The sequence below is a fragment of the Collinsella sp. LCP21S3_A9 genome, assembly GCF_052118785.1.
Classification (GTDB): Bacteria; Actinomycetota; Coriobacteriia; order Coriobacteriales; family Coriobacteriaceae; genus Collinsella.
Window position 1 is genome coordinate 173014 of the sequence record NZ_JBQKGN010000001.1, and the last position, 51966, is coordinate 224979.

Annotated in this window: 36 protein-coding genes (1 of these 36 only partly in view); 8 read left to right on the forward strand and 28 right to left on the reverse strand. The window is 60.5% G+C overall.

Going from position 1 to position 51966, the window contains the following annotated elements:
* Positions 1-1323 carry the 5' portion of a LuxR C-terminal-related transcriptional regulator gene (locus ACTQ05_RS00735; protein ID WP_441537713.1) on the reverse strand. It extends 222 nt beyond the left edge of the window, so 1323 of the gene's 1545 nt are visible here — the first part of the coding sequence; the start codon lies at positions 1321-1323; its stop codon lies off the left edge, out of view.
* Between the two features lie 494 nt (positions 1324-1817).
* Here ACTQ05_RS00735 and ACTQ05_RS00740 point away from each other — a divergent pair, with 494 nt between their 5' ends.
* The 4 genes from ACTQ05_RS00740 to ACTQ05_RS00755 all read left to right on the forward strand — a co-directional run bounded on the left by ACTQ05_RS00740 (position 1818) and on the right by ACTQ05_RS00755 (position 6115).
* Positions 1818-2555, forward strand: a complete 738-nt coding sequence (locus ACTQ05_RS00740) for a DUF4428 domain-containing protein (protein ID WP_441537714.1) — start codon at positions 1818-1820, stop codon at positions 2553-2555.
* Between the two features lie 24 nt (positions 2556-2579).
* On the forward strand, positions 2580-3902 hold the full coding sequence (locus ACTQ05_RS00745) for a hypothetical protein (RefSeq protein ID WP_441015342.1): 1323 nt from the start codon (positions 2580-2582) through the stop codon (positions 3900-3902).
* A 48-nt stretch (positions 3903-3950) separates the two neighbouring features.
* The gene (locus tag ACTQ05_RS00750; RefSeq protein ID WP_441537715.1) at positions 3951-5192 is read left to right on the forward strand and encodes an SPFH domain-containing protein; all 1242 of its coding nucleotides are present in this window, start codon (positions 3951-3953) and stop codon (positions 5190-5192) included.
* Between the two features lie 80 nt (positions 5193-5272).
* The gene (locus ACTQ05_RS00755) at positions 5273-6115 is read left to right on the forward strand and encodes a hypothetical protein (RefSeq protein ID WP_441537716.1); all 843 of its coding nucleotides are present in this window, start codon (positions 5273-5275) and stop codon (positions 6113-6115) included.
* 192 nt (positions 6116-6307) lie between these two features.
* Here ACTQ05_RS00755 and ACTQ05_RS00760 read toward each other — a convergent pair whose 3' ends face one another.
* The 4 genes from ACTQ05_RS00760 to ACTQ05_RS00775 all read right to left on the reverse strand — a co-directional run bounded on the left by ACTQ05_RS00760 (position 6308) and on the right by ACTQ05_RS00775 (position 11880).
* Entirely contained in the window at positions 6308-6931 is a 624-nt protein-coding gene (locus ACTQ05_RS00760) for a response regulator transcription factor (RefSeq protein ID WP_441537717.1), read from the reverse strand.
* Positions 6928-8427, reverse strand: a complete 1500-nt coding sequence (locus ACTQ05_RS00765) for a sensor histidine kinase (protein ID WP_441537718.1) — start codon at positions 8425-8427, stop codon at positions 6928-6930. The genes ACTQ05_RS00760 and ACTQ05_RS00765 overlap by 4 nt, the downstream gene beginning before the upstream one ends.
* Positions 8424-10223, reverse strand: coding sequence for a histidine kinase N-terminal 7TM domain-containing protein (locus ACTQ05_RS00770; RefSeq protein WP_441537719.1), 1800 nt, complete (start codon positions 10221-10223; stop codon positions 8424-8426). Before ACTQ05_RS00770 ends, ACTQ05_RS00765 begins: the two co-directional genes overlap by 4 nt.
* Positions 10224-10449: 226 nt before the next feature.
* A complete protein-coding gene (locus tag ACTQ05_RS00775) occupies positions 10450-11880 on the reverse strand; it encodes a 6-phospho-beta-glucosidase (RefSeq protein WP_441537720.1) in 1431 nt (476 codons plus the stop codon).
* Between the two features lie 464 nt (positions 11881-12344).
* Here ACTQ05_RS00775 and ACTQ05_RS00780 point away from each other — a divergent pair, with 464 nt between their 5' ends.
* Positions 12345-13451, forward strand: coding sequence for an ATP-binding protein (locus ACTQ05_RS00780; RefSeq protein ID WP_441015332.1), 1107 nt, complete (start codon positions 12345-12347; stop codon positions 13449-13451).
* Between the two features lie 117 nt (positions 13452-13568).
* Here the strand turns inward: ACTQ05_RS00780 and ACTQ05_RS00785 are convergent, their stop codons facing one another.
* The 5 genes from ACTQ05_RS00785 to ACTQ05_RS00805 form a co-directional block, all read right to left on the reverse strand.
* Positions 13569-14213: a DUF4867 family protein gene (locus ACTQ05_RS00785; protein ID WP_441537721.1), complete on the reverse strand. Its 645-nt coding sequence runs from the start codon at positions 14211-14213 to the stop codon at positions 13569-13571.
* A 143-nt stretch (positions 14214-14356) separates the two neighbouring features.
* On the reverse strand, positions 14357-14845 hold the full coding sequence (locus ACTQ05_RS00790; RefSeq protein ID WP_441067439.1) for an S-ribosylhomocysteine lyase: 489 nt from the start codon (positions 14843-14845) through the stop codon (positions 14357-14359).
* A 215-nt stretch (positions 14846-15060) separates the two neighbouring features.
* On the reverse strand, positions 15061-16071 hold the full coding sequence (locus tag ACTQ05_RS00795) for a LacI family DNA-binding transcriptional regulator (protein WP_427793677.1): 1011 nt from the start codon (positions 16069-16071) through the stop codon (positions 15061-15063).
* A 219-nt stretch (positions 16072-16290) separates the two neighbouring features.
* Complete coding sequence (locus tag ACTQ05_RS00800; RefSeq protein ID WP_441048962.1) at positions 16291-17265, reverse strand: nucleoside hydrolase; 975 nt, start codon at positions 17263-17265, stop codon at positions 16291-16293.
* A 4-nt stretch (positions 17266-17269) separates the two neighbouring features.
* Entirely contained in the window at positions 17270-18265 is a 996-nt protein-coding gene (locus tag ACTQ05_RS00805; protein ID WP_441537722.1) for a ribokinase, read from the reverse strand.
* 186 nt (positions 18266-18451) lie between these two features.
* Here ACTQ05_RS00805 and ACTQ05_RS00810 point away from each other — a divergent pair, with 186 nt between their 5' ends.
* Complete coding sequence (locus tag ACTQ05_RS00810) at positions 18452-20644, forward strand: acyltransferase family protein (RefSeq protein ID WP_441537723.1); 2193 nt, start codon at positions 18452-18454, stop codon at positions 20642-20644.
* A 189-nt stretch (positions 20645-20833) separates the two neighbouring features.
* Here the strand turns inward: ACTQ05_RS00810 and ACTQ05_RS00815 are convergent, their stop codons facing one another.
* The 9 genes from ACTQ05_RS00815 to ACTQ05_RS00855 form a co-directional block, all read right to left on the reverse strand.
* On the reverse strand, positions 20834-22030 hold the full coding sequence (locus ACTQ05_RS00815) for an Nramp family divalent metal transporter (protein WP_441537734.1): 1197 nt from the start codon (positions 22028-22030) through the stop codon (positions 20834-20836).
* A gap of 74 nt (positions 22031-22104) precedes the next feature.
* Positions 22105-23949, reverse strand: coding sequence for a magnesium transporter (locus ACTQ05_RS00820; protein ID WP_370450605.1), 1845 nt, complete (start codon positions 23947-23949; stop codon positions 22105-22107).
* A 320-nt stretch (positions 23950-24269) separates the two neighbouring features.
* On the reverse strand, positions 24270-25676 hold the full coding sequence (locus ACTQ05_RS00825; protein ID WP_441537724.1) for a polysaccharide deacetylase family protein: 1407 nt from the start codon (positions 25674-25676) through the stop codon (positions 24270-24272).
* Positions 25677-25748: 72 nt separating this feature from the next.
* A complete protein-coding gene (locus tag ACTQ05_RS00830; RefSeq protein ID WP_427718078.1) occupies positions 25749-26504 on the reverse strand; it encodes a PRC-barrel domain containing protein in 756 nt (251 codons plus the stop codon).
* Positions 26504-26893 carry a YtxH domain-containing protein gene (locus tag ACTQ05_RS00835; protein ID WP_154516595.1) on the reverse strand — a complete coding sequence of 130 codons (390 nt, stop codon included), beginning with the start codon at positions 26891-26893 and terminating at the stop codon, positions 26504-26506. The genes ACTQ05_RS00830 and ACTQ05_RS00835 overlap by 1 nt, the downstream gene beginning before the upstream one ends.
* Positions 26894-27029: 136 nt before the next feature.
* On the reverse strand, positions 27030-27857 hold the full coding sequence (locus ACTQ05_RS00840; RefSeq protein WP_441537725.1) for a cyanophycin synthetase family protein: 828 nt from the start codon (positions 27855-27857) through the stop codon (positions 27030-27032).
* Between the two features lie 24 nt (positions 27858-27881).
* On the reverse strand, positions 27882-29255 hold the full coding sequence (locus tag ACTQ05_RS00845) for a hemolysin family protein (protein WP_154516597.1): 1374 nt from the start codon (positions 29253-29255) through the stop codon (positions 27882-27884).
* A gap of 114 nt (positions 29256-29369) precedes the next feature.
* Positions 29370-30053: a PAQR family membrane homeostasis protein TrhA gene (trhA, locus tag ACTQ05_RS00850; protein ID WP_427747617.1), complete on the reverse strand. Its 684-nt coding sequence runs from the start codon at positions 30051-30053 to the stop codon at positions 29370-29372.
* Between the two features lie 382 nt (positions 30054-30435).
* Positions 30436-31641, reverse strand: coding sequence for a DUF362 domain-containing protein (locus tag ACTQ05_RS00855; RefSeq protein WP_441537726.1), 1206 nt, complete (start codon positions 31639-31641; stop codon positions 30436-30438).
* Between the two features lie 359 nt (positions 31642-32000).
* On the opposite strand from ACTQ05_RS00855, the gene ACTQ05_RS00860 reads away from it, so the two are divergent.
* Together ACTQ05_RS00860 and ACTQ05_RS00865 are read left to right on the forward strand one after the other, a co-directional pair.
* Complete coding sequence (locus tag ACTQ05_RS00860; RefSeq protein WP_441537727.1) at positions 32001-33119, forward strand: sensor histidine kinase; 1119 nt, start codon at positions 32001-32003, stop codon at positions 33117-33119.
* Positions 33116-33745: a response regulator gene (locus tag ACTQ05_RS00865; RefSeq protein WP_441537728.1), complete on the forward strand. Its 630-nt coding sequence runs from the start codon at positions 33116-33118 to the stop codon at positions 33743-33745. The genes ACTQ05_RS00860 and ACTQ05_RS00865 overlap by 4 nt, the downstream gene beginning before the upstream one ends.
* 605 nt (positions 33746-34350) lie before the next feature.
* Here ACTQ05_RS00865 and ACTQ05_RS00870 read toward each other — a convergent pair.
* The 9 genes from ACTQ05_RS00870 to ACTQ05_RS00910 all read right to left on the reverse strand — a co-directional run bounded on the left by ACTQ05_RS00870 (position 34351) and on the right by ACTQ05_RS00910 (position 50928).
* Positions 34351-40695 carry a Spy0128 family protein gene (locus ACTQ05_RS00870; protein WP_441537729.1) on the reverse strand — a complete coding sequence of 2115 codons (6345 nt, stop codon included), beginning with the start codon at positions 40693-40695 and terminating at the stop codon, positions 34351-34353.
* A 481-nt stretch (positions 40696-41176) separates the two neighbouring features.
* A complete protein-coding gene (locus ACTQ05_RS00875; protein ID WP_427795103.1) occupies positions 41177-41518 on the reverse strand; it encodes a 4Fe-4S dicluster domain-containing protein in 342 nt (113 codons plus the stop codon).
* A 7-nt stretch (positions 41519-41525) separates the two neighbouring features.
* A complete protein-coding gene (locus ACTQ05_RS00880) occupies positions 41526-42614 on the reverse strand; it encodes a hydrogenase large subunit (RefSeq protein WP_154516627.1) in 1089 nt (362 codons plus the stop codon).
* Between the two features lie 5 nt (positions 42615-42619).
* A complete protein-coding gene (locus tag ACTQ05_RS00885) occupies positions 42620-43330 on the reverse strand; it encodes an NADH-quinone oxidoreductase subunit C (RefSeq protein WP_441537730.1) in 711 nt (236 codons plus the stop codon).
* A complete protein-coding gene (locus ACTQ05_RS00890) occupies positions 43330-43923 on the reverse strand; it encodes an NADH-quinone oxidoreductase subunit B family protein (protein WP_427795592.1) in 594 nt (197 codons plus the stop codon). Before ACTQ05_RS00890 ends, ACTQ05_RS00885 begins: the two co-directional genes overlap by 1 nt.
* Positions 43924-43935: 12 nt before the next feature.
* Complete coding sequence (locus ACTQ05_RS00895; protein WP_441537731.1) at positions 43936-46818, reverse strand: proton-conducting transporter transmembrane domain-containing protein; 2883 nt, start codon at positions 46816-46818, stop codon at positions 43936-43938.
* Between the two features lie 286 nt (positions 46819-47104).
* Positions 47105-47500 (reverse strand): helix-turn-helix domain-containing protein, encoded by a 396-nt coding sequence (locus ACTQ05_RS00900; protein ID WP_229770663.1) that lies wholly within the window; start codon positions 47498-47500, stop codon positions 47105-47107.
* A gap of 454 nt (positions 47501-47954) precedes the next feature.
* Positions 47955-49985 (reverse strand): bilirubin reductase, long form, encoded by a 2031-nt coding sequence (gene bilR, locus ACTQ05_RS00905; RefSeq protein ID WP_441537732.1) that lies wholly within the window; start codon positions 49983-49985, stop codon positions 47955-47957.
* A 643-nt stretch (positions 49986-50628) separates the two neighbouring features.
* Positions 50629-50928: an FAD-binding protein gene (locus tag ACTQ05_RS00910; protein ID WP_441537733.1), complete on the reverse strand. Its 300-nt coding sequence runs from the start codon at positions 50926-50928 to the stop codon at positions 50629-50631.
* Positions 50929-51966: the final 1038 nt, after the last annotated feature.

Genomic DNA, 51966 nt, shown 5'->3' on the forward strand with positions numbered 1-51966 from the left:
TTCATCGGGCGTGGGCTCCGCTGCCTCCACGAGCGCGGGGTCGGAACATGCGGGCGCAAGATCTCCACCAAGATTGTCGGCAGCAAGCGCCAGCCCGTCCTGCATCACGGCATCATCGGCCCGTTGCCCCAACTGCCCCAACAGCGTAATCGCAATACCCACAAACATCACGAGTGCCGCGCCGACTGCAGCCAGCACGTTTTGACTCGAGATAATCGCTACCGCCGGCGCCGTCACGAGCATCGAGCACACGTTATTGACGACGCGGCCCATGCACGGCCAAAAATATGACCAGTGCGCATAGAGCGAGATAGCGGCGAATTTTGTGGTAAAGAACACCACAAAGAAGCCCGAGCCCAGATAAAAGATGATCGTGGCAGCAAGCTCGTTGCCGCCATTGCCATCGATGATGAGCACAAAGAACGAAAGCGTGGACAGCATGGCGACACATGTCATGCCGATATTCATATACGAACGGCCGCTCAGGTCAAATAGGGCGCCGGCGGCCAACGAACTCGCAACAAGCAGCAGGCGCGGCCAATCACCCAAATCAACGGCTCCGGTAGCATGCAGGGTTGTGAGGCCCGCGTTGAGAGCGGCGAATACGCCGGAAAGATACGCCGTCGCCACGGTCAGGCGAACTACGGCGCGGTGGAATGCCGCCTTTGTCTCGGGCTCGTCATGCCACTTGGCGCCATATTCCAAAGCATCTACCGAAAGCCCGGCAGCACTGGGTTCAAAGTTGGGATCGGACTCATCGCGCAGTTTGGCGCGTCGGGCACCGTGAAGCAACGCCACCTGCGCGATCGCACCGACGACCAGAACAGCCTGCTGAGGAATGCCGGCAGGTATCACCATATGGTTGAAGACCTGCACCAGAACGCCCATGGCGTAAGAAAGTGCGGCGGCGCGCGCCAAGCAGGGCGTCCGCGCAAAGCGCCGCGCAAAGTTTGCATGGGCAGTCGATCCGCAGTAGCCCAGCGCGCAGCACGCCACCAAACCGCCGGCGATTACCACCTCAGTCCGAACCGCCATAATCAACAGCAGGAACGCCGCCACCAGCAAAACACCCGTAACGTCACTCGTTGCATCGATGGCATGGGGACGGCGATAGTACAGAACGGGACGCACAAGAAAGCCAATCACACTCGCGCCGAGGACAAGGCTCTCATAAATAACGACCTCGTTCGGAGACACGAACTCGGCCATGCGCACATCAAAGAGATACTCGCACGCCAAAAACGTGAAGAAGAACAGAGCCAGGCATATAATCTCCTGAATGCCCCGACACAGACATGCGGTTGTGTCTCCCGTGCCTCTCATGGTTAACCCCCAGCCGCTCAATTGTCTGGAAATCTATTTTAAAACAGAACCAGTCTCAATATCGAAGCCAGGCTCGAAATGCCGCTCATTTCGAGCCCACCGTCCACATCACGCCGCGATTTTGAGCCGCATGGACCAGAAGGGACACGCGAGACCTCTAGCTCGGCTAGGAGTGTCTCCAACTGTACTCATTTAAGTACGTCCCCAATGAGGAGTACCTTCTGTGCAGACGCGCGCCGAGCGCCCCTGCAGCCGCTACGCCCAAGTTGCCGTGACCGCGGCATAGCAGGGACGGCGCCTACATTCGGCAGCCGCCACATTCGGCATGGAGCATCCCCAACTGCCACTCATTTAAGTACGTCCCCAATGAGTGGCCGAAAATGGGCCATGTGTCCCAGTTGTGGAGACTCCTTGAGCCGTCTGGGTATCGTGAAAGATCGCGCGCTCACCCATCATCAAAAGTGACACACGCTACCTGTTGATGGGAGGCAGCCATGGGCTTCTTTGACAAGATGTTCGAGAAGAAAGAGTGCGCGATTTGCGGTACCGAACTGGGGATTTTGGGAAAGACCAAGATCAACGAAGGCTACCTGTGCAAAGAGTGCGCAGGCAAGCTGTCCCCCTTCTTTAGTGGTTGGCGCTCCAGCACCGCGGACGATATCCGCGAGCAACTCGCCTACCGCGAGGCCAACGCCGAGCGCCTGGCCTCGTTCAACCCAACGCGCACGCTCTCTGCCGGGCGCACCAACATCATGCTCGACGAAGACGCGGGTCTGCTGATCATCACTTCGCAGAGCCGCTGGCGCGACGCCAATCCCGACATCATCGAGTTCTCACAGGTACTCGGCTGCGATATGGATATCGACGAGCATCGCACCGAGATCTATCGCGAGACCAAGGACGGCGAGCGCGAGAGCTACAACCCGCCGCGCTACGACCTGGATTACGACTTTAACCTGACCATCCACGTCAACACGCCGTACTTTACCGAGATCAACCTGCGCGTGAACGACTCCACCATCGATCAGCGTGTCTCCATCGAATATCGCGAGGCCAAGCGCCAGGCAACCGAAGTCCGCGATGCGCTGGTACAGCTGCGTCAGGAGACACGCGACAGCGTCGTGGCCGCCAAGGCCCCCAAGACCGCGGTCACCTGCCCCTTCTGCGGTGCAACCACCATTCCCGATGCCAGCGGACGCTGCGAATACTGCGGCGGCGCCATCGGCGCATAGCCTCCGGCACGGAAAGGACCGATCATGGCCTTCGAGAGTGTCAACTATCAGTGCCCCGCGTGTGGCGGCCCCCTTCACTTTGCCAGTGCCGAACAAAAGCTTGTCTGCGACTACTGCGATTCGCGTTTTGAAGTCGAAGAAGTCGAGGCCCTCTATCGCGAGCGCCAGGACAAGGCAGATGCCAAAGCCGATGCCGCAGCCGCGGCCCCCAAACCTGCTGTCGACGATGCCGTGCAGGATCTGGCCCAAAACGCCGGCTACATCTGCTCGTCGTGCGGCGCCGAGCTGGTCTCGGACGGCACCGTCGCCGTTACCACCTGCCCATACTGCGGCAACTCCGCCGTGGCGCCCGGCCAGCTCTCGGGCGACTTCTCACCCGACCTGGTGATTCCGTTTAAGCTCGGGCGCGATGATGTCATGGCAGCACTCAAAGAGCATTACAAGGGCAAAATCCTGCTGCCCAAGAGCTTTGTCACCGGCAACCACATCGACGAGGTCCAAGGCGTTTACGTGCCGTTTTGGCTCTACGGCGCCCGCGTGGATGGCGAAGTGTACTTCGATGCGACCAACGAGACCGTGACCGAGGAATCCGACCGCACCGTCACGACCACCGACCACTACGACGCCTACCGTAAGGGCAAAATCTCGTTTGAGCGCGTGCCCGTCGACGGATCGTCCAAGATGCCCGACGGCCATATGGATGCTATCGAGCCGTTTGACTACGACGCGCTGCGCCCGTTCTCGGTCGCGTATATGCCCGGCTACATCGCCAACCGCTACGATGAGGATTGCGAGACCTGCAAGGCGCGCGCCGAGCGTCGTATGGAAGAAAGCACGATTTCGGCCCTGCGCGAGACCGTCGTCGACGAATATGACGATGCCAAGGTCGAAAGCAAGCAGCTCGACTACACCTGGGAAGACAGCAACTACGCTCTGTTCCCCGTGTGGATGCTTTCCACCTCGTGGAACGGCAAGAGCTACCTGTTTGCCATGAACGGCCAAACCGGCCGCATGGTCGGCGAGCTGCCCTGCTCCAAGCCCAAGCTCGCCATCGCCTCGGTGCTGTTCTTTGTAATCGGGTTTGTCCTCTCCCAGATTCTCTTTATGGGCGAGAACGCCTTCGATCCGGACTACCTCACCTTTGATATCGAGGGCATCCTCATCAACATCGTCGCACCGCTGATTATCGTAATCATCGGAGACGTGCTGCTGGTAGGCCAGCTCAAGACGGCCAACGAGGCCACCCACGCCGATTGCTACTGCGGCGAGCTCGACTTGACCGAGAAGCACGACACCTTCAGCCACACCGAGACCACCGTTGTCATGAAGGACAACAAGGACGATTAGCCATTCTGACCAATACCACCCGGCCTTTGACGAGAAAGGAAGATCACCATGGGACTCTTGAAAGCTGGATTGGGAGCTGCCGGCGGCGTCATGGCCGACCAGTGGAAGGAATATATCTATTGCGAATCGATGCCCGCTGACGTCTTGGCCTGCAAGGGCAGCAAGCGCACCGGCGGCCGCAGCTCCAACACGCGCGGCGAGGACAACGTCATCTCCAACGGCTCCGTCATCGCCGTCAACGACGGCCAGGGCATGCTCGTGGTGCAAAACGGCAAGATCATCGAGGTCGCGCTGGAGCCCGGCGAGTTTGTCTTTGACACCGGCAGCGAGCCGAGCGTCTTTAGCGGCAACCTGGGCGACTCCATCAAGGAGACGTTCGCCAATATCGGCAGCCGTTTTACCTTTGGCGGCGACGCGGGCAAAGACCAGCGCGTCTACTTCATCAACACCAAGGAGATCATCGGCAACAAGTACGGCACCGCCTCGCCTGTGCCCTTCCGCGTGGTCGATAACAACATTGGCCTGGATGTCGACATCTCCGTTCGCTGCAACGGCGAGTATTCGTACCGCATCACCAACCCGCTGCTGTTCTACACCAACGTGTGCGGCAACGTGACCGATAGCTACACGCGCGATAAGATCGACAGCCAGCTTAAGTCCGAGCTGCTCACCGCTCTGCAACCCGCCTTTGCCAAGATCTCGGAGATGGGCATCCGCTACAGCGCTATCCCCGGCCACACCACCGAGCTCGCCCGCGCGCTCAACGAGGTTCTCTCCGCCGACTGGCGCGACCTGCGCGGCGTCGAGATCGTGAGCTTTGGCGTCAACTCCATCGCCGCCTCGCAAGAAGACGAGCAAATGATCAAGGACCTGCAGAAGGCCGCAGTCATGCGCGATCCCACCATGGCAGCCGCCAACATCGCCAGCGCCCAGAGCGATGCGATGCGCGCGGCAGCCGCCAACCCCAACGGCGCGATGGCCGGCTTTATGGGCATGGGTATGGCGGGCGGCATGGGCGGCATGAACGCCAGCCAGCTGTTCGCCGCCGGCCAGGCACAGCAGCAGGCCGCCCCACAGCCGGCTCCGGCACCCGCCCCCGCACCAGCTCCTGCCGCTGCCCCCGCGGCCGGCACGTGGACCTGCAGTTGCGGTGCCACCAACACCGGCAAGTTCTGCCCCGAATGCGGCAGTCCCGCACCCGCCCCGGCACCGGCCAAGTGGTTCTGCCCCAACTGCGGCAGCGAAAACGGCGGCAAGTTCTGCAGCAACTGCGGAACGCCTAGGCCCTAACCCCTCTATCTGGTAATTGGCGGGGGGTCCGCCACCCCCGCATTTGCTTCTATGGGTTTCGTTCGATAAAGGAGGACACCATGAAGACAACGTTCAAAAAGTCCGTACTCGCATTTCTGACATGCGTCCTGGCGCTCGCCTTTGCCCTGACGGGCTGCAGCGGCGGCGGCAAGGACCCCAAGGCCAACTTCGTCGGCAGCTGGGAACTCTCGGGTGGAACCCTGGAGGGCGAAGAGCTCACCGATGAGTACATGGATATGCTCAAGGAGTGGGGCCTCAACTGTATCCTGATCCTCGACGAAGACGGCACGGGCGTCCTCGACATGTTCCTTGAGGTCGCCGACCTGAAATGGGAGGCCAAGGACGCCACCACTGCAACCATCACCGCCGACGGCGATTCGCAGGACATGAAACTCAAGGACGGCAAGCTCGTCCTCGAGGTGGAAGGCGACAAGCTTATCTTTACGAAGTCCGACAAGGATCTGTCCGGTACGGTAAAAAAGGATCGCGAGGCGGCCGAGAAGGAAGAGGAGATCGATGAGGCCGTCGAAGACGACGACGTCCAGAGCGTCGAAATCTCCCCCGCCGTCACCGTCGCCGATGACGATCTGTGCACCATCACCATCACCGAGAAGTTCAAGGACGAATGGGGCGACATCGGCTTTGTCGTCAACATCACCAACAAGAGCGACAAGGACCTGACCTTCTACGCTCCCTCCGGCAAGACCAACGTCAACGGCACCATGAAGGAACCCTGGTTCTCGGCTAACCTGATGCCCGGCACCAACGCCACCGAGGAATTCACATTCTCGAGCGGCGAGCTTGACAACCTTGACGACCTGGTCAACACGACCATCGGCATCGACGCCTATCTGACCGATTCCTACGAGGACGTCGCCTCCTACACCGCAACCATCGCGTAGCGGCACGTAACATCAGCCACGGATTGGCGGACACATCCGCGCACTTGCCAGGCGGGGCCGCAGGAGTTGATCCTGCGGCCCCGTCGTTTTTATGCCGACAGCACAGCCGCACAAGCAGGCCGCCCGTCCTTTTCTGATGCAAAACGACGGGCGGTCTATCTTTACGGCGCCGGAACACGGCGAGCGCGTCGATTACGGGCGCTCCATGTTGGGGACGATGCTGCCCTCCGTTACCGCGCGCACGGCAAGACGCATGATGTTGTCGTAGCCGGTCTTGCTCAGAATCTCCGAGATGCGACGCTTGATGGTACCCTCACTCATAAACAGCTCGGCCGCGATCTCGCGGCGGCTTTTGCCCTCGCAGGCAAGGCGCAAAATCGACAGCTCGACATCGTCGAGTGCCGCCGTGCCCGAAAAAATGCTCTCGGGCGGCTTGGGAAACGTGCAATAGCCCGCCAGCGTGGAGCGCATCACGGCGAACAGCTCGTCGATACCAACGTTCTTGTACACAAAGCTATCGACGCCCGCCTCGCGAGCCTGATCGACAAAGGTGATCTCGGGCATGCCGGTCATGATGATGACGCGGCACTCGGGCAGCTGCTCCTTGATGCGCGCCGCCGCCACGATGCCGTTTGAATCGTGTTCGGTGCACACGTCCATCAATATCATGTCCGGGCGCTCCTTGAGCGCGACACCCAAGGCCTCGGAGGCATCGGCGATCGCGGCGGCGACGGTCATATCGGGCTGGTCGCCAACGGAGCGCGCCAGGCTTTCGCGCAGAATGGCCTGATCTTCGACAATTAACACGCGGATCATGAACTTCTCCTTTGGACCGTGGCGTTGGGGCTCAGCGGGATGGACACCGCAAGCGTAAAGGGCTGGGCGGCGTGGACTTCCAGGCCGCCGCCCAAATCTTGCGCGACATGCCTCATACCTGGGATACCCGTTCCCTCGCGATACGATACGGGGGCCGGGGACCCGTCGTTAGAAATCGTCATGCGCGCGACGGCGCCAGCATTCGTCCCCTCCTGCCACAGGCGCACGTGGACCTGATGCGCCTGCGCATGCCTGGTAGCATTGGTCGAGGCCTCGCGGATAATCTGCAAAAATGCGGCGGCGACACGCGCGTCCTCAGGCAGCGCACCCTCAACATCGATCTGCACACTCACCAAGCCAAAGGCGTGGACGATATCGCTCAGCTGCTCTGCAGGCTCGCTGGCACCGCCACTGCGCAAATCGGCGGCGATTGAGCGCAGCAACGGGTCAATCTGCTCGAGCGACTCATCATCCAGACGTCCCTCCTCCAAATAGCGATGAAGAATGGACAGGCGCTGGCCGATCACATCGTGAACGCGGGCACGCATACGTAGGTAGGCCGCATTGTCGGCAACCTTTTTGGCTTCTTCGATCTGGGCCTGGAGCTCTTGGCCAGCACGCTCAAGCAGGTGGTTGGCTTGCGCCAGACGGTCGTAGGCGTGTGCGTATTCCGTCACGTCCAGGCCGACGACGCGCTCGAACGGACGGCTCGAGACCGTAACGGAGTCACGCACGAACAGACGAATCTCGGAAGGAGAGATCTCGACCACGGCGCGATCCCTACCAAAGCGATCAAGGTCGATATGGGCGCGATTAGCGCTGCTTTCGGGCATTTGCATGCTCAGTTTGCGCAGGTCGTTCCATGTGCTGCTCATGTCGCCCAGGTCGGTGGGCATATGGAGCTCTACGAGGTTTTTGCGCATGCAGCGGTTCATGAGCAGCGGACGGCCCCTCGGGTCTAGATACAGGATGCCCACGGGAATCACGTTGATGGTCTCGATCGTCGAGAACATGGTGATATCCTCTTGGCGGTTACGGACGTCCATCAAGAGCGCCGCGATGGAACGGAACAGGAAGAACGCTCCCTCTGCGATAAGGACAACGGTCCACGCCGAGCCCATGGCAAAAACCACCGGTGGTGTAACGGCGACAACAAGCAACAGCTCGACCAGCATGACGGGACGACGATAGTGCACCATAAGTACCACGCCATAGGCAAAGATTGCGGCATTGAGCCACAACGCTCCGCCCATTGCCCTGGCGCAAACGTCAAGCGGCGCCACCAGATACGAGCCAGACGACGTGAACAAGATGAGCGCCGAAATCATCAGGTGAAGCACAAGACTCGCCTCGTAGGCGCAAATCACCTTACGGTTATAGGACGAGCGGCGCGATGCGATGAGCGGGACGTGGATCGTCTGCAGACACGCAGCCAGGGCAAAGACAACATCGAGCGCAACGATTTGGGGAAGTATGAGCGAAATCTGCATCGTCACTCACCCGCCCTCGGCATCAAGACGATCATGCGCAGCTGACCGGACTCGCCCTCAAGGCGGTATGCCACGTTGCGCCCTTGCAAAGCGCTTTCGAGCTCTTGCGCAGCGGGCGTCTGCGAAAGATCTTCATCATCGTTGGAAAAAAGTGTGGCGCGCAGCTCGACGCTGCATCGGTCATGGTCGCCCAAGTGATACATAAGTGCCGGATGATCGGTGGCGTAGGCAAAAAACGCAAAGTCATACACGCAGTCGTACAGCGCGCTTACCGTACTGGCGTGCATCGGGCGCCGTATGGCAATAATCGAGGCGCAATCGACATCGATCGTGCGCAGGTCGCTTGCGAGCTCGTTGGCAATGAGCTGAATGCGGTCGCGGTCAAAACCGCTCTCCCCGTGCCGCGCCAACGTGAGCGACCCCTTCCGTTTGCAATAGGCAACGAGCATCTTGGCGCGCTGCAGCATGCGGTAACGCTCGCGCGAAGATTCCTCGTCAGTCAACGGCGGCAGCGAGCTCAACAAGTCGTACATCTCTTCGAGCGCGCGGGCAAGCGCCTGGTCCACGTCTTGGACTAGCAAGGTCTCGGCCTCTTGATCTGCCAAATGTGTCTTAAGGTCGTAGTCGGCGGCAAGCAGCTCGTTTTGGCGTTGCAGCTCCATGCGACGATGTGCCAGTTCGCGATTGAGCTCGTTGAGCTCCGATACGTCTTGGGCAAGCAGGGCCGATCCCCCCAGCAGCGGAAAAGCACGATACATCACATCGGGATCGGACGCCACGGTAAAGGCATGGGCGCGGGCGTGCTCCTGGTTCCGCAACTCCTCGCGCACGCCTACCGGCATTGGCTTTGACACCGGCGTGGCATAGACCTCCTGCAGGTCGCGCGTTAGAACTTTGAGGTCAAGCGGCAAGGTGTCGAAGATGCCGGCGATATCGTGGTACGACGGAATGACACCGCAATCGAGACAGATTTCCATCGCCACCACGCACAGGATGCAATAGACGAGCGAAAAGTTGAGCCTCCATGCCCAGGGCACGCGCAGAGCATATGAGATGGCAAAGAATGCGCCGCCCAGCAGCACGAGCGCCGCCATGCCCGAGAAACGTTGGATGCGAAAGGACGAGGACCGACCAACCAGGATAAAAAAGGCCACGAAGTTAAAGGCCGTCCACACGAGGAAGGCGAAATAACCCGGGCCGTACGTGTAATCGTTGCTCCAGGTGTCGCTTGTACGGTCAAAGCGGAAGACCTGCTGGTGAAAATCGTTGGTGAGCACAAATCCGATAAGCAGGATGGCCGCAATCCACAGCGCAGCACGGTAGCGGCGACCCAGGCGGCGTTGCTCCAGGCCCGCAAGGCGCAGGCCGCAGAGCTGGTAGAGCAGCGGAATGAGCGTCATGGGCACGTAGTACAGGTACCACAGCAAGGTGGCATAGAACGGCGTGTACGACTTGTACTTGAGAATGACCTCGATCATCCACAGGGCACAGATGGTGGCGATGGCAACAAGGCGGCGGCGCAACACATAGTCCAAACAACGCAGATAGACCAACACGCCCCAAATCGAAAATACAATTGCGGCGACAAGCAGCGGGAGAGGGCTCGAATGGGTGAGCCCATCCACGACCTCTTCGGACACCTCGCTATAGGCGGGCACGGCGTTAGAAAGTTTGGGGTCGAAGGCGAACAGCACCGGCAAGATTGCCAAAAGCATGAGGAACAGCGCGGTGATGGCGCCGGCGATAGCAAAGACGCGGTGACGGTACACCTGATGCGTTATGCCAACAAGGAATCGCGGCATGGCGAAGAGCCTGCCGCCCCTGGGATCCGCAACCGGAGCGGTCCGGGCGGCCGCGTGGCCGATATGTCGCTCGCGGGTACTCATAGTCCCTTTAGTGTACCGACAGGCGGGTCCAAAAAGCGGGCCGCATGTCCCAAAATCCGCAGACGGCAAGACGCCCGGCGAGCAATAACTACTCGCCGGGCGCCTTGGTTAGAAGGCTATGAAGTTGAGTGTCTCAGCTTCCTTAGGACAGGTCCTCACCATTAGAAGCAATAACCTTCTTGTACCAGTCGAAGCTCTTCTTTTTGGAACGCTTGAGGGTACCGTTGCCGGCGTCGTCGCGGTCCACATAGATAAAGCCGTAGCGCTTGGACATCTCACCCGTGCCGGCAGACACCAGGTCGATCGGGCCCCAGGTGGTGTAGCCCAGCAGGTCAACGCCGTCCTCGGTCACCGCATCGCGCATCGCGGCGATATGCTGGCGCAGGTAGTCGATACGGTAGTCGTCGTTGATGGAGCCATCCTCCTCGACAACATCCTTGGCGCCCAGACCGTTCTCGACCACAAACAGCGGCTTCTGATAACGGTCGTACAGGTCGTTGAGGGTGACGCGGAAGCCCAGCGGATCGATGGCCCAGCCCCACTGGCTCTCCTGCAAGTAGGGGTTCTTGGCGCCGGCGAAGGCGTTACCCTGGGTGCGCTCGACATCGGGGTTATCGGCACCGGCAGAGCAGCGGGTGCTGTAATAGCTAAAGCTGATGAAGTCGACGGTGTTAGCGGCCAGGATCTCGCGGTCCTCGTCCGTCATGCCCACATCGATGCCTAGACGCTCGAGCTTCTTGACGGCATATGCCGGGTAGTAGCCGCGGCTCTGGACGTCGACGAAGAAGTAGTTGTCCTGGTTATCGAGCTGCGCCTGGCGCACATCGCCCGGACGGCAGCTGTAGGGGTAGTAGCTACCCGCGGCGAGCATGCAGCCGATCTTGATCTCGGGGTCGATCTCGTGGGCGATCTTGGTTGCCCAAGCGCTGGCGACGAGCTCGTTGTGGGCGGCCAGGTACTCGACGGCCTCCTTGTTCTCGCCCTCCTCAAAGACCAGACCGGCACCCATAAACGGCAGGTGCAAGATCATATTGATCTCGTTGAAGGTGAGCCAGTACCTCACCAGCCCCTTGTAGCGGGTAAAGATCGTGGTCGCGAGGTTCTTGTAGAAGTCGATGAGCTTACGGTTGCGCCAGCCGCCGTACTCCTTGATGAGGTGAATCGGGCAGTCGAAGTGCGTGATGGTCACGAGCGGCTCGATGCCGTGCGCCTGACACTCGCGGAATACGTCCTCGTAGAAGGCCAGGCCAGCCTCGTTGGGCTCGGTCTCGTCGCCGTTGGGGAAGATGCGGGTCCAAGCCAGGCTCATACGGAAGGTCTTAAAGCCCATCTCGGCAAAGAGAGCGATGTCCTCTTTGTAGTGGTGATAGAAATCGATGCCGGTCTGCGCGGGATAGTAATAGCCGTCCTCGAAGTCGAGCATTTTACGCTGGCCGGAGACCACCGCATAGCGCTCGGGGCCGTGCGGAGCCACGTCCACGTTGGCCAGGCCGCGGCCGTCCACGTCGTAGGCACCCTCGCACTGGTTGGCAGCCGTTGCGCCGCCCCACAGGAAGTCATTACGGAAAGCCATGTATCAATCCTTTCGCACGCTGTTGTCATAGGCTCAGTATCTCTGCAAACAACGCGTCGCTCAACGGCAGTGGCACAGGCCGATACTTCTTTTCGCGCGCAGGCGCCCGGCAGCCACCCCGCCTGACACTTTTTGATACCCGCCTGTCCAAGCCGCCACAAAGGGGACAGGCGCCTTTGTGGCGGTTTGGGGCGATTTGTCTCGATCTGTAACAGGTAGGCCGCCAAAACCGGGCCAGGTGTTACAGATTGAGATTGTTCGGCCAGTCCCATGCAGTTTGTCTAAATCTGTAACAGGTAGAGACGATTTAGCCCGCTAGATGTTACAGATCGAGACAGAAGATTCTAGTCGCAGGCGATGTCGAGGTTCTTGCCGATGAGACCTACGTAGCCGCCTTCGCTCAGCAACTCATTTGACTGAATAGGAAAAAAAGGAAAAAATAGGAAAAAAAGGAAAGGAGACTTATGACTGAAACCATCTTCTCCCCCTCATTTGGAAATCGCCCGTCCTATCTGGTGGGACGCGGGAGCGTGATTTCGACATTCATCTCCGGCCTTGAGCAGGAGCCGGGCAATCGAGACCGAGCCATGCTCATGCTCGGCCAGCGAGGCAGCGGCAAAACGGTTCTGTTGTGGGAACTTGCCGATCGCGCCCGCAAGCTCGGCTTTGTTGTCGCCACGCCCACCGTAGCCTCCGAGGATATGCTCGAGCGCATTGTTGAGAAAATCCAGGAAGCGGGCGAGCCTTACGCCAACAAGCATCGTCTCCCCAAACTTACAGGTGGCAGTTTGAGCGTCTTCGGTTTCTCAGCCGGCCTCGAGTTTACGCGCGACGTACAGGAAACTAAGAGTTTCCAGTTCAAATTCACGCAGTTGGCACGCAAGTTAACCGAGCAGGGACACGGCATCCTCATCCTCATCGACGAGCTCCAGGCAAATTCACCCGAGATCAGACAGCTCGTCACCGCCTATCAAGAGCTGGTCGGCGAGGGACTCAACGTCGCGCTCGTCATGGCGGGCCTCCCGGGAGCAGTCTCCGCGACACTCAACGACCGCGTACTGACATTTCTCAACCGCGCACGCAAAGTCACGCTCGAACCGCTTTCAGTCGGAGATGTCGATGCCTATTATCAGCGGGCTTTCGAAGAGCTCGACCTTGATATTCCAGGCGATCTTCGCCTCCGTGCCGCTCGTGCAACCCAAGGATCGCCCTATATGCTACAGCTCATCGGCTACAACATCGCCAATCGCTGCCAGGCAGGAGAATACGTAACGCCAGAGCAAGTCGACGGAGCTATCGAAGCGTCAAAGGCCGATTTCGAAAACGATGTTTGTGAAACGACGCTCGCCGCGCTATCGGACCAAGACGTCGCGTTTCTCGACGCAATGACTGATGACAAAGACGGCGTGTCGCGCATCTCCAATGTGGCCGAGCGCATGTCAGTCACACCCGACTATGCGCAAAAGTATCGCCGACGCCTCATCGACGCCGGCGTTATCGAACAGGCACGCCGCGGTTACGTGCGTTTCGCTGTTCCATATATGGCTGACTATCTGCGCAGCCAGCTCTAGACAGCCACCACAATGGGGACAGGCACCTTTGTGGTGGCTGGGGGGGCGGTATGTCTCGATCTGTAACAGGTAGAGACGATTTAGCCCGCTAGATGTTACAGATCGAGACAGAAGATTCTAGTCACAGGCGATGTCGAGGTTTTTGCCGATGAGACCTACGTAGCCGCCTTCGGCTGCCTTGGGGCTGTCAGCATGGCAGAGAACCCACTTGTCGGCCTTCCAGTAGCAGTAGCTGTCGCCGGCAGCAGGCATATCGGCCGCAGCCTCGGGACGCGGACCGTTGGTGCCGGCGGGCAGCGCCACCATCACCTGGAAGCCACCGTCGTCGACCATGCACGGCGTGTAGTGGAGCGTGGTGTTGAAAACCTCGACGACCTTGCCTGCCGGCACGCGGAACGCCTTGACGCACGCGGTATCGAGCTTGCCGCCCTCGATCTCCCAGCGATGCGCCACGAGCAGGATAAAGTCGCGTGCACCCAGGTTGAACTCGCTCGCGCGGTGGTACTCCAGGCAGTTGAGACGCGTGTTGTGCCCGTTGCACCAGCCGAGCTGGAAGGGGCGGCCGCCAAACATGAGAAAGCCAAGCTTGTCGGCATCTTTGACACCCTCGAGCTCCGGCGTACTCGCTACGTACTTACTGCCCTCGGGGATGGGCGTAGCGGAGAGTGCCTCGACGAGTGGAGCGGTCAGGCCGGACGGGACGTCGTCCCACACGCGGCCATAGGACTTGAACTCGGGATCGTTGACAGAGTAGATATGCATGTTCACTCCTGTTCGTAAATGTGACTATACGAACATTCTAGAACAAACATGAGCGATTTTGAACGCTCATCCAGACCACTCAACAAAAAGGCGCCCCCGCATAAGCGAAGGCGCCAATGCGCGCGTTTTGGGCGATAAAACCCTTACGCCTGCTGATAGTGCAGGTGCTTCCCGTCGATATCGGCCAGGTCGCGGTCGAGGTAGCGGCGCGCGAGCCAGTTTGCCATGGGAAGGTTCTGGTCCAGGTAGTTGCCGCACTCCTCGGGAGCGGCTCCGGGGACATCGCCCTCAAAGTCGGCGACAAACTCAAACAACTCACGCACGAGCGGCAGGATCTCCTCGCTCGTCACCTCGCCAAACACGACCAGGTAAAAGCCCGTGCGGCAGCCCATGGGGCCAAAGTAGACAATGCGGCTCGACCACTCGGCATGGTTGCGAAGGAATGTCGCGCCTAGGTGCTCGATGGTGTGGCACTCTGCCGTGTTCATGACCGGCTCCTTGTTGGGCGTGGTCAGGCGCAGGTCAAAGGTGGTAACGACAGCGGCGGTCGCCGGATCGCGGTCGATGCGGCTCACATACACGCCGGGCTCAAGCAGCAAATGGTCAACGGAAAAGCTCGCGATACGCTCCATGGCAGATCCTCTCGATAGTCAATTTGGGACGGGGCTCTTTTAGCTGGTTCGAATGGTCGCACCAATCATACCAGTCAAAAAAGCCCCGTCCCAAATGAGCTGCCCGAGACGGGGATCAATGAATTTTTAATCCCGTCCCAAAAAATCATGCTAGGCAGTGTACGAAATGGTCGCGTCGACGGCTTTGCCGCCCTGCGGCCCGGCGTTGCCTTTGCCTAGATCTCACGCACGCTCTGACGCTCGACAAAATAGGTCGATACGGCTGTCTTGCAGGTATAGCTCTTGGGATTGCGGATGTTGCCCACCAGGCGGCGCACCGCGATCTCGCCCACCTCGTGCTTGGGAACGTGCACCGTGGTGAGCGGCGGGTTGGAGAAGGCGCCCAAAGACAGATCGTCAAAGCCGATGATCGAGACATCCTCGGGCACGCGTATGCCGTGCTCGTTGAGCGCGCGCATGGCACCCACGGCGAGCACGTCGTTTTCGGCAAAGAAAGCCGTCGGCAGGTCGTCGCGCGAGACGCTGTCGAGCCATGCGCCCATGTCGCGATAGGCGCCCTCGAGCGTGGTGCCCAGCGTAACGCGCCATGTCGGGTTGGCCTCAAGGTCTGCGTCCTCAAGCGCTTGGCGATAGCCGCGCTCGCGATCCTTAAAGTTGCGGATGCGAAGGTCGCCTGCCAGATAGCCGATCTGCCTGTGACCTTTCTCGATGAGGTGATCCACGGCGCGCAGCACCGAGTCGGTGTTGGCAATGACCACGGCATCGAAGTACTGACGATCGCTCCAGCCATCGAGCACGATCAGGTGGGCGGCAGCGTTGGCAAACAGGGCGTAGTCTTCCTCGCCCAGCTCGGTGCCCATCAGCACGATAGCGGCGGACGGATCGGCGATCAGGCCCTCGACCTGCGGACGCACGGCGTCCAAGTCGCTAAAGTCGAGCGAGACAAAGCTCGTGCTCATGCCGTGACGACGCGCCTGGCGCTCCACGCCCTCGATGACCGCGGGATGGAAGGTGCTCTCGTCCAGAATGGCGCCCGTCTTGCGCGCGAGCACAAACTGAATGCTCTCGAGCTGCGTCGACTGCTGATAGCCAAGCGATTGCGCGCACTCCAGGATGACCTTGGCGGTCTCTTCACTCACGCTGCGCTTGCGGTTGAGCGCGTTGGACACGGTCGCAGGCGAAAAACCGGTGATGCGGCTGATCTCGCGAACACTTGCTTTGGCCATTGTTCCCCCTAGCAACGGCCGTGGCGGAGCATCGCAACTTGATGACTCGACAACTAAACGACCGCAAATTCAATCTAAACAGAATAGTAAATGTTTATGAGCTAGTTTAGCCTGTTGTCAAGCGAAGTGGCACGACTATTCCCCCAACGGGCACATTTACTCGGTAGCTAAAAAAGCCCCGTCCCAAATTGACTACATGGGGCGGGGCACGGAAATCATCTAGCCAAGAACGCGGGCCATGCGCGTCTTGAACTCGGACAGGAAGCGCGGGGCATCCACGGTCAGCGCCACAAGCGCGCTCTTGTCCGGATCGGACAGGCGATGCTCGTCGCAAATGGTGCGGCCGCGATACTCGCCCAGCAGATCAACACGCAGGTTGCAGCCGAGCGCACCCACGAGCGTGGGGTCGATCGCCACGGCGACGGCCAGCGGATCGTGCAGCGCACAACCACCCAGGTAGGGTGCGTTCATCTCGTACGAGCCAATGTAGTGCTCGACCATGCTCGCAAACGCACAGCCCGCCATGGTGCCCGAGCCCGTCCATCCGGCAATGTCGCGACGCGTGAGCACCACGCGATGCGTCACGTCCAGACCCACCATGGTGAGCTTGCGGCCCGAGCGCAGCACGGCATCGGCCGCTTCGGGATCGCTTGCCATGTTGGCCTCGGCACCCGCGCTCACGTTGCCGGGCACGGTCAGGGCGCCGCCCATCACCACCACGCGGCCAATAGACATCACCGCCGCCGCATCGCGCTCCAGGGCAAGCGCCAGGTTGGAGAGCGGGCCGGTCGCTACGTAGACCAGATCGGGACCATAGGTGCGCGCGGCATCGATCAGATAATCGACTGCAGCGTTGCCATCGGCCGACGTCGCCCCCACCGGCTCATAGGGCGACGCGGGCACGCTCGCGCCGCCGATGCCGTTCTTGCCGTGAATGAGCGCGGTGGACGCCGGCGGCGTATAGGGCTCAGTCGCCTGCAGAGGACGGTCGGCACCCAGGTACACCGGCACCTCGGGACGGCCCAACAAGTCGAGCACCGCCAGGCAGTTGCGCGCCGACTGGTCGACGCGCACGTTGCCAAAACACGTGGTAATGCCCACGAGCTCAACCTCGGGGCTCGCGATGGCATAGGCAAGCGCCATCGCATCGTCCACACCCATATCCAGATCAAGGATCAGCTTCTTGGTTGCCATTGTTCTACTCCGCTTCTCCGTCTTGTACTAAATCGTCTAAACCAAACACGCGCTCAACTTCGGCGCGCGTGGGAATCGACTGCTGCGCGCCCAGGCGCGACACCGTCACCGCCGAGGCGCGTGCACCCGCGGCCATGCACTCAAAGAGCGGCAGGCCCTCCAAACGAGCCGCAGCAAGCGCACCGATAAATGTATCGCCCGCGGCCGTCGTATCGACCACCGCGCTCGAAAGCGCCGGCATGCGCAGCAGCTCGCCGTCGTCGCCGAGCGTAACCGAGCCGGCGCCGCCCAGCGTGATGACCGCGGCGCCGGCACCCTTGGCGAGCAAGGCATTGAGCGCCGCGACGCAGCTCGCATCGTCTGCAGGCAAGATGCCCGTCAGTACCTGGCACTCAGTCTCGTTGGGACAAACCAGGTCGACTGCAGGCCAGACCTCCGCAGGCACTTCGCAGGCAGGCGCTGGATTAAAGACCGTATAGAACCCCAGCTCGTGAGCGCAGAAAAGCGCCTCGACGGTCGCCACAAGGTCACATTCGCCCTGGGCGATAAAGACGCTTCCGGCAGCCGGGGCAATCTCGCTGGCGTTACTATCGAGCTCATCGGCCACCAGACGCCTCAGCGCTCGGGCAACGTCCTCGCCCGCAAGTGCATGGTTGGCGCCCGGCGACAGCACGATGCGGTTATCGCCCTCACAGCGAATGATGGTCGCCGTTCCCGTCTCCACGTCGTCGCGGCGCGCCACAAAGTCACAGTCCACGCCAGCATCTTGGAGCCCCGCCACGAGCGACGAGCCAAACGCGTCGCGGCCGACCGCGCCGATCATGCACGTGCGCGCACCCATGCGCGCAGCTGCTACGGCCTGGTTGGCGCCTTTGCCGCCGGCGTTGGTGATAAACCCGCTGCCGCCGACGGTCTCGCCCGCACGCGGCATGCGCTCGCACGCCACCGAAAGGTCCATGTTCATGCTGCCGAACACCGCAACGATGCCGCAATATGCCATGGAAACCTCCTCGTCCGCGGGCTCTGCACCCGCTATCGGCCGTCAATCGTGCACTCTCGCACCTCTATAACTTTAGTTCACTTTGATGTGGACGCGCGCTTGAGCTTACGCCAGCAGCAAGCATTCACAGGAGTAGGCGGCTACAATGAAAGCGTGCTGATTATTCTCGTCATTGGATGATGTTTTATGGAACAATTCCCGCGATCGAGCTCGCGCAGCTCACGCCATGCGAGCGATCAACAAGCGCTGCACGAACGTTCGCGCACTAACCGCCAAACCACCGAGCCGCGCCGCGCTGCAGGCTCCCATCGCTCGCCCGCCAACAAGGGCGCCCGCACCGACAGCGCCGCAAAAGAACAGGCGCCCACGCGTCCCAAATCTCGCTACATCCCCGCCCTCGACGGCCTTCGCACGCTCGCCGTTGTCGCGGTGGTGCTCTATCACCTCAACCTCACGTGGGCTCAGGGCGGCCTGCTCGGCGTCACGATCTTCTTTGTGCTCTCGGGATACTTGATCACGCGCCTGCTCCTCAACGAAATCGCAAAGACCGGTCGTATCGATCTCAAGAGCTTCTGGATCCGCCGCATCCGTCGCCTGTTCCCCGCCGTGGTAACCGTCGTGGTGGCGACCTGCGCACTGTGCACTGTCTTTAACCATGTGATGCTCACCAAGATGCGCCCCGACATCCTGCCGTCGCTGCTGTTCTTTAATAACTGGTGGCAGATCATGCAGGACGTTTCGTACTTTAACGCCCTGGGCGACCCCTCGCCGCTCACGCACTTTTGGTCGCTTGCCATCGAGGAACAGTTCTATCTTATTTGGCCGCCACTGCTGTTTGCCATGGTATCCATGCATGTGAGCAAGCCCAACACGCGCCGCGTGGTCCTGGGCCTCGCCGCGGTATCCGCCCTCGCCATGATGGTGCTCTACAACCCCGCCACCGACCCCAGCCGCGTGTACTACGGCACCGACACCCGCGTGTTCTCGTTGCTGCTGGGCGCCTGGATGGCCTTTATCCCCGACCGCGACCTGGCGCCTGCGCGCCTTGTCCGCCATCTGGGGCTCGACCGACTGGCCGGCGCCGCCAAGCACGGCAAGTCAAAGAGCGACACCGCCGAGGCCGCCACGACAAAGCCAAGTGAGCTCGCACGCTTTTGGTCCTCCCCCGCATCCATCGATTTGATGGGCGTCGTTGGCCTGGTCGGACTCGCCGCCATGGTCGCGCTCACCAACGGCTATACCGCGTTTCAGTATCGCGGAGGCACGCTGCTGTGCTCCATCCTCACACTGATGGTTATCGCGGCATGCGTGCAGCCCCAGGGCATGGTCGCACGGGCCTTGGCCGCCGAGCCGCTCGTATGGATCGGCAAGCGCTCCTACAGCATCTACCTGTGGCATTATCCGCTGCTGCTCCTCATGAACCCGGTCGCCAACATTAACGACACGCCCTGGTGGCACTACATTTTGCAGGTGTTGTTGGTGGTCGCCGTGGCCGAGTGCTCCTATCGATTTATCGAAACGCCGTTTAGGAAGGGCGCTTTTGGGCGCACTGTTTCCGAGCTCCGCGACGGCACCACCACGCCCGCCGGCTGGGTGCGCGCACATGTCCCCACCTGCGCCGTTTGCTCCGTCGTGCTTGTTGTGGCGCTGGGCGGCCTGGTCTTTGTGCCCGACACATCCGCGCTGAGCGGCGAGGGCGCCGAAATCCTAAACAAGGAGGCCAAAAATGCAAAGCCTCAAGATCAACAGGCGGCCGATGACACCGACAAAGATGACGACGGCTTCCCCGACGGAGCCTACGACCTGCTAATGATTGGCGACTCCGTGTCCCTGCGCGCCGTCGATGCCTTTGACGGCGTGTTCCCGCACAGCCACATCGATGCCGAAAAGGGCCGCCAGTTTGATGCGGGCCGCGCGACATTTGAGGGCTATATCCAGCAAAATCTTGCAGGCAGGATTGTGGTCTTTGCGCTAGGCACCAACGGCCTGGTAACCGATGATCAGATTGATGCGATCATGGCCGACGCCGGCAGCAAACGTATCGTGGTATTTGTGAACACGCGCAGCCCGCAGCCGTGGGTCGGGTCCACGAACCAGGCCATCGCCAACGCCGCTACGCGCTACAAGAATGTACGCGTTATCGACTGGTACGGGCACAGCGCCAACCGCAACGACCTGTTCGATGGCGACGGCACGCACCTGTCGACTACCGGTGTGACCGAGTACCTTAAGCTCATCCACGATGCCGTCAAGAAGGACCTACCCGTGCACCCCGAGGACCACGTTAACGATCCGCAGCCGGCGGCTGTCAAATCCGCTGCCGAGGCACTCGTCAACGCCCTCGCCTACAAACCGCACAAGCTAGGCACCGACAAGTAACGCACAGCCAAATCTGCTTACAATCCGGCACTTGGGACCACTTCCGCGACTTATAAAGCCGCCTCTGGGCTGTTAATTCGCCCCAGAGGAGGCTTTATAGCTGCACATCGGTATATAACTAGCACCCTATAGCAGACAAAAACAGGCCGCAGCCCATGGCGGCGGCCTGTTTAGAGTCCAAGAGAGGTGCTACGCGCTGTAACCCATCGCTTGCAGAACAAACATGACGACCGTCAGCACCGTAATAACGCCGATAGTCGCCCAAGTGAGCACATTCCACACACGGCCGTTGCGGTTGGTGCCCATAATGTGTCGATCGGCGGCAATAACCACCTGGAACACCAGAACCACGGGCAGCAACACGCCGTTGATGACCTGCGAGGTCATCATAATCTGGAACAGGTCGACGCCGGGCATGAGCACCAGCACGGCAGAAATGCCAATGATTGCCGTAATGATGCCGCGATAGACCGGGGCCTCGTCCCAGCTGCGATCGGCACCGCGTTCCCAGCCAAACGCCTCGCAGATAGCGCTGGACGTAACGCCCGGCAGCACACAGGCGGCCAAGAAGCTCGCCGCGACCAGGCCCGAGGCAAACAGCACCGTGGACCACTGGCCCGCAATGGGCTCCAGTGCGCGGGCAGCGTCTGCAGCATCGCTAATCTGAATGCCCGCGGGGAACAATACCGTACCGGTCGTGATGATAATAAAACCAGCAATGACATCGGCGGCAATCGAGCCGCTCACGGTATCGATGCGCTGCAACACGATATCGTCCTCGCCCGCATTCTTATCGACCACGTTGTTCTGTGCCAGGAAAATCATCCAGGGCGCGATGGTGGTACCGATCGTCGCGACCACAAGCGACACGTAGCTGGGGTCATTTTGAATGTTGGGTACAACCAGATCGACCGCCACCTCGCCCCAACTGGGACCAGCCATAATTGCAGCGACAATGTAGGTCACAAACACACAGCTCACCAGCAACAGAATCTTCTCGATGCGCTGGAAGCTACCCGACATGGTAAGCATCCAAACCATCAGCGCCACAAGCGGCACCGAGATGCTCGCCGGCACGCCAAAGAGGGCAAGGCCGCTCGCGATACCCGCAAACTCCGAAATGGTCACGGCTGTGTTGGCAATCAGCAGCGCCGCCATGGCCAGCACGCTCTTGCGCACGCCAAAGCGCTCGCGAATGAGCGAGGCCAGGCCCTTGCCCGTCACGCAGCCGCAACGCGCCGCGGTCTCCTGCGTCACGATGAGCAGCACGGTCATGACGGGAAGCATCCAGAGCATCTTGTAACCATAGCTGGCACCGGCGCTGGAATACGTGGCGATGCCGCCGGCGTCATTGCCCGAAAGCGCCGCCAGAAGGCCAGGGCCCATGGCACCAAAGATGGCCGCGATGGTCAGCTTTTGCTTGGTGCCCTGCTTTTGCTTGCTATTTTGCACGCGACCACCTAACCCATGACCGACATGGTGAGCAGCACCGCAGCGGCACAGTACGCCACGCACGAGATCATGACGGCAATGACGTTCATGGCGGTACCCGACGTATTGAGGTCGTGCTCGTCGCGCCAGAACAGCACCATCAGGTAAATCACAGCGCTCATGTTGCCAATCAGGCAGACGATAGCCGCGATGTTAAAGCAGCCGGTAAAGAGCTGCTCCTCAAGCATGGGCGCGTCGGGGAACGCCGTGGTGCGCACCAGCTGAGCGCACAGGTAGGTCACGAGCGACAGGATCAGGCCCATGCCCGTGCTCTGGAAGAAGAACCCCAGATACGGCTTGGGTTCATCGTCATGGCCGTCGTACTCCAGGAAGTAGTTCTTGACGAACGACACCATACGCGAGGCAGCCAGCAGCACGAGCGGCATGGCGCACATGGGGAACACCACCAGATGCGCGGAGCCCAGCGCCGTCCCCAGCACTGCCGCCATGATGCACGAGGAAATGCCCCACACGACAACCCAGTACTGGCGATGCACAAACCAGCTGAGCACATTCGTCGAGTCGTCGGACGCGCTATCGCCCGAGCCGACGCCTGCGATCTGCAGGTCCTCCTGGTGCTCCTCGGCGATAACGTCCATGGCGTCGTCGAAGGTCACAATGCCCAAGATGTGGCGGTTCTCATCGCAGACGGGGATGGCGACCAGGTCGTATTTGGTCATCTCATCCGTTACGTCTTCCTGGTCCTCGTCGGGCGACACATAAACCAGGTCGCGGTAGGCCAGCTGGCCCAGCGTGGCGTCGCGGTCGGCCACGATCAACGTGCGCAGCGAGAGCACGCCGGTCAGCATACCGCTCGGATCCTCGGTATAGACGTAGTAGACGCTTTCGAAATCCTCGTCGAGCTTGCGGATCGCCTCGATGGCGTCACCGACCGTCGCCGTGGCAGGCAGGGAGACAAACTCCGAGGTCATAATGCGGCCGGCAGTGTTTTCCTCATAGCCCAGCAGGTTACGAATCGCCTTCTCCTCCTGAACGCCCATCAGGCGCAGGAGCTTCTCGGCCTTCTCGTAATCGAGCTCGTCGATCAGGTCGGCGGCGTCGTCCGGGTCCATCATGGCCAGCATCGACGACGCATCCGTGTCGGACAGGCCCTCGAGCATCTCGGTCATGAGCTCGTCGTCATCGAACTCCGAGATGGCCTCGGCGGCCTGGGCGGTGTCGAGCTGCGCGAACACCTGCGCGCGCAGGCGAGGATCGAGCTGCTCGATAATGTCGGCAATGTCGGCAGGATGCAGCTCGCCGAGCGTCTTATGCGACACCGACAGCTGGATGTTCTTAGTCGATCGATCGAGCAGGTCCATGTAGGACCAGGCGATGATGTCCTCGCCGAGCGGTTTGCCCAGGTGCTTCATAAAGCCCTCGACGACATGTTCAAGAGCGGGGCTGATTGCGCGCAGCAGACCGCGGGCACCAACTTCGGCACCCAGCAGGCGCAGCTGATTTTCGCCCGACATGGAAAACTTGATGTCGTTTACGCGCACGACCTTCATGCCCTGCGTGTCGACGATTTGTTTGTTGAGCACGTCGCGCGCGAGCAGGAGTTCGGTCGGCTGCAGGTACGAAAAACGGATTTCGGTAGCCGACGTCTTAAGGTATACGCCCGTCTCGTCGATACGGTCGACCCATTTTCGCCAGCTGATCATAAACGGCGTCTTGCCGGGACCGCGGAACGCGAGCGACGTCACGTGCGGAAAAACTTCGCCGGTAGCAATGCCAAAATCGTTCACAACGCCGAGCTTTTCGCCATCGACGTCCAAGACCGGCAGCTTGAGCATCTCACTCAGATAATTCACTGGTGCTCCCCATCATTATTCCTTCGGACCGTGGCCATGCCGGCACGCCATCCGTGGACTTTTAGATATGTATACGCATGCGCGGGCGGCACACCGCTCGGCGCTCACACCCCGTGCATGCGCAAGAAGCACCTGCAAGGGGTCATCGACTGTATGGTCGAGGTTTGGATTTCACCTGCAACCTTTCTCTTGACCCTTGTTATCCGCAGTAACTATAGCATCAGCATCGCGCCGTGACGCCAAATTTATGCTCCAAACATCGCAGGCATACCAAACGCTGACGCATCCGTGACATAGTCGTTTAAAAACGTCCCCCATGACTAGTCTGCGGTGTCGTTATCTTCGGCGAGCTGGGGAAACACGGCGTTCTTGGGCATGGAAGTCTTCGTTAGCGAGGTGAGTTTTTTGCTCAGCGACGTATCCGTCTTCACCAAATCGCTCAACGTCACGATCTTGTAGCCCTTGGCGACAAGGCCATCGATGATCTGCGGCAGCGCTTCGAGCGTCTGTTCGGAGCACTCGTCGCTATCGGTGAACAAAACAATGTTGCCCGGAGTCACCGATTCGAGCACTGTCGAAACCTGTTCGTCGGCGCCGTTGAGCAGCCAGTCGCCCGAATCGATATTCCACGAGACCACGGCAGACACCAGGTCCATCGCATCGATCCAGTTTTGCTCGTCAAACGCGGCGTAGGGAGCACGCAGCAACATCGTCTCGACGCCGGTCGCCGACTTAATCGCCTCGGTGCCCTTCGTGATCTGCTTGCGCACCGCCTCGCGATCCTTGCCCTTGAGCGAATCATCGCTGTAGCTGTTGGAGCCGATTTCGCATCCGGCATCGACAATCGCTTTGGCAGTAGCGGGCGAGGCTTCCGCAGCATCGCCCGAAAGGAAGAACGTCGCCGTGACGCCCTTTTCCTTGAGCACCTGCAAGACCTGCTTGGTCGCGCCGCTCGGACCCTCGTCAAATGTCAGGGCCACGTACTTTTCGTTGCCCTTGGGCGCTACGCTCGCGCACTCGACTACACAGTCGGTGGCGGGCACGACCTCGCCGCGGTCCTGCGTCTTGCCCGACTGCTCGCCGACCCATACCTCGGAGCGGCCCCGAACGCCCCAGGTTTTAACGTATTCGATAGCGCCCGTGCCCTCGACCTTCAACTTGGGCTCAATGGTCGTGACCTGGACCTCGTGCTTCTCGTACGTGTCGCGGCCGTCTTTGACCGTCACTTTCTCGCCGCCCGTTAGCTCGCGGCTATTCCACTTGCCCTGCTTCACCCGTTTGCCGTCCACCTTCACCGACAGCTTTTCGCCGCCACGGCGGGTAAGCACGCTATCGTCGACAGCCAACAAGTCGCCGGCATCGTAGGTGTCGGTCAGGCCTTGATCATCGATAAGGTTCTGCAACGTGGAGCCCACGCGCACCGAAGCCTGCTCCCCATTGAGCACAATGTCCACGCTGCGATTGACATAGCCCACGACGGCAGCGATAAACAGCACGAGCGCACAGCCGACAGCGATGAGCGCATAGGGCAGGCGGGAGGGTCGGCGCGGTGAGCGCCCGTTGCCGATGCGCGCGCTGCGATCGCTAAACCCACGGCTATGGTTGAGGTACATCGCGCCGGGTTTACGGCGACGTCGACGCTGACCGCTGGGCAGCTGCCCCAGGTCGCGTCGCGCCGTCGGACGCGCACCCGAGCGCCCGTTTAAGTTAGATCCGTTTTGGCGCATGTGCCCTCCCCCATAAACACAGCGAGCCGGAGCAACATGTCTCCGGCTCGCCTCCCATCATTTGGTACGTCGCTATTTGCTAGCTTTTGACGAGCCCCCGCTCGCCTTTTGATATTCGTCCTTAAAGGCCTTGAACATACCGCGCGTCTTGCCGAGCTGCTTGCCCAGTGCGCGACTGCCCTTGTCCACGGCGACCGATCCCTTGTCATCGAGCACCTTGGCGCCCTTCTTGACCTTATCGCCCACCACGACACTGGCCTCGGCAGCCTTGGCGGCCGCGCCACCCGAATACCCGAGCGACTTGACCTCGTCCGAGACAATCATCGCGCCGTTCTCGTAGCCGCGCAGCATCGTCGGCGGCATCTGTGTGTCGCCCACCAGCACACTCGAGGCAGTGCCGGCGGTCACGTAGAACGTCTGCACGATACCCGAACGTGGCTTGAACTCAACGTCCGAGCAGTAGCCCACGACGTCGCCCGATTCCGTGCGCACGTCCATGCCAACCCAGATGATGCAATCGTCCAGGTTGATATCGAGGCGCTTGGCCGCGGCGGCATCGTAGGTGCCCTTGACATCGTCGACCGCGACAGCACCCTCATAGACGCCGATGGCATCGAGCGCCACAAATCGATCGGGGCGCTCGATCATGCCCGCGATATCGGACTGGCGAACCATAAAGCCCACCACGCGCGTACCGCCCGGGGTAAAGACCGGAAAGTGAATCTTGCCGAGCTTTTTGGGGCTGCGCGGCGTGCCGTCCTTTTTGGTGCGCTTGTCTTCGGCAGGCTTACGATAAACCTTGACGCCGACAAAATCCCCTGCGCGCATTATGCCTCGGTCGAGGGCTCCGTGGCCTCGGTGTCGGCCTCAGTGACGTTCTCGACCACGACGTCGGCAGCGGGCGTCACGTTGCCGCCCGAGATGGCGTCGTTGAGCTGCTCGCGAAGCTGGTCCATGCGCTCGCGGGCCAGGTCGACCTTGGCGCGCAGGTCATCGGTCTTGGCGTCGACCATCGGACCAAAGTCGTTGACCGCGGCACGAGCCTCCTCGGCACCGTGCTCGTAGGTGTCGCGCATGTTGTCCCAGGCATCGTTGGCGATATCGGCGGCCATGGCACGGGTCTCGGCACCCGAGCGCGGGGCCAGAGCAACGCCGATGATAGCGCCGGCGGCAGCGCCAAAGAGCGCACCGGAGACAAAGCTGAAAGTCTTTCCCATGATCATTCCTCTCCTGCGGGCACCTCAATGCCCACCGTTTGAATGCTGTCCATTATACCCGCAGCGCAACACTTGCCGTCGCGCTCATCTGCGTACGGTAAAAGCGCAGGTACATGATGGTGATAAGCGAGTGAGCCTACTCCTGCGGTATGGCAGGCATGGCCACCGTGGCGGCCGGGTCCTCGCCGGCGCCATCAACGAGCGGAAGCGCACCTTCCTGTGCGGGACCTGCCGGAACCGTCGCCGCGCCACCGTAGACGGCAGCGGGGGACTCGTGGCTCTCGGCGGTCGCGCCCTCGGTATCGATTGCCTCCTGCAGCTCATCGTCAAAGCTCGGGACACCCTGGGGCTCCGCGGGCTCGGACTCGACAGCTTCCTCAGCAGCTGCCTCGACGCCGGGTTCGGAATCGGCAGGAGCCTCGCCTTCGGCCCCGTCCTCGGCGTTTGCGGCGGCGATGGCCTCGTGCGGATCCTTGCCCTCGGCCTCGGCGCGCATGCCCAGCACCAGGTTGCGCAGGCCCGCGACCGTGCCCTCCACGTCAGGGGTAGGCTGGTCGGCGTGCAGATAGGCCCAGTCCATCATAAAGGTCGCCGAAGACAGCGCGCCGATGGCCAGCGCGTCATCGGGGCATGAAAGCTCAACCTCAAAGACACGCTCATCGTGCTCGCTTACGCGGGTACGGCCGCACGAAATGCTGCCGGCGAGACCGGTCTCGTTCATGAGCTCCACTGTCACGTGCTCCAGCAGATGGCAAAGCTCGGTCTGGCCCATGCAGTCCTGGAATTCACGACCGGAATCGCCTAGGCACAGGTGCTTGGCAATCGCGGGCACCAGATAGTACACGCGCGCCGTGGCCTCGATGTCCTCCGAGGTCATGAGCGGCATGCCGGGGTTCACCAGCACATGCGCGCAGATCTTGTCCTCGCTGACGGTGACCTTAAGGATGTTGAACAGGCCTGCCATAACTCTCCCCTACTCTTCCTTGCCCTACTCGTCGCCGTCGTGCGGGCCCGCAGAGCCCGCGCCCGGCGTCGCCGGCTTATCTGCCGAGGACTCGGAATCCTTCTTATCGGTTTCGGCCGGAGCGATCACGCGAATAAGCGAGATGCGCTGGCCACGCATCGACTGCACCTTGAACTTGTACCCTGCAACCTCAAACACCTCTCCGATGTCGGGCACCGAGTCGCAAAGTTCCAAAATCCAGCCGGCGATGGTCTCATAATCATCGCTTTCCTCGAGCGGCCAACCAAGCTCAATCGCATCATCGCACGAAAAACGCCCATCGACGAGCCACTCACGGCGCGAAAGACGCGTGAGGTACTTGTTGTCGGGGTCGAACTCGTCCTCGATCTCGCCCACGATCTCCTCGACGATGTCCTCGATGGTAATGATGCCAGCCGTGCCGCCGTACTCGTCCACGACCACCACGATCTGGTCGTGCGAAGTCTGCATCTCGGACAGCAGCGGCAGGATGTCCTTGGTGTCGGGCACAAAGGTGGCGTCGCGCAAATAACCGGCGATGGGCTGGTCGCCCTCGCCGTCGAGCGAGGGCTGAATCAGGTCCTTGATGTGCGCGATGCCCGCCACGTTGTCGGGATCTTCGTGATAGACGGGGATGCGGCTAAAGCCGGTCTGGCGCATAGTGGACAGCACGTCGGCGACCGTCTCGTCGTCCTCGCACATGGTGGTGTCCACGCGCGGCACCATAACCTCGCGGGCAACGGTATCGCCCAGGTCGAAGATCTCGTGGATCATACGCTTTTCCTCGTCGAGCAGGTCGTCCTGCTCCGAGACCATGTACTTAATCTCTTCCTCCGAGACGTTTTGGCGATCGTCGGCGCTCTTGATGCGCAGGATGCGGGCCAGACCATCGGAGCAAGCACCAGTCAGCCACACGAGCGGACGGGCGATCTTTTGGAAAAACGACAGCGGCCCCACGACCTGCTTGGACACGCCTTCGGCATTGGCCAGACCAATGCGCTTGGGCACAAGCTCGCCAATCACGATGGACACGAAGGCGACCGCAACGGTGATGATGACCGGCGCCAGTCCGCGCGCGATGGCAGAGAGCGGCGCGATGCCAAAGCTCATGAGCCACGTGGCGAGCGGGTCGGACAAGCTCGTCGAGGCGACGGCGGACGAGGCAAAGCCCACGAGCGTGATGGCGACCTGGATGGTGGCGAGCAGCTGGTCGGAGTCGGCGGCCAGCTTAACGGCGCGCTCGGCGCGTTTGTCGCCTTCCTCGGCCTCGTGCTCCAGCACGGCGCGCTTTGCCGTGGTGAGCGCCATCTCGGACATAGAGAAGTAGCCGTTGATGAGGGTCAAAACGAGGGTGGTGATAAGGGAGATGGTTATGTCCATCGGGAGTTTCTCGAACCTCCAAGATTCGGGACGTTAGGTAGTAAGCGTAGATAACGGATAGGGCAGTTGCGTCCGGCGGCCGCTTGGATGGGTCCGCAGGCACAGACGTGATCGCTAGATTACGAAGAGGATCACCGCCATGAACTGGAAGATACTGCCGGCGAGCACCCACAAGTGAAACACACTGTGCAGGTAGCGCACGTTTTTAGCGATGTAGAACGGCACGCCCACGGTGTAGCACACGCCGCCGACAGCGAGCAGGGCAAGTGCCACGGGGTTGAGCAGCGACACGAGCTCGGGCAGCTTAAAGACGACGAGCCAGCCCATCAGCAGGTAGACCAGGCCGCTTACCCAGTGCGGTTGACGCTCGCGCATAAAGCACTCGAGGGCGATGCCGATAATGGCGATGGCCCATACGGCAAAGAACAGCATAGGGCCGCCATCGTTTGCGAGCGTGATGAGGCAAAACGGCGTATAGCTGCCGGCTATGAGCAGGTAGATGCAGCTGTGGTCGATGATGCGAAACACGCGCTTGGCGCGTGCGGGCTGAATCGCGTGGTAGAGCGTAGAGGCTAGGTATTCGAGGATAATGCTGACGCCATAGACAATCGCCGCGGCCATGTGAGCCGGGCCTCCGCCGCGAAGAGCGGCAAATACGATCAGGAGCACCAGGCCCGCGATGCCCAGCAGGCAACCGACACCATGGGTGACGGAGTTCATGATCTCCTCACCCACCGTGTAGTGTGGAACGGCCGCGGTCTTGGGTCGCGGCTTAGAACTGTCGCTCGAATCGGACATGCCGGTTACATCCTCCAACGTAAAGAGTTCTCAACACTATATCAAAGCGTCTGGGTACGTGCGAAATTTGCACCATACGTGACCCCTTGTTTACCCATTCTTTTCTTGTTGACGCATCAACGGCGAACAATCATGGTTGGTTACAGCGCTGGAGGACCGTTTTGGCTCCCGCCTTCGGAAGTATGCGGCAAAATCTGGAACTGCCGAGCAGACCGCAGTTTTACCAACAATTTATCAGGGTTTTGTTGCCAAAAACGCCTTGTGGTCGGCGGTATTCGACTTTCCCCGCACTTCCGAAAAGCCGCCCGTGAGCGCTGTGCTCGCGGGCGGCTTTTGCTCGAATTACGCCACAAAGGCGCTTATATTGTCCAATAGCTAGGCGCTATTTGACCTCGATAAGCTCGTACTTACTCGTGCCCAGGCCGATCTTCTCGGCGTGCGCGATGCACGCGCGCCAGTCGGTGTCGGGATGCGTGATGCAGAAGGGGTCACGCGCCTGCTCGCCCTCCAGATGCTCGTGGTTATGCTCCATCTTGGCCGCGCTATCGGTGAGCTCGGTGTTGGGCAGCGGCTCGGACGCCATGACGGCATCGGCACAGGCCTGGTCGATGGCGACTGGGTCGAAGCTCGCGAACATGCCGATATCGTTGACGATAGGCGTATCGTTTTCGGGATGGCAATCACAGTTGGGGCTGATATCCATGGCAAGCGAGATGTGGAAGCTCGGGCGGCCGTCGACGACGGCCTTGGTGTACTCGGCGATCTTGCAGTTGAGCACGTCGGCCGCGGCGTCATAGACGGGCTTGATGGCGTCCTGGTTGCACACGCCGATGCAGCGTCCGCAGCCCACGCAGCGATCGTGGTCGATGGCGGCCACGTGCACCGTGCGAGTAGCGCCGCTGGCAAGCTCGCGCTCGCGGGTGTCGTCGAACGAGATAGCGTTGTGCGCGCAGATCTTTTCGCAGGCACGGCAGCCAATGCAGTGCTCGGTCGCGACGTTCGGCTTGCCGGCGGCATGCTGCTCCATCTTGCCGGCACGGCTGCCGCCTCCCATGCCCAGGTTCTTCATGGCACCGCCAAAACCGGCCTGCTCATGGCCCTTAAAGTGGGTGAGGCTAATCACGATATCGGCATCCATGAGCGCCTGGCCGATCTTGGCCTCGCGCACGTACTCGCCGCCCTCGACCGGGACGAGCGCCTCGTCGGTGCCCTTGAGGCCGTCGGCGATGATGATCTGGCAACCCGTGGCATACGGGGTAAAGCCGTTCTGATAAGCGGTGTCGATGTGCTCGAGCGCGTTTTTGCGGCTACCGACATAGAGCGTGTTGCAGTCGGTGAGGAAGGGCTTGCCGCCCAGCTCCTTCACGACATCCGCGACGGCGCGGGCGTAGTTGGGGCGCAAAAAGCTCAGGTTGCCCAGCTCGCCAAAGTGAATCTTGATAGCGACGAACTTGTTCTCAAAGTCGATCTGCTCAATACCGGCGCGGCGGATGAGGCGCTTGAGCTTGTCGAGCTGGCTCTCGCGAGCATGCGTACGCAAGTTGGTGAAGTACACCTTAGCGGATGCTGCGGGTGAAGTTGCGGTCATAGATCTATCCCCTCGGTCTATATGGCGTTACAGACATAGAGGATGGTACCCGTTAAAGCGGGGTCAAAGTCAAGTACGGCGCCTAGTCATTGGGGACGTTCTTAAATGAGTGACTACTCATTGGGGACAGACTTAAATGACTGAAACCACTCATTGGGGACGGACTTAAATGAGTGCCTCGCCACCTGGAAGCTAGGGACGTTCCTTTCCTGCCGGCAGCCAGGGACAGTCCTTGGCAACCCTGCCGGCGAGCCGGCGAATCGGCAAAGACTGTCCCCGATGACTAGTCGTTTAAGTCTGTCCCCAATGACCACTCTTGGTCGTTTAAGTCTGTCCCCAATGTTTTCGACAAATCGATCATGCTGGCGTGCTGCATTGCGGCCGCCATGGGTCTTGCTGTGGATGCTTGCTTGGTCGCGGCGTTTTGTCTTGGCGTCGCAGTCGCCTCGCTTACGGAAATTGCGCAAGGCGAACGTGCCCGCCGCGCCGGTGAGGCCGCGAGCTACGCTTACATTATGGTGACCGTCTTTGTGCCGCCGTTTGTGCCGTTTGCGCCCCTCGCCCTCTATGACATCGCGCGATACGTGCGCCGTGAGCACGCCTGGGTCGCGCTGGGCGCCGGCGCCATCTTTGTCTGCGCACTCGTCGCATATGCCCACGCCGGCGCGCTTCCCACCCGTGCGCTGCTGTTGACCGCCATCCTTTCAGTCGCCGCCACCTTGCTGTCTCTGCGCACCGCTCAGCTGGAGCGCGAGCAGGAGCGCATGCGTCGCACCCGCGACGAGCTGCAGGAGCGAGCCCTCGCGCTCGAGGCGCGCAACCGCGACCTTGCCGACCGCCAGGACTACGAGGTCGAGCTCGCAACGCTCGCCGAGCGCGCCCGCATCGCACGCGAGATCCACGATAACGTGGGGCACCAGCTCACGCGCGCCTCGCTGCAAACCGAGGCCCTACGCGTGGTCCACGCCAACGAGCCCGGCGTCGCCGCCGACTTCGCTGACGTCAAGCGCACCGTGGACGAAGCGCTTCAGCTCGTGCGCTCGAGCGTCCACGCGCTCAACGACAACGCGGCGAATCTCTCCGTACAGCTCGAGCGCATCGTGGAGGGCGCGCGCTCAGATGGCGGGCCGCAGATTGAACTTGAGGTTTTGGCCGAGCATGCGCCCGCAAATGTCGCCAACTGCTTTACGGCGGTCCTGCGCGAGGCGCTTTCCAACGCCATACGCCATGCTTGCGCCCATGCTGTCACCGTACGATGCATGGAGCATCCGTCGTTTTACCAGCTCATCGTTACCGACGATGGCGCGGGCGGGGCTCAAGCAAGCAGCCGCGGCACCGCAGAGGGCATGGGGCTCGGCTCCATGCGCGAGCGCGTCGAGGCGCTTGGCGGCACCTTCACCGCCGGCCCGCACGCCGGCGCCGGCGACTGGCGTGTGTTTGCCACCGTTCCCAAACAGCAAGGAGATGAGGGCCGATGAGGCTCATCGTTGTCGACGATGACCGCTTGGTGGTCGATTCGCTCAAGATAATCCTGGGCGCCCAGCCGCAGATCGAGGTGGTGGGTACCGGCGCCGACGGCAACGACGCAGTGGCTCTTTATGCCGAACACGCACCCGATATCGCGCTGCTCGACATTCAGATGCCGGGGCGCGACGGGCTTTCGGCGGCCCGCGAGATCCTTGAGCGCGACTCTGCGGCGCGCGTGGTGTTTCTGACGACATTCTCGGATGACGAGTACATTGTGTCGGCGCTCAAACTGGGTGCCCGCGGCTACCTGATCAAAACCGATGTCGCCGCCATCCCGCCGGCGTTGGCCCAGGTCATGGACGGTAAACGCGTGCTCGAGGGTAAGGCGATCGAGGATATCAACTTTGATGAGGCGGGCGTCGAGGTGGGCACGACCCGCCGGCCCGCGGCCTTCGTCAGCCTGACCGACCGCGAGTTCGAGGTCGCCGAGCTCATTGCCCGCGGCCTCGATAACAAGGAGATTGCCGCCACCGCCTATATGGGCGAAGGCACCGTGCGAAACCACATCAGCTCAATCCTGGCCAAAATGGGCCTGCGCAACCGCACCCAAATCGCCATCGCCTACCTGCGAGGGTAGTTGCCCGAAGACCGACCGCCCCGACATAACAAAATGTCTGCTACCGGTTTAATGCCATTTCAAAACTATGCCGGTTTACGGGGCCAAACTCAGGACCCCCATCCATACCCGCGTTTTCTGTAAAATGACGGCTCGTCTACCTGCGGTTTTATTTTCACGAATATCAGCATGGTTGGGGACTCGTGACTCAGCCCCGTAAACCGGCCTAGTTTTGTCCGAGCGGCCACGTCAAGTGTCTCCGCAAGCCGCTTCAAGCCAAAAATGATCCGTTTTCCTCCGTCCCCAAGGGATCAGCCGGAACCGCTCCACGAAATCGGCCCATCTACTACGTTTAACTCGATACCCCTGACCATACCTTCGTTTTGAGCAAAACCGCAGGCGTTCTACCTGCGGTTTTGTTTTCGCGTTTTTTGACATGGTTGGGGGTAAGGGACTAAACGTAGTAGATGGGCCGGTTTCGTGGCGAGCCCTCCTCGCCTACGCACAAAAGCGCCGCCACGGAGGAGGGAGATACCTCCGTGGCGGCTGGGGGTGGGGGGTGGGGCTATGTTCTGGCTCCCCGCCGGCCGCCCGGGGCCTTTTGGCCCCGGGCGCCGCCAGCGTGCCTAGCGTTTACGGATACCCCAGACCAGGGCTCCGACGCCGGCTATGGCGATAACAAATGCCATGAGCAGTGCGGCGGTCTGCTGGTCACCCGTGGTGGGCAGGAAACCCTTGACCGTCTTGACGATGTTCGTCACGGTCTTGGGCGTGCCGGGATCGGGCGTCGGCACGGGCGGCTCGGGCTTCTTGTACGTGTTGTTGAACACGATGCCCTCGACGCTCTTGTCGCCCTTGGTAAAGGCGACATTCGCCTTGAGGTTGCCCTCGCCGTCATCGGCCACGTTGACGGTCGCGGTAAAGACGGACTTGTCGTAGGTCATACCGGCCTCGTCGCCCTTGACCTCGCTGATGGTATAGACGTACGTTCCGGGCTCGTCGTACTCGAACTTGTCGAAGTTGATCTTGCCGTCGGCATCGTTGGTGACCGTAGACTCGATGTCCTCGCCAACGAGCTTAAAGCTAAACTCGTCCTTCTTGAGCTCGCGTCCCTCGAGCACCTTGATGGCACCGATGGAGACCTGCGTGGGCATGGCATGATACTTGTTGGTAAAGCCAGCCGACTCAGTAGTTCCCTCGAGCTTGTGCGTCGCGGTCAGCGTGCCGTCTCCGTTGTCGGAGACGGTGGTCACGACGGTGTAGGTCGTGCCGTCATAGGTGACGCCCTTGTACAGGCCGAGCGCGTTGGGGCAAGCCTCGCGCAGCATGTACGTGTGCGCGCCAGGTGCCTCGTAGCGGATCGGGCTCAGCGCGACGGTGCCATTGGCGTCGTTGGTGCCGGTCGCGACAACCACGCCGTCCTCGAGCAGCTCAAACGTGAACTCGCCTGCTGCAAGGTCGCGTCCGGTCAGGCGCTTGACCGTCTTGACCTGATCGGTCACCACAGAATCGGTAGGCGTCACGCTGTAGGTGTTGGTGAACGTGAAGCCAGCGCCGTCGTCACCCTCGCGCACGACCTTCAGATGTCCAGCGCCGTCGTCAGTCACGGTGTAGGAAACCTTACGCGTGGCGTTGGCGTCGTTAGTCACGCCAGGGGCGCTACCGGACTCGGTCACCGTGTAGGTAAAGGTGTGCGAGCGCGGGGCAATGGGGGCTGCGGGCTCGGACTCGCTGCCGGACTCGTCGGCATTGGCGTCAGCGTCGGCGTCGGTCTCTTCAGCCTCTGCCTCGTCGGCCTCGGCTTCGTCAGCTTCGTCTGCCTCAGCCTTATCGGTCGCATCATCCGTCACGCCCAAGGCGCGGTTGAGGTCCTCGAGCGTAAAGTGGATCTTGCCAAAGTCCACGTTGCCGGCCGCGTCGTTGGTTGCGGTCGTGCGCTCGGGCATCGGGGCGCCCGCCTCATCGGCGGTCACGGTAAAGGTGAACTTACCCGTGATATCGGCCGGGGTCAGGCCCTCGGCAGCCTGGAGCTTCTTGGCGCCGGCGAGCGCGGCGTCAACGGCATCGGCGCCGTAGACGTTCTCGAACACGGGCTCGACGCCACCGTAGTCAGGCTTCGCCGTCAGAGTGCCGTCGCCGTTGTCGACGACGATGACCTTAAAGCTAAAGCTCGACTTCGCGGCAGTAATACCCTTTGCTGCGAGCGGGGACGTGTACTCAAACGCCGTGTAGTTGATAGTCCACGCAAGCTTGGCATCCGTGTCGGTACGGATGGCGCGTCCGGCGCTCACCAAATCGGCGAGCATCTCAGTCGTGTAATGCAGCGCGCCAAAGCTCACCTGGCCGTTGATGTTGGTCGCCACAGTGCCGTCAATGGCTTCCGTCTCGCCCGCATAGGCGATGCCAAAGTAGAACTCGCCGTTGGCCAGCGGACGACCGGTCAGGGTCTTGGTGGCGACAATCTGCGCAAGCTCGCCGCCCGGGTTATCGGTCGATGCGTGGTAGCTGTTGGTGAACGAGACCAAGGCGCTCTCGACCTTATTCTCGCCGCTCTTGTGGACCGCCACCGGCGTGCCATTGGGTCCGCCAGAAACGGTCGTCGTAGCGGTGAGCGTACCAGCGCCATCGTCGGCGATAGCGATCGTCACGGTGCGTACGGCCTCGTCGTAGGTGTAACCGGGCTGGCCATCGTTCTTCTCGGCAACGGTGTATGTAAAGGTCTTGCCCGCGTCAGCCTGCGTAAACTTGACCTCATGGCCAGCCAGGATGTCGATCAGACCAACCGTTGCCTCTGCCGTTGCAGGGGACTTGTACACGTTGGCGCCCTCGTGCAGGCCGAGCGCGATGGCCGAAGCCTCGTCGGCAGGCGTCACGGTAAAGGTGAACTGACCCTCGGTCATGGGACGTCCGGAGAGGGTCTTGCTGAGCTTGAGGCCGCCGGCCGCGGCGTAATCGAGCTCAGTACGGTACGCGTTGGTGAAGCGGCCGCTTTCCTTCTTGGTGACGTTGGCGGTCAGGACGCCCTTGCCGTTATCAGTCACGGTCACTTCGGCAGTTGCGACATGCGCGTCATACGTCATACCGGCCGCGCTTCCCGCGTTCTCGCAGATCTCGTACTTGTAGGTTCCGGCAGCCGTGTAGTGGATCTTGCCGAACTTGATGGCGGCGATGCCGTCCTTCGCGTCATTCTTGCTCACGGTCACGGTTGCGGGGTCGGGCAGCGGGGTGCCCTCGGGGGCGATGATGGTAAAGCTGAACTTGTCCCCCTCAGTCCACTCTCGGCCGTCAATGGCCTTGCTCAGGCCAAAGTCGAGCTCTGTGTCGATCGGGGTCACGCTGTAGGTGTTCTTGAACTCGGCGGGCTCGGTGCCCTTCAGGACATGCTCGGCCTTGAGAGTGCCGTCGCCGTTATCGGTGATGGTGGTCTCGATGGTGAACTTGGCATCGCTGTAGGTGATACCGCCGGCGTTGCCCTTGGCCTCGCGCAGTGTGTAGGTGTGCTTGCCGGGCTTGTCGTACTTCACGGCGTTCATCGTGATCTTGCCTTCGGCATTGTTGGTGCCGGTGGCGACGACCTTGGCGTCCTTGCCCTCGCCCTCGACGAGCTCGAATCTGAACTCGCCAGCCTTGAGGCCGCGGCCGTCCAGGACCTTGGTCGCGGTGATCTGGTCGGTGACGCTTTTCTCGACGGGCGTCACGCTATAGGTATTGGTGAACGTAAATGCCGCATCGCCGTCCGGCTTGCGGGACACCCTCAGAGTACCCTCGCCGTCATCAGTCACGGTGAAGGAAACCGTACGCGAAGTCTCGGCGTCGTTGGTCACGCCAGCGACCTCACCGGACTCGGTCACGGTGTAGGTAAAGGTGTGCTCGCGCTTCTCGGGCTTCTCGCCCAGAGCCTTGTTAAGGTCGTCGAGCGTAAAGGTGATCTTGCCAAAGTCGACCTTGCCCTTGGCATCATTGGTCACGCTCGCGTTCGCGGGCATGGGTGCGCCCTCTTCACCGGTCACCGTAAAGGTAAACTTGCCGGCAATGTCAGCCGGGGTCAAGCCATCAGGAACCTGCAGATTCTTCTTGCCCACAAGCGATGCCTCGACAGGCGCGGCAGTGTAGGTGTTCACAAACTCGTTGCCGGCATCGCCGTAGACAGCCGTCGCCGTCAGGGTACCATCGCCGTTGTCGACAACGGTTACACATGCGTCAATTGCCGACACGGTGGCGCTCACGCCCGCAGGCAGCTTTCCGGTCTGCTCGGCAGCAATGTAGCGAATGGTCCACGTGGGCTTGTCGGAGCTAGCATCAACCGACGCCTTGCCCTCCTCGACCAGCTTGGCAAGCGACTCGGTCGTGTACGTCAGCGGCCCGAACTCAACCTTGCCACCCTTGTTGGTTGCATCCAGCAGAACCTCGTCGTGCCCCGCATAGCTCAGCGCAAACTTAAATTCGTCATCGGCCATCGGGCGCCCCGTGAGCGTCTTGGTTGCCTCAAGAGTCAGCGGGGTTTCCGTCTTGGCGCTATAGGTGTTCTTGAACTCGGTCTCGCCCGAGATCTTTTCAACGTCAGCCTTAAGCCCACCCGTGGCCTCAACCGCCACGGTCACCTTGAACGTGGCAACGTTCTCGCTGTAGGTGATGCCACCGGCGCCGCCCTTGACCTCGCGGACCTCATAGGTGTACTCGCCCGGCTTGTTGCAGGTGATCTCGCCGAAGTCGATAGCTGCCTTGCCATTGTCGTCCAGGTCGTCATTGGTCACGGTCGCGGTCGCGTGTGCGGGCATCGGGGCGTCATTCTCGGACGTTGCGGAGAGTTCAAACTTAAACTCGTCCACATCCGTCCAATCGCGGCCCTCGAGCACCTTGGTCAGGCCAAAGCTGGCCTTGGTATCCACCGTTGTCGGCGTCACGTTAAAGCTGATCTTGCCGTTGTTGCCCAGGTAGGAATTGACATGCGTCGCGGTCGCCTTGGCGGACACGTTGTTCCACTTGGGGTTAAGAACGTCGGTCGCGGTACCAGTGTTGTTGCCGCCCACACTCTCCTTGGTGGTGTGGAGCTCGTCGATAAAGGCTAGGCGCGCGGTTCCCACGCTAAACGAAAGGCTGCCGTCCTCGTCAGCAACAATAGCGCCGTCAAACTTCGCAGCGTCGCCGCCGATAAACTCGATGACGGCAGAGGCGGGCTTGGCCTCATCGTTTTCGCCCTGCTCCTCAAACTCATCCTTGTAGTAATAGGTGCCGGTATCTGCCAGCGAATTCTTTGCAGGCTGCGTGCAGTCCTTGTCCGTGTAAATTGGGGTCTGTTTCTGGAAGTAGTAGTAGCGGTTGGTGTCGGCCGGCTCAAAGGTCGCAACCGTATTACCCAACGCGCCGGTCTCCCACTTGTTCGCGTAGAAGTTCACGGTCTTGGTGCCATCGTCGGCAACGGTCGTATTCTTTTCGATGTAAGCCTTGAGCCCCGTGACCTCCTCAGGCGCAAATAGGTTGTCGAGCGCAACACTCTTCACGCTCGAAGCATACTTCACCTGGATGGGCTTAACGTTGTCGACCGAAAGCTTGCCGTCTACGGTCTTAAAGTGACTCAGCGGAATCAACGACGCAGGAATATCGACCGTTACGATATCGCCCTTCTGGGGATTGTCATCGCCGGCGCGCTGCACGGTGATGAGCAGGTCTTTTGCCTTGCCGGTGAACTCGTAGGTGTCGGTATTGGTTTCTTTATTGACCGTCTTGCTCGCCTTGGTAAACGGCGTGCCGTTAATGACGACTTCGGTAAATCCGTCAACCTGCATAAAGTCGCCCAGCTCGTCGGTAAACGTGATGTAGCCGGACTTGGTCTCGTCGTAGCCCTTATGGATTTCGGTCGGATAAGGCGCCTCCGATGTGATGGCCTGCGAGATGTCGTCGAAGACCTTCTTGAGCTCTTCGGCATTGGTCGCCGACTTGTAGTAGTCGGAGTTTTCCGCACGCGTTCCGTGAGAATTCCATTTCGTGGCATTGGGGTAGTTGCTCGAAACGGCCTGCATGAACTTGTTCTCTTGGCTTGTCTTCGAATCCTGGACGCTGGCTTTGGGATCCGCGCCATCAAAGATGCCGATAGTATAAACGGTGGCCTTGCTGTCCTTCATGTTCTTGGCAGCCGCCACGCCAGCATTGGCGACATCCGGATTGAACTCGCTGAAGCTTGTCGGCGTGCCGTCGGTAAAGAACACAACAATCTTCTTGGCGCCCGCGCGACCAGAAGTGATGCCCTCTGCCAGCTGCAGGCCATTGTCGGCGCGCGTGGCACCGGCGGGCCTAATCTCATCAATTTTATTCTTGAGATCGGTTGCTTTGCTGCCAGAGCAATCGATCAGGCCCGTCATTACCTGCGAGTAGTTGTACGTGTTAGTTCTGCCGTGTTCCTGTTTCTTGTACGTATCATTACCGACCTTTTCGGTCGTATCTCCCGAAAACTTAACGATAGCAACCTTATGCTGCCTATCCACGCCCTCGATACCCTCGTTTTGCTTGGCGATGGTATCAATAAAGCTGTTCGCAGCGCTCTTCAGTGCATCGATACGCTTGGTGGAATCTCGACCGCCCATCTCACCATCCATCGAGCCAGAAGCATCCAGCACCATCACGATATCGAGCGGCGTGGTGACCGTCACGGTTGAATTAGACGTCGAGGACATCGCCGAAAGCGTAGTCACAAAATCTGACGCTTCGTTTTCTCCGGCTTTCTTGACCGTCTTGTCGGTCCAGATTCGGCCGACGTTTTGAGTCGTTACTTTATTACCGTTGTGACCGGCCGCCCAGATTTCCCAGCGTCCGCTGGTGTCGGGATCGACGACGACCTTTCCGCTCATTGTCGGTCCGTCCATTCCGGTGCTGGACCTGGCGTTGGCCTCGGGCAGCATGGCAAATGCCGCAGCCGGCAATACCAGCACTACGGCCAGCATCACCGCCAAGAAACCCCTCGTGTACTTACTCATCGCGTCTCCCTTCTCGCAGGCTCAGACCTTGCATCAGCCTCAAGTTACGGAATGAGACACAATTTGAGCAGGTGACACACGTTCCAGATTCGGTTTTGGGCGTGAGACAAATGTCTCACCAAAGTTGAGACATGAGGGTTTTCGCAGGAAAATGGGTGCGACTCAAGATGGACGGGGCAAAAGGGCCCGTTTTCCTCCGTCCACGGGAGATCAAAGGCTGTTACGGATATGGTGCCATTTCAAAACTGTGCTGGATTACGGGACTAATGTCGGGACCCTTATCCATACCTCCATTTTTTGAAAAACGGCAGACTATCTACCTGCGGTTTTGTTTTTGCAATTTTCTGTATGGTCGAAGGTTCGCTATCCAGCCCCGTAATCCGGCATAGTTTTTGTTCGCAGAGGCTTAGCCGCGCGTTCACGCGCGGGGCCGGCGGGGCATTTTTGCCCCACCGGCCCCTATTCCAGCTCTATTCCAGTGCTACTCCGGCTTGGTTTCTACCGTGGGAGTCTTGTTCGCCGCAACCGGAGTACGGGCGGTGTCCATAGTCAGGCAGTGCTTGGGGCAGCTCTCGATGCACTCGCCACACACCACGCAGGCGTACGGGTCGATCGACCAGGTACCACCCTTGCGATCGACCGCAAGCGCGCCCGCCGGGCAGCGACGCGCGCACATACCGCAGCAGATGCACACGTCCATATCGTTGACGATATGCCCGCGCAGGCGCTCGGGCGCCGCCAGCTCCTCCTGCGGATAGCACACCGTGACCGGCTGCTTGACCATAGAGCCCAAGGCCGTCTTGGCAAATGTCATCAAACTCATGCCGCGCCTACCTTTCCGTGCAACTAATGCAGGGGTCGATGGTCAGGATAATCATGGGCACGTTGGCAATGAGCACGCCCTGCAGTGCATGCGTCAGGCCCGCCAGGTTTTGCGACGTCGGCGTGCGCACGCGGAAACGGTCCAAATTCTTGGTGCCGTTACCGCGCACATAGTAGTACGCCTCGCCGCGCGGTTGCTCAATCACAACCTCGCCGCGTGCGCCATCGGCCGGCGTAAGCTTGGTGCGCCCGCCGATGCCGTCGTGCGGAATCTTGCCCACAAGCTCCTTAATGATGTCCATGGCCTGCGTGACCTCGGCACAGCGCACCTGGCAGCGGGCATAGCAGTCGCCATCGGTGGCAACGATGGGCTCAAACGCAGCCAGGTCCGCATAGGCACCGTCGCCAAACATGCGCACGTCGTAGTCCACGCCCGAGGCGCGCCCAAACGGACCGACCATCGACAGGTCCAGCGCGTCTTTCTTGCTGATCACGCCCACGCCATGCAGGCGCTCGCCGCAGCTGTTGTCGTCCAAAAACGTATGCACCAGGGCCTCGTAGTCGGGGCGCATGGCATCGAGCGTCTGGACAATGCCCGCCAGCTCGGAGTCCTCAATGTCATGCTTAAGGCCGCCGATCTCGTTAATCGACAGAATCACGCGACCGCCACACGTGCTCTCAAAGATCTTGAGAATCTGCTCGCGCAGGGTCCACGAACGATAGAACAGCGCCTCGAAGCCAAAGGCATCGGCGAGCAGGCCCAGCCACAGCAGGTGCGAGTGAATGCGCGAAAGCTCGTGCAAAATGGTACGGATATACTGCACGCGGCCAGGCACCTCGATATCGAGCATGCGCTCGCAGGCGCTGGCATAGCCGCAGCTGTGACCCACGGCGCAAATGCCGCAGATGCGCTCGGCGATGTAGCCAAACTGGTGCATGTCACGCTTTTCGGTGAGCTTCTCGAGTCCGCGGTGCACAAAGCCGATCTGAGGAATAGCCTCGATAACGCGGTCGTCCTCGAGCACCAGGTCCAGGTGAAGCGGCTCGGGCAGCACCGGGTGCTGCGGGCCAAACGGAATAACGGAGCGATGTGCCATGGACCTTACGCCTCCTTTTTCTGCTTATCGCGGGCGGCCTTGGCGGCAAGCGCCGCGCGGACCTTGGCCGCTTTCTCGGGATCCATGGCGGCGAGCTTTGCCTCCATCTCGGCGGCCTTGAGCGCGGCCTTCGCAGCAGCCTCGTCATGCTGAGCATCGGAGCCGGCAGCCGCAGCGGGCTGAGCGACGGCAGCGCCCGCAGCATCGCCAGCGCCCTCCCCCGCAGCGGCCGCGGCAGCGGCGGCCTTCTCGGCCGCGGCCTTGCGCGCCTTGGCCTCGGCAGCGGCACGGACCTTCATGGCCTTCTCGCGCGCGGTTTTCACCTCGGGCGTGATGACGCTCATGGGCTCGGCAGTCGAGACCTGGTAGAAAAAGCCCTTAAAGTCAATCTGCATGTCGGTAATGGCAAGCCCAAACAGGTCGTGTGCCTCATTTTCAAACGGGAACACCGCAGGGTAGTACGAGCTGATGGATGGAATCTCCTGGTACTGGTCGATACCATCGACTACCAGGTTCTCAATCGCATAACTGCCGTCCTGCGCGATCTGCTCCTGGGCAGCACGAACGTTGATGAACGTATAGACCAAGCGATACGTGCCGTCGTCCACATTGCGCTCGGCGTGCATCTGCACAAAGCGGGCACCGGAACCCTTGAGCGCCTGGACATGCGACAGCAGCGCATCGAGCTCGACGGTGGTATAGATTGCCTTTTGCATTACTCGGCCCCCCTTGCAGCGGCGGACGCGGCGGGCGTCCCAGCAGGTGCGTCGCCAGCGGCGGGCGCGTCGCCGGCCTCAGCCGCGGCCACAAATCCGTCCTCGCCCAGCTCAACGCCGCCATCCCAGGTAGCAGCACCGCCCACGGTAAGCGGGTCGCCGCCGGCGCGCATCACAGCCTCCTTCTGGTCCAGGATGCCGCACGCCTCCACGATGGCGTCGATCACCGTCTCGGGGCGAATGGCGCATCCGGGCGCGTACACGTCCACGGGAATTGCGCGGTCCACGCCACCGATCACGTTGTACGCATCGCGGAACACGCCGCCCGAGCACGCGCAGATGCCGCACGCCACCACGCACTTGGGCTCGAGCATCTGGTTGTAGATCTGGCGCACGACGGGCAAGTTCTGGGCGTTGACCGACCCCGTCACCAAAAAGATGTCCGCATGTTTGGGGTTGCCGGTGTTGACCACGCCAAAGCGCTCCGCATCGAACAGCGGCGTGAGCGAGGCCAGCACCTCGATATCGCATCCGTTGCAGCTCGAACCGTCGTAATGAATAACCCACGGCGAACGCGACATTTTATGATCCATGGATGCCGCCTCCTAAATAAACACGTCGACGAGGATGGGCATAAGGTTGAGCAGGCCAAACACCAGCGCCACACCCCAGCCGAGCTTAAAGCAGCTGCGCCAGGTGCTACGGGCGAAGGTGTTATCGATCAGTACCTCGGCAAAATACGTCATGACCATAACGACCAGGGCGACGACCCAGCTCACCGGGTTGTCCCAAACAAAGAACATGCCCACCCACATCAAAAACAGCACGGTCTCGCACCAGTGCATAAGGGTCATCTTGGCCAGCGTGCCGCCGCTCATCTCGGTGGCGACGCCCTGGACGATCTCCTGATGCGCGTGATGCGAGTACGAAAGGTCAAACGGCGACTTGCGCAGTTTGATGGTAAGCACCGCGAGCAGTGCGAGGAAGATGGGCGCGCTGTACACGATGATGGGGGCCGACTGCCCCGTCACGGCGATGGAATCGAAGCTGTCGGTGGCAAGGTACAGGCCCACACTCATCAGCAAAACGGCGGGCTCGTAACTCATGACCTGCAGCAGCTCGCGGTCGGCTCCGACCTGGGCAAACGGGCTTTGCGTCGAGGCGGACGCCAGCACCACAAAGATCGCAGCGAGGGTAACCATAAAGGCGCATAACAGTGTGTTGGAACCCGACACAAAGATGCCGCCGCCCACCACGGTAAAGATGAGCGCGCACGCCATGTAGGTATCGTCCACGGTGTTTACGCTGGCAGGGGCTTTGCGCAGGAGCTTGGCTACATCGTAGAACGGTTGCAGCAGACGCGGTCCCACGCGGCCCTGCATGCGGGCGGACAGCTTGCGGTCGATGCCGTCGATCAGGCCACCAACCAAAGGCGCCAGCAGGGCAAACGCCACGGTGCCTATAAAGATGCCCACGACGCCCGAGCCTTCGAAATACTTGCCGCGCAGCACCGAGGGCTCGCCCATGGCGAGCGTATCGGGACCAATCCATACGCAGCATAGCAGCGCGAACAGGATGATGCTGCAGCACACGATGCTGCCCGCGGGGCCAATGCGATTCTCGCCAAGGGCGTCCTCCAGGTACCAATTGCGCTTTTCGGCCTTCACCTCGTGTCCCATCGAGCCGCGGAAATGACGGTAATTGTCGGTTCCCACACCCGAAAGATATACGTTTACGTGCGGTTTGTCGCTCACGCGGAATGAAGTCAGCAGCACCACGGCGATAAAAGCCACGATAACCACCATTAGATACATGGCATCCTTGCCAATAACATACGGCACGCGGCCAAACACCATGGCCAAGTAAGGCGACACCAGACCGCTCGAGATAATCGGGAACGCTACACAGCACAGAATCAGCAGCGCGGCGATAGTGTTGAGCGCTATCCATTCGGTCTTATGGACATTGCCCTCCACGTTTTCGGCCGTAGAATCCACGCCCGAGAGCTTGGCGAGCCACTTGCCCCAGAAGAAGAACGTCGCGGCCGAGCCAAAGGCCAGCACCATGATCATGAGCACATTGCCGGTCTGCGCAAACGCCACCAGGGCGCCCCACTTAGACACGAGCATGCCAAACGGCGCCACGAACATGCCCATGATGCCCAGCATCATCAGGCGCGTCAGGTGCGGCATGCGACTGAACATGCCGTCCATGTCCTCGATATTGCGGCTACCGATATGATGCTCGGCCGTGCCCACGCACAAGAACAGCAGCGACTTTGCCACCGTATGGAACAAGATCAAGAAGATGGCGGCCCACACGGCCTCGGGCGCGCCGACACCCAGGCAGGCACTGATGAGGCCCAGGTTGGAAATGGTGGAGTACGCGAGCACACGCTTGGCATTGCTCTGCGAGACGGCCATGAGGGCGGCGAGCAAAAACGTGATGGCGCCCACGCTCGTGACCATAAAGCCGGTCACGGGATAGGTGGCGTACAGCGGGCTCAGCTTGACCATCAAAAACACGCCGGCCTTGACCATGGTGGACGAGTGCAGCAGGGCGCTCGTGGGCGTGGGGGCGACCATGGCGCCGAGCAGCCAGGTGTGGAACGGCATCTGAGCGGCCTTGGTAAGCGCGGCGATCGACAGCAAGACGACCGGCAGCACCAGCAGCGCGGATTGCGCGGTTCCGGCGCCGGAAAGCTCGATCATGCCCGAGATGGTCAGCGGTACGCCGTTGACATGCAGGAACATAAGGCCCGCCAAAAACGCGATGCCGCCCAGCATGTTGAGGATGATCTGGGTAAAGGCGTTTTTGATGGCCTCGGGCGTGCGCGTATAGCCAATCATAAGAAACGAGCACACGGTGGTGATTTCCCAGCCGCAGAACAGCCACTCCAGGTTGTCGCTCGTCACGATGACGAACATGGCCGAAAGGAACAGGAACATAAGCGCCAGGAACTGCGGGCGTCGGTCGGGCGCGGTCTGCCCACGCAGCGCGGCCTCGTGCTCATCGTGCGCCTGGAAGTCCTTCATGTAGCCCAGGGCATACACGCAGATCAGGCTGCCGACAATGCCAACGGCGAGCACCATGATCACGCTCATATAGTCCAGGTAGAGCGGCGTGGCGGTGACGACCTCGGCCGTGGGCAGCGTCATGGCAGCGAAGGCAACCGAACCCACCAGCTGCACCACGCCGAGCACACCGGTAAGCGCGTTCCTATATTTGAACGCGTTGTACAGGATGACGGCGCACAGAATTACGTCGATGACGGAGCTGATGATCGAGAGCACATGCGAGGTGCCGGGGGCAACCTCAAAGCCCTGCGGACCCGTGCCAAAAAATAAGACGGCAACTACAACGGTCACCGCCATAATAATGCCGGAGCCTACAAGCCCTACCGCATCGCGGGCTCGGTCACTGCGCGCGAGCAGCATGCCCATCGCCGGTACCAGCGGAAACAGGGTAAGGAAATACAGTAGCGTCATACCATCACTCCCCCATGCAAAAACGCTGCAATTATTTAACGTTATAGCTCAAATTGGGAGTTCAGGCGGCAGGTTTTCGGTCAACTGGGGAGTTTTAGGCGTATAGGGTAAGGGCATGTCCGCTTTGGAGTAGAGAGGCAACGCTCCCCCTCTCGTAGCGGCGGGCGCACGGGCCACTGCGCGCGGTTTATTGACCACTTTGAAGGATGTCCCGATAGACTCGCGGCGGTCCAAAAAGTTGGCGCGGCAAGAAAAATGCGCCCCTGCGGACGCACCATCCCGTTCGCTATTCCGCCTTTTTAACGCGCGGTTTACGACCCCGCGGCTTATCGACCAAGGCAGCCTCGCCACCGTCGCGATACTGTCGGCACCAAGCTTTAACCGAAGACTCGCTGGGGATCTTGTGCTTGACCATGACCTCACGCACCGTCAGACCATGTTCCAAGCGGTCCTTAACCACGGCAAGCTTAACGTCAAACGAATATGTGTGGTGATGAGAGCCCGCATTGAGAACGGCGTCGGCGCCGCCCACGGCATACGCACGGGCCCACTGACGGGCTGTGGCCTGGGGGATGCCAAGCTCTGCGGCGAGCGCGCGATGGCCGACCCCTTCTTGGAGGATCTCGACAGCACGCTGCCTAATCTCGGGCGCATGCGTGCGAGTCCTTGTTGTTTCTGACATACCTGCCACTTCTACTTCTTAGCCTTAAACGTTAAATTGCTTTCTTACGTGCAAGTTAGATAGTAGCATTTTACTGTTTGCTCAAAGCAGTTAATTAAAATAGACGCGGCGCTATCTGGGAATTTGACACCAATTTACGACATTTCTTTATTGATTATTTACGCTGGTAACTAGCTCGCAGCTAATCGTCATTCGCTTGCCAGCAACATTGGCATCTCTTTATATCCTTTGGAATAGAGGATATAGTTATTAACCCCTCCTCCAATAATTTTGAGCAGTCTGCAAGGCAGTAGACGCCTCACTCCCCATGATTAGCGCGCATTGTCGTCCACCGGGGCAAAACAAAAAGGGCGGGACCTGCTGCGCTTGCAGGCCCCGCCCCGATTGACACCCGATGGGACGCGGCCGGGCGAGACAGATCCGTGCTACCGCCCCACCTGGCCGCGATGTTCAACTACAGCTCGTTGGCCGCGTGATATGCCGTGCGAATGGCGTTCGCAATGTCGGCGGTGCGCTCGCCCGAGCAGTCGCCCACACAGGTCACGGGCACCGTAACGCCATCCAAGTCAAACGCGTTGGCCTTGGAACCGACGGCCATCACCACGTAATCGCAGGCGATCTTCACCGGCTCCTCGGCGCCGTCATCGGCAGTGCGCACGGCCTCCACGCCCTCGTCGGTAATGGCGGTCAGACGGGTCTTAACATGCTGCTCCACGTTGTGCTCTGCAAAGTCGCTCATAATCAGCGGCAGAATGGTCTCGGACTCGCCTGCGGCAATCTTGTCGAGCATCTCCACGATCGCCACTTCGCAGCCGTGCTGCAGCAGGTACTCGGCAGTCTCGGTGCCCACCAGGCCACCGCCAATGACGGCGACGCGTCCCGTAAGCTCCACTTTGCCGGCCAGCACGTCCCAGCTCGAGACGACCTTCTTAGAATCGGCACCCGGAACGGGGATGACCACGTCGTGCGCGCCCACAGCCACAATCGCGGCGTCGGCGGCGTTGAGGTCCTCAGTGGTAGCGACGTGGTTGAGCTCAACCTTCACGCCCAGGCCGGGCAGAATCTTCTCGTAATACTCGACCGAGCGCATGATTTCGCCCTTGCGCGGAGGCGCGGCCGCCAGCACAATCTGGCCGCCCAGATGATCGCTCGCCTCGTAGACGGTCACGTCGTAGCCGCGCTTGGCCGCCACGCGTGCGGCCTCCAGACCGGCAATACCGCCGCCCACAACGGCGATCTTCTTGTCGCCCTCGCCCGGCTTAATGGAGATGGTAGCCTCGTCGCCGTTCTCGGCATTGAGCACACACGAGATGTACTTGCGGTTTTGAATCGCATCGACGCAGCCCTTGTTGCAGTTGAGGCACTCGCGGATGGGTTCGCCCGTGGCGGCCTTCAGCGCAATGTCGGGGTCGCACATGAGCGAGCGGCCATAGGCGATGATATCGGCTGCGCCGTCTTCCAGAATCTTCTCGCCAGCCTCGACCGAGACAACACGGCCCACAGTTGCCACCGGCACGGAGACCAGGGCCTTGACGCGCTCGGCCACGGGCAGCGTCCAGTTGTAGGGCATGGCGCCCATGGACGGAATGGTGTCGCCCATATTGCCGGTGTGGTTGGCTTGTGCAACCTGGATCATATCGATGCCCGCGCCCTCGAGCAGCTTGGCGAACTCGCAGGCCTCGTCGGGCTGCAGGCCGCCCTTGCCACGCGGCGTGCCATCGGGGTTCTCCATGATCACGGGGAGCTTATACTCCACCATCAGCTGCGGCGCGGCTTCCTTGATGGCAGCGACGACCTCCAGCGCGTAGCGAACGCGGTTCTCAAACGAGCCACCGTACTCGTCGGTGCGCTTGTTGAGGATCGCGGAGCACAGCGAACCCACCAGGCGGTCGCCGTGGACCTCGATGGCGTCGATGCCGGCCTGCTGCGCGCGAGCGGCCGAGGCAGCGATGGCCTCCTTGATCTGGGCGAGCTGCTCTACGCTCGCCTCGTTCACAAAGTGCTGCATATCGTGGTGCAGCTTGGCATATGCCTGCTTGCGGATCTCGTTGGACTCGGCCATCTTGGCGGCAAAGGTCTCCTCGTCGCCGGCGGCCTTGGCCTCCTGCGCGGCTTTGGCCGCAGCCATGGAGCCCATGACCATGCGGCCGACACCGGGCACGTCGTACTCGGGGTGGAACAGCTGCAGCGCGACCTTGGCACCGTGCTTGTGGACGGCGTCGGCCAGTGCCTTAAACGTGGGGATCTGGGCGTCGGTTGCCAGCTTGGGCGTGGGGCTTGCGGTCATGACGGGAGCGACGTCGCCGATGACGATGTAGCCCACGCCGCCACGGGCCAGACGCTCATAAAAAGCCAGGCTGCGCTCGCCGATGGAACCGTCGCGCTCCTCATAGCCGGTGGTCAGCGGCGGGAACATAATGCGGTTCTTGAGCTCAAGGGGGCCAACCGTAATGGGCTGGAGCAGCTTGGACGCAGGTGCGGTCATGGACATTCCTCTCTTGTAGACGCGGCGGCGATGGTGCCGCGTAGTTGTTTAGAGGATATGGCATGGGGGTACAGCGGCACAACGAAAATCGGCGGATAGCAGGCAGCGGCAGGCGGATGGGGCGGGGCGGCCCGTCGGTTTGTCTCAATCTGTAACAGCTACCCAGCAAAACCGGGTCTTACTGTTACAGATCGAGATATTCCTCTCGACCCATACTCAACAATCTAAATCTGTAACAGCTAGACCCACTTTTGACCCCTACCTGTTACAGATCAAGACAAACGGAAGCGTTCCGTCGGAAAATCTCGATCTGTAACACCTACAGGCCAAAAACGACCCCAGATGTTACAGATCGAGACGAACAAACTCGGTCCGACCAAACATCTCAATCTGTAACATCTAGACCGACTTTTGGCCTCCACCTGTTACAGATCAAGACAAACGGCAACTGTCCGTCCGAATATCTCAATCTGTAACAACAACTCGGCAAAATCCGTCCCTCGTGTTACAGATCGAGACAAACGGAGCCCCGCTCGCCGGAAATCTCAATCTGTAACATCTACAGACCAAAATCGGACCCACCTGTTACAGATTGAGACAGCCCCAACAACACCGTCCCCGTTCGTGGAAACGACCGCCACACTCACCTTTTTAAACAACCTAAGTTGATGCCATCGCCGTCCATGCCCGGAATGGCAAACGAGAACAGGTCTTTACCCCACTCAAAGTCGAGCTTCTCCTTGATGAGCTTGGCGTTGTGGCCAAAACCGCCCGTGGCGACAATCGCGAACTTGCACGAGATCTGGTACTCCTCGCCGTCCTTGTCCTTGGCAGTCACGCCGCAGATGGCGCCGTCCTCACCCTTGATAAGGCCGGTGCCCGGGCACTCAAATATAAACTCGACACCCAGGTCCTGGGCACGCTCGGTCATGCGCTTGGTCATCGTGGTCGCCGCGCGATGAGGCGAGCGCCCGCCTCGGCTGCAGCGACCGCCGCGGCAAGGCCGCTCAGACCAGCGGCGACGACAACGACGTCGGTCTCTAACTGTTTCATGCGAATCCTCCTTTATAGGGCTCTCGGACGAGCCCGGGTTTCATGCGAATTGCATGCGTATCGACAGCCATACTTTCGCTCGAGAACAGGCTCAAAACCATGTGCAGGCGCACCGATGTTTGCCCATAGCGACCATGGGCTTTGTGCGGATGAACCATGCGTTTGGGCAACGCTTTCGCGCGCATGGTCCTGGCGCCATGCGCACAAAGGGGGGCGGTGTGCCTTATGGCACCCGCCCCTGATAATCGAGTTTTCTTATGTTTAGTCCTATAAACAGTCCAATATCTTTAGGCAAGATCACCCCGACGACGCTCATCCTGCCTGGAATGCCAGACTCCACCCGCCCGCTCGATGGGATGAGTCCGCGCATCACCTGGACTCTCTACGCCTCCAATGGATCGGTAGCCTCTTACGAACACTTTCAAAAGTATGACAAGAGAAAGAAAAGTCCGTAGATTATGCATCTTTAGACTCGTGAAAAAGCGCATCGTGCCCGTCAGCGGCGACGCACCGGCCTTCGGGACGCCTGAAGGCTACTGGACACGGCGGCAATGTTCATAGCGAATGATGCGAACGCTGCAACTGGTATTATATGACGTACTATTGAAAGGATGCTGAAGAGGTTGCGGGAAAAGGCTTGCTTACTAGAAGCAGAGCAAGGAGATCCAGAAGACGGATTGCGGACAAATGATATGAATTAAATAGGGCACTGCGCGCTATAAAAGGAAAAGGGTGGTGGGTCCTGATGCTGGTACTGTCTGCTGTTTTAAGTTTATTAATAAAATCTGGCTGTGTAATCTGTGCAGCCCTTTATTTAAGGCTCTGTTAGACCAGGATTGACATGCCGACCTGCCGGCTAACTCGCCGTCTCCTCGTCGGGCGCCGGCGTCTTGACCCTCATCTCGAACGGCATCCCGCCCTCTCGGAC

What these genes read in the sequence shown, in the direction of transcription:
- ACTQ05_RS00770 (WP_441537719.1), bottom strand. Translation starts at nt 10,223, where the DNA reads ATGCCGCGATTCCTTGTTGGCATAACGCATCAGGTGTACCGTCACCGC.
- ACTQ05_RS00755 (WP_441537716.1), top strand. Translation starts at nt 5,273, where the DNA reads ATGAAGACAACGTTCAAAAAGTCCGTACTCGCATTTCTGACATGCGTC.
- ACTQ05_RS00860 (WP_441537727.1), top strand. Translation starts at nt 32,001, where the DNA reads ATGCTGGCGTGCTGCATTGCGGCCGCCATGGGTCTTGCTGTGGATGCT.
- ACTQ05_RS00855 (WP_441537726.1), bottom strand. Translation starts at nt 31,641, where the DNA reads ATGACCGCAACTTCACCCGCAGCATCCGCTAAGGTGTACTTCACCAAC.
- ACTQ05_RS00880 (WP_154516627.1), bottom strand. Translation starts at nt 42,614, where the DNA reads ATGGCACATCGCTCCGTTATTCCGTTTGGCCCGCAGCACCCGGTGCTG.
- ACTQ05_RS00870 (WP_441537729.1), bottom strand. Translation starts at nt 40,695, where the DNA reads ATGAGTAAGTACACGAGGGGTTTCTTGGCGGTGATGCTGGCCGTAGTG.
- ACTQ05_RS00800 (WP_441048962.1), bottom strand. Translation starts at nt 17,265, where the DNA reads ATGGCAACCAAGAAGCTGATCCTTGATCTGGATATGGGTGTGGACGAT.
- ACTQ05_RS00785 (WP_441537721.1), bottom strand. Translation starts at nt 14,213, where the DNA reads ATGCATATCTACTCTGTCAACGATCCCGAGTTCAAGTCCTATGGCCGC.
- bilR (WP_441537732.1), bottom strand. Translation starts at nt 49,985, where the DNA reads ATGACCGCACCTGCGTCCAAGCTGCTCCAGCCCATTACGGTTGGCCCC.
- ACTQ05_RS00795 (WP_427793677.1), bottom strand. Translation starts at nt 16,071, where the DNA reads ATGGCCAAAGCAAGTGTTCGCGAGATCAGCCGCATCACCGGTTTTTCG.
- ACTQ05_RS00780 (WP_441015332.1), top strand. Translation starts at nt 12,345, where the DNA reads ATGACTGAAACCATCTTCTCCCCCTCATTTGGAAATCGCCCGTCCTAT.
- ACTQ05_RS00825 (WP_441537724.1), bottom strand. Translation starts at nt 25,676, where the DNA reads ATGCGCCAAAACGGATCTAACTTAAACGGGCGCTCGGGTGCGCGTCCG.
- ACTQ05_RS00805 (WP_441537722.1), bottom strand. Translation starts at nt 18,265, where the DNA reads ATGGCATATTGCGGCATCGTTGCGGTGTTCGGCAGCATGAACATGGAC.
- ACTQ05_RS00810 (WP_441537723.1), top strand. Translation starts at nt 18,452, where the DNA reads ATGGAACAATTCCCGCGATCGAGCTCGCGCAGCTCACGCCATGCGAGC.
- ACTQ05_RS00760 (WP_441537717.1), bottom strand. Translation starts at nt 6,931, where the DNA reads ATGATCCGCGTGTTAATTGTCGAAGATCAGGCCATTCTGCGCGAAAGC.
- ACTQ05_RS00865 (WP_441537728.1), top strand. Translation starts at nt 33,116, where the DNA reads ATGAGGCTCATCGTTGTCGACGATGACCGCTTGGTGGTCGATTCGCTC.
- ACTQ05_RS00910 (WP_441537733.1), bottom strand. Translation starts at nt 50,928, where the DNA reads ATGACCAAGCGCATGACCGAGCGTGCCCAGGACCTGGGTGTCGAGTTT.
- ACTQ05_RS00885 (WP_441537730.1), bottom strand. Translation starts at nt 43,330, where the DNA reads ATGCAAAAGGCAATCTATACCACCGTCGAGCTCGATGCGCTGCTGTCG.
- ACTQ05_RS00895 (WP_441537731.1), bottom strand. Translation starts at nt 46,818, where the DNA reads ATGACGCTACTGTATTTCCTTACCCTGTTTCCGCTGGTACCGGCGATG.
- trhA (WP_427747617.1), bottom strand. Translation starts at nt 30,053, where the DNA reads ATGTCCGATTCGAGCGACAGTTCTAAGCCGCGACCCAAGACCGCGGCC.
- ACTQ05_RS00750 (WP_441537715.1), top strand. Translation starts at nt 3,951, where the DNA reads ATGGGACTCTTGAAAGCTGGATTGGGAGCTGCCGGCGGCGTCATGGCC.
- ACTQ05_RS00740 (WP_441537714.1), top strand. Translation starts at nt 1,818, where the DNA reads ATGGGCTTCTTTGACAAGATGTTCGAGAAGAAAGAGTGCGCGATTTGC.
- ACTQ05_RS00790 (WP_441067439.1), bottom strand. Translation starts at nt 14,845, where the DNA reads ATGGAGCGTATCGCGAGCTTTTCCGTTGACCATTTGCTGCTTGAGCCC.
- ACTQ05_RS00815 (WP_441537734.1), bottom strand. Translation starts at nt 22,030, where the DNA reads ATGGGCCCTGGCCTTCTGGCGGCGCTTTCGGGCAATGACGCCGGCGGC.
- ACTQ05_RS00900 (WP_229770663.1), bottom strand. Translation starts at nt 47,500, where the DNA reads ATGTCAGAAACAACAAGGACTCGCACGCATGCGCCCGAGATTAGGCAG.
- ACTQ05_RS00835 (WP_154516595.1), bottom strand. Translation starts at nt 26,893, where the DNA reads ATGGGAAAGACTTTCAGCTTTGTCTCCGGTGCGCTCTTTGGCGCTGCC.
- ACTQ05_RS00840 (WP_441537725.1), bottom strand. Translation starts at nt 27,857, where the DNA reads ATGGCAGGCCTGTTCAACATCCTTAAGGTCACCGTCAGCGAGGACAAG.
- ACTQ05_RS00775 (WP_441537720.1), bottom strand. Translation starts at nt 11,880, where the DNA reads ATGGCTTTCCGTAATGACTTCCTGTGGGGCGGCGCAACGGCTGCCAAC.
- ACTQ05_RS00845 (WP_154516597.1), bottom strand. Translation starts at nt 29,255, where the DNA reads ATGGACATAACCATCTCCCTTATCACCACCCTCGTTTTGACCCTCATC.
- ACTQ05_RS00875 (WP_427795103.1), bottom strand. Translation starts at nt 41,518, where the DNA reads ATGAGTTTGATGACATTTGCCAAGACGGCCTTGGGCTCTATGGTCAAG.
- ACTQ05_RS00745 (WP_441015342.1), top strand. Translation starts at nt 2,580, where the DNA reads ATGGCCTTCGAGAGTGTCAACTATCAGTGCCCCGCGTGTGGCGGCCCC.
- ACTQ05_RS00830 (WP_427718078.1), bottom strand. Translation starts at nt 26,504, where the DNA reads ATGCGCGCAGGGGATTTTGTCGGCGTCAAGGTTTATCGTAAGCCTGCC.
- ACTQ05_RS00890 (WP_427795592.1), bottom strand. Translation starts at nt 43,923, where the DNA reads ATGGATCATAAAATGTCGCGTTCGCCGTGGGTTATTCATTACGACGGT.